Raw genomic sequence first — 57,671 nt, 5'->3', positions numbered from 1 at the left:
CGTTCGACAGCACCAGCTGGAAGACGTCGCCGTCGAGGATGTGCTGCTGCGCGCGGCGCACCGCGTCGACGTACTCGTCGTAGGCGAAGCCGAACCGGCCGGTGCCCACGGCGACCGTCCCGAGTGGAGCGACGACGAGCCGGTCCAGGGTGCGGGCGACCTGCTTGGCCGCCGTCCGCGCGGCGGCAGCGGTCGGGCCGCGGCCGATCACGCGGCCGCCGGCGACCAGCACCTCGGGCAGGAAGAACTCGTACGACGGCCGTCCGGTCGCCGGGTGCCGGCTCGGGAGCCGTTCGAAGTCCCGCGCCGCGTCATAGGCGAGGAACCCGAACCAGGCCGCCTCGGCGTCCGTGGTGCCCGGCGGCAGGTCCAGGCTCCGCAGCAGGTCAACGGCGGCGGTCAAGGGGGCACCGCCGCCGGGGTGCGACAGGACGGCCAGCTCGCCGACGGCCAGTACGGGCGACGAGCCGCCCGGCCCCGCCGTGAGCATCACCCGTCCGGCCGGGCGGAGCGCCGCGGCGGCAGCCACCGGATCGACCGTGGTGGCCAGGGAAACGACGTGGCGGTGCAACCGGTCCCCCGCCGACAGCGCGGACGTGATCATCGCACGCCCGCCGGCACCCGGAACTGCGTCCGCTCGTGGTCGCCGACCGGCTTGCCCATCGCGTACCGGAACGCGGCGAGCTGGATCGCCCGCGGCGGGCAGCCTTCGACGAAGATCCCGAGGTCCCGGCTCTCGTACAGGCAGTTGCCGACGAGCACCACTTCCCCGCGCAACGGCGGCAGCTCCACCTGCGGCCCCGAGATGACCGTCATCTCCCCGTCCCAGGCGCACAGCTCCTCGGCCAGCGCCTTCATCGCCCCGGCCACGAACCGGCTGCACGCCGGGCACGCGTGCTCCGCGTACACGTGGATCCCCTCGCGCGGCACGACGATGTCGACCGGCGCCTTGACCATGTCGAAGGCCACTTCGGACAGTGGCGTGCCGAGCAGCTCGATGTCGTCCAGCGACAACGGACCCATGCCACGGGCGTGCGCGTCCCGCAGGTACGCCACGCTGTCCGGGTCGAACCCGGCCAGCGTGCCGACGGCGACGTCGAGCGCGACGGCGTTGCGGCTCGCGGCGAGGAACCCGACCTCCCGCGCCTGGCCGTCCATCGGGTAGTTGCCCTCGATGACCGTGGTCCCGTCGCACACCACGAGGTCCTGCGGCCGCATCACATTGAGGTCCACGGTGGACTCGTCGACGCCCGCCATGTGGACGATCCGGGTGGTGTACCCGGGCAGCAGCCCGACGAGGTTCTTCATCGCGTTCGAGTAGACGACGCTCGCGTGCGTGCGCAGCTGCGGGACCCCGATGAAGAAGTCGCAGTCCAGGATCAGTTCGGGGACGGCGATCGGCACCCGCAGCGAGGTCGCGCCCGGGATGCCGGTGATCCGCAGTGGCAGGTCGTCGAAGCTGACGATCCGGGCGTACTTCGCGGCTTCGTGGTCGTTCAGCAGTTCGTAGATCGCGTGTGTCCGCTCGGCGATCACCGGCTGGGCCCCGTGCTCGGCGACGACCCGGGCGATCGCCGCCAGCAGTGCCGGGCTGACGTGGAACCCCGGCCTGGTCTGGAACAGGTTCGGCTTGATCAGCACCTCGTCGCCGGCCCGCAGCCCCGACAGCGGCGCGCCGAGCAGGTCGAGCAGCCGGTCCAGGCCGTCCGGCACGCCGGCGTCATCGCCGACCGCCGTGAGGGCGACCTGCTCAGTCATCCGTCTCCTCCATCGCGATCACCCGCGCCGGCGCGGCCTCGGCACCGGCCACTTTGGTCGGCAGCGCGAACAGCCGGACGACCTGCTGGGTCAGCTCGTGCATGTTGGTGACGTACTCCAGCAGCGGGATCCCGGCGGCCAGCAGCGCGTGGTGCACCGGCGATCCGGCGTCGCCGGGCCGCTCGGTGAGGCAGTCGAGCCCGAACAGGCTCGCGCCGTTGTCGATGGCCCACTCCGCCGCCGACGGCGTCAGGTACGGCGGGCGGTCCCAGTAGTCGGGCCGTCCCCAGTTGTGCCGCAGGTAGTCGGTGCGCACGAGCAGCCGGTCGCCCGGTTGCCACACCGGTGAAAGCGTCTTCTCCAGGTCCTCGCCGGTCACCGGGTCCAGCTCGCCCTTGTGGGACAGGTCGGCGACGCAGGCGCGGCCGATCAGCGTCTCCAGCGGCACCTCGTCGATGCCTTCGGTGCCGGGGAAGAAGTGCAGCCGGTACTCCATGTGCGTGCCGTTGTGCGGGAAGACGTGCAGGTACGAGAACGTGCGCTCGGTGCCGTACGGGTCCGTTTCCGGCGTCATCGAGCGCTCGCTGACGAACTTCGGGAACCAGTCGGCGGGGTAGGACGGCATTCCGTCGTAGAAGCCGTGGGTGAGGTCGACGAGTCGGGCCACCACGAGTTACTCCTTGCTCAGCAGGTGAAGAGGCAGGTGTTGCGGACGGTCGTGTTGTTGATCATCGTGATGACCGTGGTGCCGCCGGGCGGGATGGCGCGGATCCCGCCGCCGGACAGGCCCGACGGCGTCATGAAGGCGGCCCAGAGCGCGTACCATTCGCTGCGCTCGCCGGTTTCCGGGTCGATCACCGCTTCCACGTTCGGGGGCACGATCTCCTGGACGAGCGACCCGGCGCGCGAGCCGGCGTCGAGGGTCGCCCGCCACGTCGCCGCGTCGACCTCCTTGCCGATGACGACGCCTTGGCCGCCGTACAGCCCGGCCGGCTTGAACACCAGCTGGTCCTGGCGGGCCACGCAGTCGTCGATGCGCCGGGTGTCCGGGCCGGCGCCGGGACGGCCGAGCATGCGGCACCACGGCAGCACGCGCTCGATGACCGCGCGTTCGTCCACTGTGAACAGTTCCGCGAACTCCGACAGCATCGCCAGCGTTCCCTTGTTGCCGAACACGTTCGTCGGCGTCCACACCACGACCTGACCGGCCTCGTGCGCACGGAACACCGGCTCCAGGAGCTCGTCGCAGTCGGGCTGTTCGAGCATTTCCTCGAGGCCGTAATACCGCAGGATCACGTCGACGCCGGCGCCGTCCAGGTACGGCTTCCCGCGGCGGAACCGCAGGTCGCCGATTTCCCCGACGCGGCAGTCGATCTCGTTCTCCGCGAGGAGTTCCGCGATCGCGCGGCGCTGGTGGCCGTAGCGGGCCATCCCGCCGGGTCCTTCGAGGATGGCGACGACCGGCTCGCCCACCCCGATGGTCTTTCCCGCGCCGCGCAACGCCTCCGCGAGATCCGATCCCATGTCGAGGAAGCCGAGATCGTGCTCGGCGGCGAACTCCGCGACCGCCGGGACCTTCAGGTACGCCTTGGGTAGCGTGCCCACCATGTCCAGGCCGCCGAGCGCGCTGCCGATGTTGTATTCGAGCAGCTTGAACGCCGAGCCGTCGAAGTAGACGTCCGCCCGGCCGTACAGCGGCGGCGGCCCCTCGCCGAGCAGGCGGCACATCAGTGTCGCGTGCCGGTCGTCGATGCCCAGCGCGGTGCGGAACCGGTCGAAGTCCCCGCCGTACATCCGCCGCGGCAGGCCCGTGACGAGCTCGTAGATCGTGACGAGGTCGCGGCCGAACGCCCGGTATTCGGCCTCGTCGACGAAGATCGGCCGCGGCAGCAGGCGGGGCCAGGACAGGCGCTTGGTTTCCGAGAGCTCGAGGCTCGCCCGCGCGTGGCGCAGCGGGCCGTCCGGCGCCTCGCACCCGGCGAGGTAGGCCTCGGTGATCCGATCGGACCGTGCCGACATGGTTACCTTCCCAGGGTTTCGGGGACGGGAGTGGCCGCTGGCGTTGCGCGGCGGGCCAGGATCACCCGGTACTGCAGGATGATCACGACGCCGAAGAGCAGGTAGATCGCGGCCATCCCCTGCGTGGCCAGCACCGCGCTCAGGCTGACCAGCACCGAGTTGACGACCTGGCCGAACCGGATGTGGAGGTAGTACGCGGCCAGGTACCGCGGCCGGCCCTCCTCCGGCGCCAGCTCCGCCAGCAGCGCCTGCTGGACCGGCAGGTTCATCAGTTCGCCGACGGTCAGCACGACGACGGCGGCGAGCAGCAGCCAAGCGTTGTCGGTGACCGCGAGCACCGCGAACCCGCCCGCGTACAAGGCGATGCCCGCGTAGAGCCGGGAACGATCGGGCATCCGGCGCAGCAGCGTGTTGACGACCAGCGCGAAGACGACCACCAGCACGGTGTTCACTGCTTTGAGCACGCCGAGCATCTGCACGCCGGTGACGTCGCCGAACGGGAAGACCGGCTGCGTCGGGAAGTCCGTCGACAGCCGGATCCCGATCGCCGTGCTCAGCTGGCCTTCGAGGGTGAGGATCAGGGTGGCGGCGATGATCAGCCGCCGGAACGTCGAGTCGGCGAGCACCACCTTGTAGCCCTCGGCGAACTGCGCGAGCCCGGTGAGCTTGGTGGGCGGCCGCGGGGTGTCCGGTTTGGTCTCCGCCACCAGTGTGACGGTGATGGTGAGGGCGAAGGCCATGCCGATCGCGCCGCCGAGGATGACCGCGCCGAAGTGCCGGCTGTAGAGGAAAGCACCGAGCAGGGCGCCGGTGCCGAGGGCGATGTTGATGACCCAGTAGTTGACCGTGTAGACGAACTTGCGGTCGGCGGGCGGGGTGACGTCGATGATCGTCGCGTCGTTGGCCGGCAGCGCGAGGTTCGTCCCGAACTTCACGATGGCGTAACTGAAGTACACCGCGAGCGCGCCCCAGCCGGCGTAGTAGGCGACCGCCATCAGCGCGAGGAACGCCGTGCCGACGAGGTCACCGATGATGAGCACGGGCCGCCGTCCCCAGCGTTCGGAGAGGTGCCCGCCGGCCAGCATGCCGACGACGGCGAACGCGGCGAACACCAGGATCAGCGCGCCGGCCACGGCCACCCCGACGTGCGCGGCCAGGTAGATGGCGATGAACGTGAGGATCATCGCGTCGATCAGCTTGTGGACGAACGCCAGCCCGATCCGGAGCCGGACGTTGCGGTGCAGTGCGAAGAAGTTCCTCATCGGACCTCCACCTCGATCAGGTCCCGGACGCGGGCGGCGCGGGCGTGGGCTTGCGCGGTGTCTTCGGAACCGGTGAGGATGACGAACCCGTGGCGGGTCTTGGAGCTCACCGTCTCCGGCAGCACGTCACCGGGCGCGAACGGGAAACTGAGGGTGTCCACGAAGTCCAGAGCTCGCACTTCATCCAAACCGGACACTTCGCGCAGCGTGCCGGCGGGGAAGCTGAAGTACGCGATGTGGCCGACTTTCCGCGTCGCTCCGGGGAGTGACGTCCGGCCGGCGAGGGCGGCGAACATCGCGCGCTTGACGTCGAAGTCCCGCGCGTGCTCGATGAGGTTCGGGATCTTGTCCCCGCCGAGCCGGGCCTGCGACTCGACGATCCGCGGCCCGCCATCGGTCAGGATGACCTCGGTGTGCGCGGGCCCGCACTGGTACCCGGCGGCGTCGAGCAGCTCCACGGCGAGCGCGGCGACCTGCCGGGTTTCCGGTGTCTCGGGCTCGCCGTGCACGTGTCCCCGCTCGACGAAGTGCGGCAGCGGGCCGAGCAGCTTCCGCGTCACGCCGACGACGTGGTGCTCCCCCCGCACGGTCAGCGTCTCGACGCTGAACTCGGGGCCGCGCAGGTACTCCTCGACCAGCAACGGGCCTTCGTAGCCGCCGAGTTCGCGGTTCCACGCCGGCAGGTCGGCCGGATCGGTGAGCAGGAAGACGCCGCGGCTGGCGGACAACCGCGCCGGTTTGACCACGACGGGGAGTTCGAAGTCCCTGAGTAGCTCCGGAATCTCGGCGGGGTGGTCCGCCGTGGCGAACCGGACCGACGAGATCCCCTTGTCCCGCAGCAGGGTGCGCATCGCGAGCTTGTCGTTGAGCAGGGCGACCGAGCGGGGCGAGTTGACGGCTTTGCCGAGTTCGTCGGCCACGTCGTAGGCGAGCTGCATGCTCTCTTCGCTGCCGACGTGCCAGACGAAGTCGGCGTCGGCCGCCGCGTCGCGGATCGCTTGCGCGTAGGCGGTTTCGTCGGTGAAGTCGACGAGGCGGAAGCCGTCGGCCTGCGCCTCGACCTCGCGGAGGTACTCGGGGGCCCGGGCGCCGAACAGCCGGCCGGCTTCGGCCGGGTCCCAGATCGCGGTGATCCGGAAGCCTTCGGCCTGCGCCTTCCGGAGGTACGCCTGGTACGGCATCACCATGACCAGGTTCGGCATGTCTGTTCTCCTGTCCGGGATTCGGTGGGTCCAGCTTGGCCGCCGCGGCCATCGGCGGGACATCGAACGCGCATCGGTCAGCCGTGGCGGGTGGCGACCACGATCTGCTGGGCCGCCGCCTCGGCGATCCGGCCGGCCAGGTACGGGTCCGGCGCCGTCGCCAGCACGTGCCCGACCCGGTCTTCGTTGACGCGCAACGCACCCACCCGGCTACCGGGAGCGACGGCGGCCACCGCCTCGAGCACCCCCGGCACCGCGGCGGCGATCTCCACTCCGCTCACGCTCTCCACCACGCCCGGTTTCGCGGTCAGGTAGCGGATCGCCGCACCCCCGACCGGGGCCGTCGGGGCCGGTGCCGGTTCGCCGAGGTACTGCCGGATCAGCAGTTCCATCGTGGACAGCCCCAGGCTCCGGTCCATCAGTTCGGTGATCCGGTCGCCCGCCGGCCGCGGGTTGATCTCGATCAGCTTCGGCCCCTCGGCCGTGTACTTCAGCTCGACGTGGGCGATGCCGAGGTCGAAGCCCACCGCCGTGGTCGCCGCCACCGCCGCGGCTTCCAGCGCCGCGCGGACGCCGTCCGGCAACGCCGTCGGGAAGCTGTGGCCCAGCTCGACGAAGCGGTTGCGGCCGCCGAGGATCTTGTCGGTCACCCCGAGCACGCGGACGCCGCCGGCCGACGCCAGGATCTCCACGCTCACCTCGAAGCCGACCAGGCACTCCTCGACGAGCACCTCGGCCGCCCGGGGCTGGCCGCGGCGGTTGGTCGTCTGGGCGCGGATGGCCGCGAACGTCGAACGCACCGCGTCCGGATCCGGGCACCGGACGACGTGCGTGCCGCTGGTCTCGTCCACCGCCTTCACCACGCACGGGAACCCGACCTCCGACGCCGCCGCCACCGCGTCCGCCGCCGTGGTGACGACGCGGAACGCCGGGATCGGCACCTCGGTCTCCGCCCAGCGACGTCGTTGCGCCGCCTTGTTGCGGGCCATCCGGATCGCAGCCGGGTCCGGGCCGGGGAGGCCGAGCTGCCGGGCCGCCTCCGCGGTCTGGACCACCTCGTACTCGGCCACCGACAGCAGGGCGTCGAGCGGCGCATACGCGTCGACCGCCTTGACCGCTTCCAGCAGCGGCTCCAGCTCGTGGGTCGGGCAGGCGACGAACTCGTCGACGCAGCCGTCGAGGACTTCGGTGCCACCCGGCGTCGCGTGGTAGCGGTCCAGGCCGCTGCTGAAGAACGTCACGTGCAGCCCCAGCGCGCGGGCCGCGCGCAGCGTGTCGAACCCGGAGCCGGACCGGTTCGACTCGACGATCCCGATGCGTTTCATGGCCGTTCCCTCACTCGTAGTCCAGGCCGGGCGTGCGCGCCCGCTTCAGCTCGAAGAAGTGCGGGTTGCGCGCCAGCGCCACCGCCCCGTCGAACAGGCTCACCGCTTCCTCGCCCCGCGGGATCGCGTTCAGGACCGGGCCGAAGAAGCCGACGCCGTCGAGGTGGATCGCCGGGGTGCCGAGGTCGGCGCCGACCGGGGCCAGCGCCTCGGCATGGCTCTTGCGGAGTGCTTCGTCGTAGTCGCCGCTCGTCGCCGCGTCCGCGAGCGACGCCGGGAGCCCGGCCTCGGCCAGCGCCTGCGCGACGACCTCGGGGTAGTCCTTGTTCCGTCCCTTGTGGATCCTGGTGCCGAGCGCGGTGTAGAGGTCGCGCAGCACGTCCTCGCCGTGGTGCTGCGCGGCGGCGACGCAGACCCGCACCGGGCCCCAGGCGCGGTCGCAGAACTCGCGGTACCACGGCTCGAGCTCGCGATCCTCGTTGAGCACCGCGAGGCTCATCACGCGGAAGCTCAGGGTGATGTCCCGCCGCTGCTCCACTTCGAGGATCCACCGCGAGGTGATCCAGGCGAACGGGCAGGCCGGGTCGAAGTAGAAGTCGACCTTCACGGATTTCCCTCTCAATCCTGGCCGACGGCGTGCAGCCAGCCGAACTCGTCGGGTGCCTCGCCGTACTGGACGTCCAGCAGCGCCGTCTGCAGGCGGCGGGTGACCGGGCCGGTCGTGCCGTCGCCGACCGTCCACTCGCGACCCGGCATGGCCGCGGACCCGACCGGCGCGACCGCGCGGGCGGTGCCGCAGGCGAACGTCTCGGTGATGCGCCCGGACCGGCAGCCGCGCTCCCAGTCGTCGATCGTGACCGGCTCCTCCACGACTTCCAGGCCGAGTCGCGGCGCCAGCCGCAGGATCGAGTCACGGGTGACGCCGGCCAGCAGCGTGCCGCTCAGCGGCGGGGTGACGAGCCGGGCGCCCTCGACGAAGAACAGGTTCGAGCCGCCGACTTCCTCGATGTACCGGCGTTCGCGCGCGTCGAGCCAGACGACCTGGTCGCAGCCGTGCTCGGCGGCTTCCCGCTGGGCCAGGTAGGACCCGCCGTAGTTGCCGCCGCACTTCACGGTGCCGGTGCCGCCGTCCACCGCGCGGACGTAGCCGGGCGAGGCCCACAGCCGGATCGGCGCCGGCTCGGCGGCGGGCCGCGCGGGGCTGCCGATGACCGCGAAGAGGTACTCCTCGGCCGGCCGGTTCGACAGGTGCGTCTCCGCGGCGAGCATGAACGGCCGCAGGTAGAAGCTGTGCCCGCGGGCTCGCGGCACCCAGTCGCGGTCGACGCGCACCAACGCCGTGACGGCGGCGAGGAAGTCCGCTTCGGACAGTGACGGCATGGCCATCCGGTGCGCCGAGCGCGCGAACCGGCGGGCGTGGTCGGCGGGGCGGAAGAGGGCGTGCCTGCCGCCGGTGCGCCAAAAGGCCTTCAGGCCTTCGAAGACCGTCTGTCCGTAGTGGAACGCCATGGTGGCCGGGTGCAGCGAGAACGCGGCGAGCGGGCCGGTGCGGGCGTCGTGCCAGCCGTGCTCGGCGTCCCACCGCGCGGTGACCATGTGGTCGGAGTAGAGCGAGCCGAACCCGGGCATCCGCAGCAGGGCTTCCCGCTGCTCGGCGGGCATCGGGTCGATGCGCTCGGGGGTGAACTCCAGGGTCGTCATCAGTGCCTCTCACGTTCGAACCGGGCCAGCGCCCGGTCGGCCAGCGGGCCGGAAAGCCCCAGGTAGCCCGCCGGCTCCAGCAGGTCGGCGGGAACGTCCACGTCGAGCACGTCGACCAGGTCGGCGCCGGTCCGCTCGGCTTCGGCGGCGGCCGCGGCGAGCAGGCGCTTGGCCGCGCCCTTGCCGAGCACCGGGGCCAGCACGGCGTTGACGCGCTCGGAGACGATCGCGCCCCGGGTTAGCCGCAGGTTCGCCGCCATCGCCTCGGGCGAGACGTGCAGCGAAGCCGCCAGGCGGGCCGCGTTCGCGGCGGCACCCGCCGTGGTGCGCAGGCATTCCCGCAGCGGCTGCCACTCGGCATGCCAGCCACCGGAGGACCGCTCGTCCTCGGCGGTCATCGACTGGAACAGGACGACGGCGAGCGGTGGCAGCTGCCGGGCCGCGGTCGCCACCAGCGTCGCGAACACCGGGTTGTGCTTCTGCGGCATGGCCGAAGACGCGCCGCGCCCCGGCGCCCGCTCCTCGGTGACCTCGCCGATTTCGGTGCGGGACAGCACGAGGACGTCGGCCGCGAGCTTGCCGAGGACGCCGGTGGTGACGAGCAGCGCCGAAGCGACGTCGGCGACCGGCGTGCGAATCCCGTGCCACGGCGCCACCTGCGGCGCGAGCCCGAGCTTCTCCGCCACCAGCTCGGGCAGCTCCAGCGCCGCACTTTCACGTGAAAGTGCCGCGTACTCCTCGTACGCGGCCAGGGTGCCGGCCGCGCCACCCAGCGACACCGGGAGGGCGGCGCGCGTCCGGCGCACCCGGGCGAGGGCGTCGAGCACGCCGTGCAGCCAGGTCGACGCCTTGAGCCCGAAGGTGACCGGGACCGCGTGCTGGGTCAGCGTGCGCCCGGCCATCGGCGTGTCCCGGTGCGCCCGGACCTGCCCGGCCAGGCTGTCCGCCGTGGCCAGGAGGTCCGCCTCGACGCGGTCGAGCGTGGCCGCGCACAGCAGCATCAACGCCGTGTCGAGGACGTCCTGGCTGGTGCTGCCGCGGTGGACGTACTCGGCGGCGCTCTCGTCGACCGCCGCGGTGAGCGCGGCGACGAACGCTACCACGGGGTTCGCCGTCTCGCGCACGCCGGCGACCACCGCGACCGGGTCGATGTGCTCCGGCACAGCGGCGGCGCGAATGGCCTTCGCCGCCGGTTCGGGGATCACCCCCAGTTCGGCCTGCGCCTCGGCGAGCGCGACCTCGGTGGCGAGCATCGCGGTCAGCAACGCGTGGTCGTCGACCAGCTCGCCGGCACCCGTCCCGGCCCACGCGGCGGCCAGCAGCTCGGTCATGCGGTCCTCCCCAGGTCGTCCCGTTCCGCGGCGATCCGCAGGCACGAGCGCGCGATCGCGTCGGCGTCGCCGAGGATCACGGAGTTGACGCCGGGCCGGATGCCCGCGGCGGTCACCCAGTGCACGGCTTCGGTCGGGACGCCGAACGCGAACCGCCGCGGGTGCGGGCGGTCGACGGCGTCGAGCAGGTGGTACGGCCGCCGGCTGACGGCGAGGCCGCCGGTCTCGTACTCGCCGATGCGGTACGGGCGGCACTCGCCGCGCGCGAGCAGGGCGCGCAGCAGCGGATCGGTCGTGCGCCGCAGGTCGGTCTCGGGCAGGCGGGCCTCGATCAGCGTGCCGGCCCGCGCGGTGACGTCGGGGCAGGCGGCCGACCACGCGACGAACCGGCCGCCGTCGCCCTCGACCCGCAGGTCCGGGCCGAGCACTTCGAGGACGCCCGCGTCCAGGAGCGCGGCGAACTGCTCGACGCGCTCGGCGGGCGGCCCGATCGACAGGTACGCGTTGAGCGGCATGTACCAGCGCTGCAGGTCGTCGCGGTAGGACGCGCCGGAAAGGCCGCGGTGGTCGACGACCAGCCGGATCTCGTTGCGCAGGTCGCGCAGGACGTCGGTGGCCGCCTTGAGCGGTCCGGTCACGTTGCCCCGGTGCGCTTCGGCCAATTCTTCATCCACATAGGACCGGAGCCAGCCGCGGAACGCCTCCGTCGAGGCGAGCGCGGCGGCCGGGTACGGCGTGGCCACGCGGCGCCAGTCCCAGGTCAGATCGACACCGAACTTGGCGAGGACGATCCGCTGCGCCTCGGTTTCCGCGATCGCCAGCGGGTTCCCGGACCGCGGCACGTCGGCGAGCCCGGCCGCCGCGAACGTCTCGGTGAACTCCTCGACTTCGCAGGCGCAGCCGTGGTCGCGCACCTGGGCCGCGTAGAAGACCGTGCGGACCTCCTGGTCGATCAGCGGCCAGACGTCCCGGCGGAAGTCGGCCTCACCGCGGGCACGCAGCCGCGCGATCACCGCGGGGGTCAGGTAACGCGGCTCGTGCCGGCCGAACGCGCCCTTTTCGTTGCGGGCGCGGGCCTGGTACGGCACCCCGCGCCGCGATCCGGCGATCAGCTTCGGCTCCCGGCCGGACGGCACGTAGGCGAGCGTGCCGTCCGGGGTCCGGGTGAACTCGCCGCCGCGGCCGAGCGTGAGCAGGGCCAGGTGGTCGAAGAAGTTGAGGCCCATCCCCCGCAGCAGCAGCGGCTCGCCCGCGGGTACGGCGGCCAGCGCGACGTCGGCCGGGTTGTCCGGCGCGAAGTAGCGCAGGCCGTGCCGTGCGGCGTACCGGCTCAGGTCCGCTTCGGCCGGGCCGGGCTCGTGCGGCAGGTGCCCCAGCGACAGGACGACCGCGGCCAGCCCGCCGATGGTCGTGCCGTCGTCCAGCACGAGCTCCTGCCGTCCCGCGCCGGTGTCGCGGACGTCGACCGCCCGCGCCTGGTGGGCCACGAACTCCAGCGACGGCGGCGCGATCCGCGTGATCCGCCGCCGCGTCCAGCGCAGGTAGCTGCCGTAGAACGCCCGCGACGGGTAGTCGTCGGGGCCCAGCGCGGCGGCTTCTTCGCGGACGGCGTCCGGTACGTCCGGGCTGCCGACCAGCGTGATCGAGCGCGCCCACTCGTACAGGCTCGGGCCGCGCACGACCGGGCCCTCGCAGTCGACGGTCTCGTCGACGAACATGGTCACCTGACTGGCGACCGTGTTCATCAGCAGCAGGCGGTCCTGCGTGCTCCGCCACACCTGGCCGCCGTCGGCCAGCCGCGGGTCGACGAGGTGGACGACGAGCCGTCGTCCCGGCGGCACGAGCGCGCCGGCGTTGGCGCACAACCTTTCCGCCACCGACAGCCCGCGCGGGCCGAGCCCGACCACGGCGATCTCCGACACGTTCTCCCCACTCCCGTCCAGGTCGTGAGTGTTCAGTCGGGTTCTAACCCGACCAAACACTCACGACGGTCTTGGTCAATGCCGCTGCAAGGTGCGGCCGAGGCCGGCCGCGGCCCCGGCGAGCCGGGTCATCAGCCCGGCGAACTGCTCCGGCCGGATGGCCTGGTTGCCGTCGCAGAGCGCCTGCTCCGGCTGGACGTGCACGTCGATCAGCAGGGCGTCCGCGCCCGCCGCGACCGCCGCCAGCGACAGCGGCTCCACCAGCTCCGGACGGCCGCCCGAATGGCTCGGGTCCACGATCACCGGCAGGTGCGTCCGCTGCTTCCACAGCGCCACCGCCGTCAGGTCGAGCGTGAACCGCGCCGACGGCTCGAACGTCCGGATCCCGCGCTCGCACAGCACGACCTGGTCGTTCCCTTCGAGCAGCAGGTACTCGGCGGCGGCCAACGCTTCCTCGACGGTGCACCCGAACCCGCGCTTGAGCACGACCGGCAGGCCGCTCTGGCCCACCGCGCTCAGCAACGCGAAGTTCTGCATGTTCCGGGCGCCGATCTGGAACCCGTCGACGACCTCGGCCAGCCGCTTGACGTGCTCGGGGTCGACGACCTCGGTGACGAACGGCAGCCCGGTCCGCTTCCGGGCCTCGACGAGCAGCTCGAGCCCGGTGAACCCGAGGCCCTGGAACGAATGCGGGGACGTGCGCGGCTTGAACACCCCGCCCCGCAGCGCGACCGCGCCGTGCCCGGCGACGAGCGACGCCGTCGCGAGCATCTGCTCCGGTGTCTCGACCGCGCACGGCCCGGCGATCACCGCGACCGAGCCGTCGCCGATCGTGGCCGGTCCGATGGCCACCTCGGTGCCGCCCGGCCGCAGTTCCCGCCGGCCCAGCCACGCTTCCCCGCCTCGCGGCACGTGCCGGGTCGGCACCGCCAGCTCCGCCGACGCGGCGAGCAGGCCGGGGTTGTCCACTCCGGACACCGGCAGCACGTGGCTGCCGCCCAGCCGGTACACCTGCGTCGGCATGCCCGCGGACTCCAGGTACCGCAGCCAGCCGTCGACCCCGGCGCGGGTCACGGTTTCGTCGAACACGAGCAGCAGGTCTTGGTCGGTCACGGCGATCGTCTCTTCTCGGCTGGTCACGCGAGCGCGTCGCTCGTCGCGAGGTTCTTGCCCCGGCGGTCACGGACGTAGACGGCGAGGTCCTTGTACTTGTCGCGCAGGAAGCGCTTCAGCGACTTGCCGGTGACGCCGAGCGGGAAGTCCCCGTCGGCGGTGGCCACCTCGACCACGGACAGTTCGGGTTTCCCGTGGGCGCGCAGGGTTTCGTTGGCGGCGAACAGCACCTTCTCCGGATCGACGCCCGCCCCGGTCACGACGGCCACGGCGACCTTCTCGTCCCCGAGACCGCCGGCCACGACCGTGCAGTCGTCGACGCCGCCGACCTCGTTGAGGATCAGCTCCTCCATCTGCACGGAGTAGCCCGGCCCGCTCGTCGTGTGCACCACGTCGACCGCGCGGTCGACCTGGTAGAAGTTGCCGTCCTCGTCGCGGTAGGCGACGTCGCCGGTCAGCCAGTAGCCGGCGAGCTTGCTGCGGTAGTAGGTGTCCTGGTTGCCCCAGTAGCCCACGGTCATGGACGGCGGTTTCGCGCCGAGGAAGCCGATTTCGCCCGGCTCGGCGAGCGTGCCGTTCTCGCGCACGATGGCGACTTCGGCGTACCCGACGGACTTGCCGACGCAGCGGTCGTTGCGCTCGGTCGCGAGGGTGCGCGGCTGCATGAGCACACCCCAGCCCAGCTCGGTGGTGCCGAGCCGGTCGAGGAACGCGGCCGGCGGCAGCTCCGGCGAGCGGCGGCCGAGGATGTCCTTCAGGTGCCGTTCGTGGATGGCGTCCGCCATGGACACCCAGATGTTCACCGAGTCCAGCGCGCCCTTCGGCGTCTCGATGGCGGACAGTTCCGGGTAGGCGTGCCCGAAGGCCATCACCATCGTCGGCCGGTGTTCCTGGACGGCGTGCGCCAGTTCGGCGCCGGAGACGTCCCGCCAGACCACCATCGGCTGCCCGCCCAGCACGGCGTAGGCGTTGAACGAGACACAACCCTGGTGCGACTGCGGAAGCGCGTTCAGGATGACGGCCTCGGGTTCTTCTTTGTAGTTCACGGCCCGCCACTTCGGACCGTCCAAAAGGGTCTTGTGCGTGTGGATGACCGGCTTCGGCAGCCCGGTGGTGCCCGAAGAGTGCATGAGGCCGACGGGGTCGTCGGGGTGGTGCCGGAACCGGTTCGCGTCCGGCAGGATCGCCGACGGCGGCCCGGCCTGGTCGGTGTGGACCCAACTGAGGTTCAGCCGGTCGAGGTCCGGCGCGACCCGGTCGAGCCGTTCCTGGTCGGTGTAGAGCGCGGTGGCGCCGCTGCGCTCGATCAGGGCGACGGCGCTGTCGCGTTTGGCGTTGCTGTTGATCAGCATGGAGATCGCGCCGATCCGCGCCAGCGCCGAGAGGTGGACGAAGTACTGGATGGAGTCGGGCGGGAAGACCGCGACCCGGTCGTGCGGCCGCACCCCGCGCTCCAGGTACCACACCGACCAGCTCTGCACGAGGTGGTCCAGGTCGCGCAGGCTGAACCAGTGCCGCGTTTCGCCGTCGGTGTAGGGGATCGGCGTCAGCGAGTGGATGAACGGCTCGTCCGGGTACGGGTTGAGTTCGAGCAGCGCGGGCAGCAGGTTCCCGCCCCCGATGGCCGGGTCGTCGAGGACCTGGGCCCGCAGCTGGGGGCTCAGGACGGTCTGGTGCGTGAACTCCATGGCATCACTTTCCGGTGCAGGCCCAAGGATCCGCGGTCCGGACCCGAAGACGAGCTTGCCGGAAGCCACCATCGGCCCGGCCTTTCCGGCGCATCGGCCGTGCATCGGGCCGGATATCGTGGGCCGGGCACGAAAAAACCGGCTCCCGCGCCGGAAGCCGGTTTCGCGCGCGCGTGGGTGTCAGCCGAAGCTGCACTCCAGTGTGGTCACTTCGGGCAAGGCCGCCCGCCCGAACGTCTGCCGCAGTGCGTCTTCGAGGTCCGGCTCCTCCGCCTTCGCCCGCGCGTGCTCCTGGACCAGATCGTGGAAGTGGTACAGCCCCGCGGTCCGCTGGCGGAGCAGGTGGGCGTCGAAGAGCTCTTCCAGCACCCGCTCCGCCTCCGGGGCCGGCAGGTTCACCAGCAACGCCGCCGTTCCCGCGTCGAACTCCTCGCCGGGGTGCGCGGTCGCGCCCAGGATGCGGAACAGCCGGCGCGGCCCGGCCGTCAGCTTTCGGTACGACACCTCGAACTGCGAAGCCACGCTGCGATCACCCAGCCGCAGCTCGGTGAGCCGCTTCGCCGGATCGCGCAGGCGGCACACCAGGTCGTCGAGCGACCACGCCTGCCGGTTGTGGAAGCGCCACGCCGCGATCCCGACCGCCAGCGGCAGGTTCCCGCACCGGGCCACCACTTCGGCGACCGCGTCCGGCCGGTGCGCGGTGCGCTCCGGGCCCGCGATGCGGGTGAACAACGCCACCGCGTCCGAAGCCGGGAAGACGTCGAGCGAGCGGGACGTCACGCCGTCGAGCCCCGCGAGGCGACGGCGGCTCGTGACGATCACCTGCGCCTTGCCCGTGCCCGGCAGCAGCGGCCGGACCTGCTGGGCGTCCAAGGCGTTGTCCAGCACCACGAGCACGCGCCGCTCGGCGACCTCGGCGCGCCAGCGGGCCGCCCGCTGCGTGGCGTCGAGCGGGATCTGGTCCGGCGCGAGGCCGAAGTCCAGGAGCAGCCGCTCCAGCGCCGCGGCCGGTTCGAGGGGTTCCTGGCCCGCGGTGTGCCCCTGCAGGTCGAGGAACAGGTGCCCCTCGGGGAATCCCTGCGCCAGCTGGTGGGCGAGCCGGATCGCCAGCGTCGTCTTGCCGACGCCCGCCATGCCGTCGATCGCGAGGATGCTCAGCGCGGTCCCGGCCGACCGGCTGCCGGCCAGGAACCGCAGCTCCTCCGCGCGGCCGGTGAAGTGCGCGGTGTCGTACGGCAGGAAGGAGCGGCTCGCCGCCGGCGCCACCTCCACCGCTTCGGCGGGCGGCTCCGGCAGGTCGTCCCGCAGGATCCGCTCGTACAGCTCCCGCAGGCTCGCTCCCGGATCGACGCCGAGCTCGTCGCGGAGCAGCCGACGGCACTGCTCGTACGCGTTGAGCGCGTCGGCCGTGCGGCCGCACCGGTGCAGCGCGAGCATCAGCAGCTTTCGGGTCTCCTCCCGCAGCGGGTGCCGCGAGACGAGCTCTCCCAGCTGCGGCACCACCGCGGCCGCTTCGCCGCCGTCCAGCCGCAGCCCGATCAGCCGCTCGGTCGCGCTCAGCCGGTTCTCCTCGAACCGCGCGGCGACGATCTCGAAGACCGGGCTGTTCAGCCCGGAGAGCGCGGGCCCGTCCCACAGGGCCAGCGCCGCCTCCAGGTGTTCCGCGGCCGCCGCCGTGCGCCCGACGGCGGCGGCCGCGGAAGCCGAGGCGACCATCCCGGTGAAGCGGTGGGCGTCGACGTCCTGGGCGTCCACGGTGACGCGGTAACCGGGGCCGTCCTTGACGACGATGTGCTTGGCCGCCCCGAAACTGCGTCTCAGCGCCGCGACGGCGTTGTGCAGCTGTCTTCGCGCGGTCACCGGCGGTTCGCCGTCCCACATCGCCTCGAGCAGCCGGTCGGCGCTGACCACCTGGCCGGCGTTGAGCAGCAGCATCACCAGGAGCCGCTGCTGGCGCAGCCCGCCGAGGTCCACCCGCTCCCCGTCGCGCTGGACCCGCAAGGTGCCGAGCAACTTGAAGTACACTTTCGATCCTCCCCGACCGTCCCACCGGAACATAGCGGAAATGCGCGCGCGGCAAAACGGAAAAAACACCACGGTGTTTTGATCGGCAACGGCAGCCGACGAATATGAATAACCTATCGGCGCCGCGCGCGGTCGAGAATTTTTCCCGACCCGATCGGCGACGGCACAATTCACCACGCGTCCGGTGAAAAGAACGCGTGACTAACTCGGCGGCGCGAGCGCGGGCGCGCGGTAGGCCGCCACCGCGCCCGGCCCGGCGAGCCCGATGCCCGCCAGCTCCGCGACCACGGCCGCGGCGAGCCCGGGCCGTGCTTCGACGGCCGCGTGCGAAGGGGCGTCCACCTCCACCCGGAATCCCCGGCCGAGCAGGCGGACGCGCAGGTCGCGTGGGCGGATCCCCGCCTCGGCCAGCCGCGCGCCCACCGTGATTTCGGCGCGTTCCACCAGTCCCAACCTCCGTAAAGAGACCGGCACCCCGACCTGGATACGTGACGCGAGACACGGTGTCGACGGCTTGTCGGCCACGGAAAGTGACCACGCGGAGGCGAGCTGTCGCACCTCACGTTTTCCCAGGCCGGCAGCGACCAAGGGCTCGGCGGCACGCAGCTCCTGCGCGGCCCGGAGACCCGGTCGGTGCAACGCTCGGTGGTCGTCCGCGTGCGTCCCCGTGGCCACGTGCGCGAACCCCCGCCGTCGCGCGAGCCCGCCGATCGCGCCCAGCACGGTCTGCTTGCAGAAGTAGCAGCGATCGCCCGCGTTGGCCCGGTAGCCCGGCGACGCCAGCTCGGCCACGGGAACCTCCGCCAGCTCCGCGCCGAGCCCCGCGGCGAACTCCCGCGCGGCCGCGAGTTCCGCCCTCGCCAGGCTCGGCGAGTCGGCGATCGCGGCCAGCACGCGCTCCCCCGGCAGTGCCCGCACGGCCGCGGCCAGCACCAGCGCCGAGTCGACCCCGCCGGAAAAAGCCACCACGACGCTCTCCAGCGACCGCACCGCGGAGATCAATCGATCTTCGATTCCGGCGGTCATCGTCACATTCCCCCTGGTCGCGCCGACCCGGTGATCAATTGTCGAAAAGAAAGGCGCACCTGTTCCCCCGATCAACGCATTCGTTCGTGCCGCGAACTCCCCTCGGCGCAGTTTACACGGGGAGCGGAAGAACACTAACGTGTCGAACGTGGAATCGACAGAGGCAATCGCGGATCTCGGCTTTGCCCGGCTGGACCTGGACCGGGCCGCCCGAACGGGGGATCCGGAAGTGGTGTTCGGCGCGGGCAAGACGCCCGAACAGATCAGCGCGGCGCTCGCGCGGTTGTGTCAAGCCCATCCCACCCGCGCCGTGCTCGCCACCCGCGTCGGCGACGAAGCCCGTGCGCTGTGCCGGGAAACCCTGGCCGGCGCGGAGATCGACGACGTGGGACGCACGGTGACGCTCGGCCCGCTGCCCGTGCCGCGCGGCCGGGTCGCCGTCGTCTGCGCGGGCACCTCGGACCTGCCGGTCGCGCGGGAGTGCGCAACGACGGTGGCGGTCTTCGGCGCGGAGCCGGACCTCGTCGTGGACGTCGGGGTGGCCGGGCTGCACCGGCTGCTGGCCGAACGCGACCGGATCGCCGCCGCGGACGCCGTCATCGCGATCGCCGGGATGGAGGCCGCGCTGCCGACTGTCCTGGGTGGACTGTGCGGGGCGCCGTTGATCGCGCTGCCGACGAGCGTCGGCTACGGCTGGCACCTCGACGGGCTGACCGCGTTCCTCACCATGGTCAACAGCTGCGCGCCCGGCGTGGTGACGGTCAACATCGACAACGGCTTCGGCGCGGGCGTCGCCGCGGCGCGCGTGGCCCGGCAGTCGGTGCGGTCATGACGCTCGCGTGGATCGACGCCGGGCAAGGGTGTGCCGGCGACATGCTGCTGGGCGCGCTGGTCGACGCGGGCGCGGACTTCGACGCGATCCTCGCGGGCCTGTCCCGGTTGCCGGTCGACGACGTCCGGCTGAGCACGGAAGTGGTGCGGCGGCACGGGTTGCGCGCGCGGCGGGTCGTCGTCGAGGCGCCCGAGACGCGGCACGCCCGCCACCTGCCGGAAATCCTCGAGCTGATCGCCGCGGCGGCCCTGCCCGCCGCGGCGGAACGGTTCGCCACCGCGGTGTTCGGCAGGCTGGCGGAGGCGGAGGCCGCCGTGCACGGCATCGAGCCGGAGCGTGTGCACTTCCACGAGGTGGGCGCGCTCGACGCGATCGTCGACATCGTCGGCTGCGCGCTCGGGCTGGAAGCGTTGGGGCTCCTGGACGCGGCCGTCACGGTGTCGCCGATCGCGGTCGGCGGCGGCACGGTGACCGCGGCGCACGGCAGGCTCACGGTGCCACCTCCGGCGGTGCTCGCGCTGCTCACCGGCGTGCCGGTCGCGGCCCACCCGGCCGCGCGCGAGCTGTGCACGCCGACCGGCGCCGCCCTGCTGGTGACGCTGGCCGGCGCGTACGGCCCGATGCCGGCGTGCGTGCCGCTGAAGGTCGGCGTCGGCGCGGGCACGGCGGACCCGCCCGGGCACGCGAACGTCGTCCGCGTCGTCGTGGGCGCGGACGCGGCGCCGTCGCCGACGTGGGTGCGCTCGACGATGACCGTCATCGAGACCACCGTCGACGACCTCGATCCCCGCCTGTGGCCGGAAGTCCTGGCGGCCCTGCGCGGCGCGGGCGCGGCGGACGCGTGGTGCGCCCCGGTGACCGCCCCGAAGGGACGGCCGGGCGTGGTGCTCACGACGCTGGCGGCCGACGACCGCGTCGACGGCGTCTGCGCGGCGATCTTCGCGCACACGTCGACCTTGGGACTGCGCCTGTCCCCGGTCGAGCGGCGCGCGTTGCCCCGCGACAGCGTCGTCGTGGACTACCGGGGCACGCCGGTGAGCGTGAAGCGCGGCTACCTCGACGGCGTGGTGGTCACGGCGCAACCGGAGTACGAGGAGGTCCGGGCGGCCGCCGAGGCGACCGGGCAGCCGTTGCGCCGGGTACTGGAAGAAGTGCGCGGGCTGGCCCGGTTTGCCGAGACGCCTGCCGGGTAGCCGGGCGGCCTCTGCGCCGGATGCTGGAAGAAGTGCGCAGGCTGGCCCCGTTTGCCGAGGCACCCGCCGGCTGGCCGCGCCGACCCGGAAGCCGCCGAGGCGACCGGGCAGCCGCTGCGCCGGGTGCTGGAAGAAGTGCGCGGGCTGGCCCCGTTTGCCGAGACGCCTGCCGGGTAGCCAGGCCGACCCGGCAGCCGCCGCGCCGCGTGCCCGAAGAAGTGCGCGCGCTGGCCCCGTTTGCCGACGCGCCCGCCACGTAGCCGAGTCGCCCGGGCAGCCGCCGCGCCGCGTGCCCGAAGAAGTGCGCGGGCTGGCCCCGTTTGCCGAGGCACCCGCCGGCTGGCCGCGCCGACCCGGCAGCCGCTGCGCCGGGTGCTGGAAGAAGTGCGCGGGCTGGCCCGGTTTGCCGAGGCGTCTGCCGGGTAGCCGGGCCGAATGACCGAAGTGCGAGTTCGACGCAGTACCGCCCGGACCGCCGCGTTGCTGTTCGGGGTCGCGTTCCTGGTGGTGGGGGTGCTGGGGTTCGTCCCGGGGATCACCGCGGACTACGGCGCCCTGCGGTTTGCCGGGCACCAGTCCGGGGCGCAGCTGTTCGGCGTCTTCACCGTGTCCGTGCTGCACAACCTGGTCCACCTGCTGTTCGGCGTGCTCGGGGTCCTGGCCGCGCGCGCCAACGGGAGTTCGCGGGCGTTCCTGATGATCGGCGGCGGGATCTACGTGCTGCTGTGGGTGTTCGGCCTGGCGATGGACCACGACAGCGCGGCCAACTTCCTCCCGATGGACAACGCCGACGACTGGCTGCACCTGGGCCTCGGGCTGGCGATGATCGCGGCCGGCGTCGCGACGGCGGCCGCGGACCGGGCGCGCGGGCAGTACCCCGAGCCGGAAAAGCAGCGGCAGTGAGCGCGCTGCGCCTCGGCTTCCCGGTGATCGGGGTCGCCGACGTCCCACGGGCCACCGCGTTCTGGTCGGCGGCACTGGACCTCGTCGCCACCGGCGAGTGGGCGAGCGACCGGTGGTGCACGCTCGCGCACGCCGACGGTTCCGGGCGCGCCCTCGCGCTGATGTACAGCGAGTCGGCGCCCGAGCCGTACCCGCGGATCCACCTCGACCTGCTCGTCGACACGACCGAGGAGCAGGAAGCCGAAGTGGCCCGGCTCCGCCGGCTCGGGGCGTCCACCGTCGATTGGGACCGCTACCCGGCCGTCCCGGACTTCGTGGTCCTCGCCGACCCGGACGGCAACCGCTTCTGCGTCGTCGATCTCAGCAAGGCCCCGTCGAGCGGCTAGCCCCGCGCGGCCCTGCTATGTTCGGGGCGTGGCAGGTGACGTCGACATCTCCGGATAGCTCCGGAGCACGCAGGCCCCCGGCAGCAGCCGGCGCGGGCCGCCTTCGTCGACCACTTTCCCCTGCACCACATCGAGGTCTTCACCCGTGTCCGAAATCGTCCTGTCCGGCCTGTCCTTCTCCTGGCCGGACGACACCCCCGTCTTCGACCACCTCTCCGCCACCTTCCCGGGTGGCCGCACCGGGCTCGTCGCCCCGAACGGCTCCGGCAAGACGACGCTGCTGAAGCTCGTCGCCGGGGTGCTGCGGCCGTCGGCGGGCAGCGTCACCGCCGACGGCGTCCTCGGCTACCTGCCGCAGGACCTGCCGCTGTCCGGCGAGCCGTCCGTCGCCGAAGTCCTCGGGGTGGCCCCGATCCTGCGGGCCATCGCGGCCGTCGAGTCCGGTGACGCCGGCGAAGAGCACTTCACCACCATCGGCACCGACTGGGACATCGAGGAACGCACCCGCGGCCAGCTCGACCGGCTCGGTCTCGACGTCACCCTCGACCGGTCGCTGAGCACGTTGTCCGGCGGTCAGATCGTCTCCTTGGGTTTGGCCGCGCAGCTGCTGAAGCGGCCGGACGTGCTGCTGCTCGACGAACCGACCAACAACCTCGACCTCGCCGCCCGGCACAAGCTCTACGCCGTGCTCGACGACTGGTCCGGCTGCCTGGTCGTGGTCAGCCACGACCGCGCGCTGCTCGACCGGGTGGACCGGATCGCCGAGCTCGACCGCGGCGAAATCCGGTTCCACGGCGGGAACTTCACGTCGTACGAGACGGCCGTGCGGGCCGCGCGCGAGGTCGCCGAGAAGAACATCCGCAGTGCCGAACAGGAAGTCAAGCGCGAGAAGCGGGAGATGCAGCAGGCGCGCGAACGGGCCGCGCGCCGTGCGAGCACGGCGTCGCGCAACCTCGGCAACGCCGGGCTGCCGAAGATCTTCGCCGGCACCATGAAGCGCAACGCCCAGGAGTCGGCAGCCAAAGCGGACGGTACGCACGCGGCGCGCGTCGGCGCCGCGAAGGCCAAGCTCGACCAGGCCGAGCGGGAGCTGCGCACCGAGCAGAAGCTCAGCCTGGAGCTGCCGCAGACGGTGGTCCCGGCGGGCCGGACGCTGTTCCTCGGCGAGGGCCTGCGCGTGCGCGACCTCTTCGGCGACGGCGTCGACCTGGCGATCCGCGGCCCCGAGCGGATCGCGCTCACCGGCGCGAACGGTGCCGGGAAGTCCACGCTGCTGCGGATCCTGCGGGGCGACCTCGAGCCCGACGGCGGTGCGGTGTCCCGCGCCGACGGCCGGATCGCGTTCCTCTCGCAACGGCTCGACCTGCTGGCCGACGACCGCTCGGTGGCCGAGAACCTGGCCGCGGCCGCACCGGCGTTGCCGACGGCGCAGCGGATGAACCTGCTGGCGCGCTTCCTGTTCCGCGGCTCCCGCGTGCACCTGCCGGTCGGCGTGCTGTCCGGCGGGGAACGGCTGCGCGCCACGCTGGCCTGCGTCCTGTTCGCCGAGCCGGCCCCGCAGCTGCTGCTGCTCGACGAGCCGACGAACAACCTCGACCTGGTCGGCACCGGGCAGCTGGAGAGCGCGCTCTCGGCGTTCCGGGGCGCGTTCGTCGTCGTCAGCCACGACGAACGGTTCCTGCACGCGATCGGCGTCGACCGGTGGCTGCGGCTTTCCGGCGGTGACTTACACGGGTGACGTCGGGCGACGGTCGCCGCGGGGGTGAGTGGATTCCTAGCGTGGTGGCGTCACCCGCTGAAAGGAACACCATGTCCGAAGTGACCTACACCGCCGTCGCCACCTCCACCGCGGAGGGCCGCAACGGCGGCCGCGCGACCTCCGACGACGGCGCGCTCGACGTCACCCTCGCCGTCCCGAAGGCCTTCGGCGGCGCGGGCGACGGCACCAACCCGGAGCAGCTGTTCGCGGCGGGCTGGGCGTCCTGCTTCGTCGGCGCGGTGCGTCGCGTCGCGGGCGAGAAGAAGGTGCCGCTGAACGACCTCGCCGTCGTCGCGGAGGTCACCCTCCACCACGACACGGAGGCGAGCGAGTTCAAGCTCAGCGCCGTGCTGCACCTGGAGGCGACCGGCATCGACCAGGCCACCGCCGACGAGCTCGTCAACGGCGCGCACCAGGTGTGCCCGTACTCGAAGGCGACGCGCGGCAACATCGAGGTCACCCTCGACGCGACGGTCGCCTGACTAAGCGCACTGGGTGTGAAGGCCACATCGAGGGACACTTAGTCTCTCGATGTGGCCTTGACCGCCGGTCGGCGTCCACGATCGCCTGCGCGAACGGCTTCGGGGCTTCCTGCGGCACGTTGTGCCCGATGCCGTCCAGCACCCGGTGTTCGTACTTCCCGGTGAACTTCGCGCGGTACGCCTTCCCGTCCTTGGCCGCCGCGTCGAAGTCGCTGCCGATCGTGATCGCCGGGACCGTGATGGCCGGGCCGGTGGCCAGTTTCTGCTCGTACGCGTCGTATTGCGGCTCGCCCGGGGCGAGACTCAGCCGCCACCGGTAGTTGTGGACCACGATCGCGACGTGGTCCGGGTTGTCGAACGCCGCCGCGCTGCGGTCGTACGTCGCGTCGTCGAAGTGCCACGCCGGAGACGCCGTCTTCCAGATCAGCTTGTTGAAGTCGTGGCGGTTGGCCGCGTAGCCCGCGCGGCCGCGCTCGGTCGCGAAGTAGTACTGGTACCACCAGCCGAGTTCCGCTTGCGGCGCCAGGGGTTTCTGGTTGGCCACCAGGTTCGTGACGATGTACCCGCTCACCGCGACGACCGCCTTGCAGCGCTCGGGGAACAGCGCCGCGATGATGTCGACCGTCCGGGCGCCCCAGTCGTAGCCGCCCAGGACGGCCTTGTCGATCTTGAGCGCGTCCAGCATCGCGACGACGTCGAGCGCCACCGCCGCCTGTTGTCCATTTCGGACGGTCGAAGTGGACTTGAACACCGTCGGCCCGTAGCCGCGCAGGAACGGGATGATCACCCGGTAGCCGGCGGCGGCCAGGATCGGCGCGACGTCGACGTAGCTGTACGGGTCGTACGGCCAGCCGTGCAGCAGCACGACGGGCTGCCCGGTCACCGGGCCGGACTCGAAGTAAGCCATGTTCAGCACTCCGGCGTCGACGTGCTTCACCTCGCCGAGCGAGGTGTGCTCGCCGGACCCGGCCCGCAGGTCAGGGGCCGTGGACGCGGCGGGCGCGGCCGCGGACGAGCAGGCCGCCAAGGAGGTCGCCGCCAGCCCCGCCGCGAACGCCTGCCCGAACCTTCTCCTGCTGATCATCTTGACTCCTGTGCGAAAGACCGTGGGACTTTCACGACGTTAGGGAGCTTCGAGTGATCTTCGCGCCCGTCAGGTGACGCAGTGGGTGTAAGTCACCCTTCCAGGGTCTTCAGCATCCCGGCGAGGTCGGCGCGGGAGCTCACGCCGAGCTTGGGGAAGATCCGGTGCAGGTGCGTGCCGACGGTCCGGTGCGAAAGGTACAGCCGCTGCCCGATCTCCCGGTTCGTCAGCCCCTCCGCGGCCAGCTGCGCGATGCTCAGCTCGTGCGGGGTGAGCTTGTCCCGGGCGTCCGGGCCGCGGTTCGGGCTCGACTCGCCCGCGCTGCGCAGCTCGCGCCGGGCCCGCTCGGCCCAGGCCGTCATGCCGAGGGCGTCGAACGTCTCGCGGGCGGTGCGCAGGTGCGTCCGCGATTCGACGACCCGCCGCTGCCGCCGCAGCCACTCGCCGAACGCCAGGTGGACGCGGCCGCGTTCGGCGGGCCAGCCGGCCAGGTCGGCCCGCAGCGCTTCGGCAAACCGCTCGTCGCACGGGTCGAGCACGGCGCGCGCGTACCGCAGCCCGATGTGCAGCGCGGGCGACGGCGTGTCCAGGCGCTCGAGTTCGGCGAGGATGTCCCGCATTGCGTCGGTCTGCCCGGCCCGGACCGCGGCTTCGGTCAGTTCGGCGACGCAGTAGGCGCGCAACGCCAGCTGGTAGGCCGGGTCGGCGGGGTCGAGCAGGCGCCGCAGGTCGGCGAAGGCGTCCTCGAAGCGGCCTTCGCTCAGGTTCGTGAGCCCGCGCGTGAGCTGGACGGTGGCGAGCACCGGCCGCGCCCCGGCGGCGAGCCCGGCGCGTTCGGCCTCGGCGGCCAGCGCCCCGGCCTGCCGGTGGTCACCCCGCAGCGCGGCGATCTCGGCCTGGACGGCGGTGGCCAGCCCGGCCATGAACGGCTGCCCGGTCTCCTGCGCGAAGCGGACCGCCTCCGCCGCGGCCGGCACGGCGCCGGCCAGGTCCCCCAGCCGGACGCGGCTCCACGCGAGTACGGCGAGGGCGCGCGGCAGCAACCCGAGCCGTCCCTGCGCGCGGAGACCGGGCGCGGCGGCCGCGGAGAACCGGGCGGCGAGGTCGAAGGCGCCGACCTGCAGTGCGGCGCTGCCGAGGTACCGGTCGACTTCGGGGTCGGCGCCGGTCCTCGCGACCAGCTCCCGCAGGTGCTTCAGGACGGTTTCGCCCCGCTCGAACGGCGCGACGTACGCGGTGACGGCCACGATCCGCGGGTCGTCGTCCGGGACGGGCAGCAGGTCGGCGACGTCGAGCAGCGCCTGGCGCGCGTTCGCTCCGGGCTCGGTCCAGAAGCAGCGCATGGCGGCGCTCCAGAGGATCCGCATGGCGGCGTCGTGCTGCCCGTCGGCCGCGACATCCCGGGCGACTTCGGCCAGCTCGGCGACGCGGGCGGGATCTTCGCGGACCCCGTCTTCGAACTCGCTGAGCAGCCGGCTCGCGGCGGCGCGGCGCCGGGCATCGGCGGGCCGGGCGGCGCGGACCAACCGTTCGGCGGTCTCCCGCCGCCCGGACTCGACGGCCAGCTCGGCGGCCTTGAGCAGCCGATCAGCGCGCGGCCCTGGCTCGCAGCTGAGCCGCGCGGCCTGTTCGAGCGCGGCAATGGCAGCGGCGGCCCCACCCCGGTACCGAGCCCGCTCGGCGGTCCGCTCGAGTTCGCCGGCCACGGCTTCGTCGGGCCCGGCAGTGGCGGCGGCCTGGTGCCAGGCCCGGCGATCGGGCTGGTCTCGGAGGGCGGCGACGAGGGCGAGGTGGGCTTTGCGCCGCTCGATCGGACTCGCGGCGGCGGGGATGGCCGAGCGCATGAGCGGGTGGCGGAAGGTGAGGAGATCGGCCGTGAGTTCGACGAGCCGAGCGTCGACGGCGGGGGCGAGGATCTCGGGGTCGGCGGTGGCTGGGTCGGCCGCTTCGCGGGTAGCGGCACCCGCCCCGCGGACTTCGGCCTGGCCCGGACCGGCACCACCGCCCGCCAAACCCGCCGCCGCATCCGCACCGCGCGCCGCGAAACCCTGCCCGGCACCGGCCTCAGCCGCATCCGGACCAGCACCACCGCCCGCCAAGCCCGCCGCCGCACCTGCACCGCGCTCCACGAAACCCTGCCCGGCACCGGCCTCAGCCGCATCCGGACCAGCACCACCGCCCGCCAAGCCCGCCGCCGCACCTGCACCGCGCTCCACGAAACCCTGCCCGGCACCGGCCTCAGCCGCATCCGGACCAGCACCACCGCCCGCACCGCGCGTCACCGAAGCCCGGTCGGCATCCGCCGCGAGCAGTGAACCCGTCGCCACCAGCGTCTCCGCCAGTGAGGTCGTCTCGTTCAGCGCCGCCACCAGCAACGCCGTCCGCGTCGCCGCCGGCAACGCCGTCACTCTCGCCGTGAACGTGCGCTCCAAGCGTTCCGTCAACGGCAGCACCGGGTCCAACCCGTCCAGCTCGGCCACCGCCGACGGCAGCTCCGTCAACGCCAGTGGGTGGCCCGCCGCCTCCGTCAGCAGGCGGGTGCGGACCGCCGGGGCCAGCCGCGGGGCCACCGAATCCAGCAGCTCCGCCGCCGCGTCGGCCGGCAAGCGGTCCAGCGGCATCGGGGCCAGGCCCGCGTCGAGCAACGGCGACTCCGCGCCGTCCCGCAGCGTCGCGACCAGGACGATCGGCTCGGTCTCGATGCGCCGCGCGACGAACGCCAGCACGTCCGCGCTCGCCCGGTCCAGCCACTGCGCGTCCTCCGCGACCAGCAGCAACGGCTTCGCCGCGGCCTCCTCGGCCAGCAGCGTCAGCGCCGCGAGCCCGACCAGGTAGGCGCTCGGCTCGGTCCCCTCCGCCAGGCCCAGCGCGGTCCGCAACGCGTCCCGCTGCGGCGCGGGCAGGCCGGCCGCCCCCGCGCGGACGGGGTACAGCAGCTGGTGCAGCCCGGCGTACGCGAGGTTCTGCTCGCCCTCGGCGCCGGTCGTGCGCAGCACCCGCAGCCCGGCGACCGACGCCGCGGCCGCCGTCTCGGTCACCAGCGCGGACTTGCCGATGCCCGCTTCGCCGCGGATGAGCACCCCGGCGCGGTCCTCGGGGCCGTCGACGAGCTCGCCCAGCTCCTTCAGCTCGGTTTCCCGCCCGCGCAGCACCATGGAAACGACCTTACCCAACGCACGTTTCCGCAGCTCACGACCGAGTGACGTACATCGACAGCGTCACCCGACGGGCGCGGTGCCACCGCACGCGCGCCTAGCTTTCGCAGCGAAAAAGACGCAACGCGATCAGAGAGACCGATGAGACGCTTACTCCTCGCGGCCGCCGTGCCGCTCCTGCTGACCACCGTCACGCAGCTCGCACCGGCCGCCTCGGCATCGCCGGTGCCCACCTGCGCCGCCGTCGCGGTGCCCGCCCCGCCCGGCGCGAAGATCGAGTCGGTGGCGGCGGAGCGCAAGACCGGCTTCTGCCAGATCACCGTCACCCTCACCCACGACGGCCACGACCACGTCAAGATCGCCGTCGGACTGCCCGAAACCGGCTGGACCGGGCGCCTCCAGGCCCTCGGCGGCAGCGCCTACGCGGCCGGCGAGTTCGGGGCGCCGTTCGCCCAGGCGGTCAAGGACGGCTACAGCGCCGTGACGACCGACGCCGGCGTGTCCGAGAACGCACTGGACACGTCGTGGGCGCTGACCGCCGGCGGCCAGGTGAACCGGACCCTGCTGACGAACTTCGCCACCCATTCGACGCACGAAGAGGCCGTGGTCGGCAAGGCCGTCACGGAACGCCACTTCCAGCGGCCGATCACGTACTCGTACTGGACCGGCTGCTCGACCGGCGGCCGCCAGGGCTACTCCGAGGCGCAAAACCACGCCGACGACTTCGACGGCATCCTCGCGAACGCCCCGGCCGTGCAGTGGACGCAGTTCGCGGTCGCGACGCTCTGGCCGCAGGTCGTCATGAACAACGAGCACGACTTCCCCAGCAACTGCGTGCTCTCGGCGTTCCAGAAAGCCGCCGTCCAGGCGTGCGACGCGCGCGACGGCGTCACCAACGGCATCGTCGACCACCCGGACGAGTGCAGTTACGACCCGCGCACGCTGGTCGGCACGAAGGTCGTCTGCGACGGCCACGAGTTCACCGTGACCGAAGACGACGCCGAGGTCATGCGCAAGATCTGGGCCGGGCCGACCGACGAGCGCGGCCGCAAGCTGTGGGCCGGGCTGCCGAAGGGCGCGGACTACACGTGGGTGGCGGGCACGCAGCCCGGTCCCGACGGCACGCTGACCGCGCCGGGCTTCCCGGTGGCCGTCCTGTGGGTGCAGTCGTTCCTGGAGAAGCAGGCGGGCTTCGACACGTCGAAACTGACGTACGGGCAGTACACCGCCCTGTTCCGGCAGTCGGTGCGCGAGTACGACGGCGTCATCGGCACGGCGGACCCGGACCTGTCGGCGTTCCGCCGCTCCGGCGGCAAGCTGCTGACGTACGTCGGCACGAACGACCAGCTCATCCCGCCCGGCGGCACGCTGTACTACCGCCAGCAGGTCGAGCGGGCGATGGGCGGCTCGCAGCGGGTGAACGACTTCTACCGGCTGTTCCTGGCGCCGGGCGTCGAGCACTGCGGCGGCGGCACCGGCCCGCAGCCGTCGAACCCGCTGGGCGCGCTGGTCGACTGGGTGGAGCACGGCAAGGCCCCGGCCACCCTCGCGGCGGCGACCGCGGACGGCACCGCGACCCGTGACCTGTGCGTGTACCCGCGCGTCTCGCGCTACACCGGCCACGGCGACCCGGCCACGGCGGCGAGCTACCGCTGCCGCTGAGTCCCCGCGCCCCGATGCGGCCGACCCCACCGCATCGGGGCGCCTGCCTGGCGACGTACGACGATGGCGTCGCCCGACGGACGCGAAGACGATCATGGGAAACCTAGCGTCGAACCCATGACGCACTTGATCCGCGGAGCCGTCCTGACCACCGTCGTCGCGCTCGCCGCCGCCTGTTCGGCGAGCGCGACGCCACCCACCCCCGCCGCACCGCCCGCCGCCGCTCCGGCCGGCTGGGCGCCGGCCCCGGTCGTCCCGCTCGCCGCGCAGCCGCCACCCGCGCTCGTCGTCGACGCGCCACTGCCCGAACAGCTCGCCATGGGGCTCGTCGTGCTGCGCTACCGGGCGGAGAACCTGCGGATTGTGCCGGTCTACGGCCCCGCGGCCCTGGACGTGTCACCGCGCGTCGGCCACATCCACGTGACGGTCGACGACGCGCCGTGGCACTGGGCGGACGCCAGCGGCGAACCGCTCATCATCCAGGCGCTGCCACCGGGGCCGCACAAAGTGTGGATCGGGCTCGCCGACCCCACGCACAAGGTGCTGGACAGCAAGACGGTCAGCTTCGTCGTGCCCCCGGGTGGCGGCCACCACTAGTGGACTTGCGGGTCCAAAATTTGCGGGGCACGGTGGGGAGGTCAACGGATTTTCCCTTTCCCAGGAGCACTTCCATGCCTCTCGACCAGTACTACCTCCTCGGCCGCTCCGGTCTGCGCGTCAGCAGGCTCGCCCTCGGCACGATGAACTTCGGCACCGCCGGGTTCCACGCCGCGTACGGGAAGACCGAGGACGAGGTCCGCCCGATCTTCCGCGAATACCTCGACGGGGGCGGCAACTTCGTCGACACGGCGGACTTCTACACGGCAGGCGAAAGCGAAACGATCCTCGGCAAGCTGATCGCCGAGACGGGCGCCCGCGACCGGGTGGTCCTGACCACCAAGTTCACCAACAGCGTCGACCCGGCCGACCCCAACGCCGGCGGCAACGGCCGCAAGCACATGATCCGCGCCCTGGAGGCGTCGCTGCGCCGGCTCGGCACCGACTACGTCGACCTGTTCCTGCTGCACACGTGGGACCGCATCACCCCGGCGGAGGAGGTCGTGCGCACGTTCGACGACCTCGTCCGCGCGGGCAAGATCCGCTACCCGGGCCTGTCCGACGTCCCGAGCTGGTACGCGGCCCGCGCCCAGACGTACGCCGAGGCGCACTCGCTGACGCCGATGATCAACCTGCAGCTGCCGTATTCCCTGGTGCAGCGCGAGATCGAGACCGAGCACGTCCCGATGGGCCAGGAGCTGGGCCTCGGCATCACGGCCTGGAGCCCCCTGGCCGGCGGCTTCCTGACGGGCAAGTACCGCGACGGCGGCGCGGGCCGCTTCAGCGACACGGACACCCCGTGGACCGACCGCGATTGGCAGCTGTTGAAGCCGTTGGAGGAGGTGGCGGCCCAGCTGGGCGTGACGATGGCCCAGGTGGCGATCAACTGGGTGGCCACCCAGCCGGGCATCGCGTCGGCGATCGTCGGCGCCAGCAGCGCCGCCCAGCTGGGCAAGAGCATGGCGGCGTTGGACTTCGAGATCCCGGCGGAGCAGCGGAAGCTCCTCGACGAGGCGAGCGCGGTGGCACCGGCGTCGGTGTACCGGATGTTCACGCCGGAGTACCAGAACTGGCTCGTGAACCCGGGTCTGAAGGTGGGTGCCAAGCCGGCGGGGTACGCGCCGGCCGTGCGGAACTGGTGACCGGCAAGGGGTTGGCGGCCACCGCCGCCAACCCCGGCGGTCCTTTGTGGAGCTTCACCCGATAGTCACTCGCTGTTTTGGCGATGGGACGGTGAGAATCGCACCATGCGCAGCACGCGTGCACCTGCACGAGAACCGCTCGGATGCAGCTCGATTCGCAGCCGGGTAAGCGGGACAATCGCGGGAACGAGCACCACGCACGCGACTGTCACGGGAGCACGCATGGACACGCCGGAACAACCCGACCGGGAAGCCGTCCGGCGCGACGAACGCAATCGCCGGATGGTGCGCGACTGGGAAAACGGCGCGACCGTCACGCAAATCGCCCGCCGCTACCACCTCTCGCTGAGCTGGACCGGGGTCCTGCTGCGGCAGAACGGTGCCGACCTGCCCACCACCGGTCGCGGCATCAAACGCGAGCTCGACACCGACGAAGTCATCGCCGATTACCTCGACGGCGCAACCGTGCGCGCACTGGCGGACGCCCACGACGTCTCCTACGGCAAGATCTATCGCTTGCTGCAACAACACCGCGTGCCGATGCGTCCACGCGGGGGAAAGCAATAGCGCACAGTCGTGTGTACCTGCCCACACTGACCTCCCGCCACGGCCCCAAACCCGGTAGACCGGAAGGTCGGGCCTGCATCGGGGAGGGGAACCATGACGCGTCCGGGGCAGAAGCGCCGCACGGCACGTTACCACCACACCGCGCGACCGAGACCGATCCAGCTGCCACCACCGCCACCCGCGATGGTGGGGCGGGACCGCGAACTCGCCCAGCTGGATTCCTTACGCCGGCACCGCCGTGAGCACCCGCGCATCGCCGTCTTGACCGGCGTCGGCGGGGTCGGGAAAACGGCGCTCGCCGTCCACTGGCTCACCACCCGCCGCGACGATTTCCCCGACGGCGTCCTCTACGCGAGTTTCGCGTCGGACGACGAAAGTCCCGAATCACCCGACATCGCGCTCCACGGCTTCCTCACCGCGCTCGGGGTCCCCGCGGAAGACATCCCCGCCCAGACCGGTCAGCGCGCCGCGTTGTTCCGCGCCTTCACCAGCGGGCACTCACTGGCGCTCCTGCTGGACAACGTCGTTTTCGCGGGACAGGTCCGCGCCCTGCTGCCGGCCACCCCCACCGCCTTCGTCCTCGTCACCAGCCGCACCCAGCTCAGCGGGCTCAGCTTGGACGGCGCGGACATCGTCCCGGTCGAACCACTGGCCGACCGGGACGCGCACACCCTGCTCGACGTCCGCGCCGGGCACGGGCGCCTCGACACCGATCCGGCCGCCGCCGCGGGCATCCTGCGCGCGTGCGGCGGTCTCCCGCTGCGCATCGCGGTCGTCGGGGCCCGCCTGCGCACGCGCCCCGAACGAAGCCTCGCCCGGGAAGTCCGCCACGCGCCGGCGGGGGAAAGCACGCGAAAGGTGTTCGAAGCGTCGTACGACTCCCTGTCCCCGGCCGCGGCCGAGCTCTACCGCCTCTGCGGTCTGCTGCCCGGCGAGCACCTCCCCCTCGACGCGCTCGCGCACGTCCTCGCCACCCCGGTCGACAGCCTCGACGGCCTGACCGACGAACTGGTCGAGGCCAACCTGCTGAGCGAGCACGACGACGTCGTCAGCCAGCACGACGTGGTCCGCGACGACGCCCGTGCCCGGTGCGAACGCGAAACGCCGGAACCCCAGCGCACGACGGCACTGCGCTCGTACGTCCGCTGGTACGTCGATCGCGCGGTGGCCGCGGACGAGCTCATCCACCCGTTCCGGCCGCGGTTCGCCCCGCTCCCCGGGACGGCCGCCGAGACCTTCGCCGATCGCGACCAGGCGATCCACTGGTGGCGCCGCGACCAGCAGGTCATCCGGGCCGTGGTGCGCGAAGCAGCGGCGCGGGGCTGGGACACCGAGGTGTGGCAGCTGTGCGAGGCGTACTGGGGGTACTTCCTCTACAACCGCGACTACGAGCCCTTCCTCGCGCTCACCGCCGTGGGCATCGCCGCGGCCCAGCGGTGCGGTCAGCCGCTGGTCGAAGCGCGGCTGCACAGCCAGCTCGGGTACGCGCTGGAACAGCTGGGCCGGTTCGGCGAAGCGGCCACCCACAACGCCGTCGCGTTCGAGATCGGTGAACGCGAGAACCACGCGCCGACCAGGGCGACGGCCGTGTCGCGGCTCGCCGCCGCGGCCCGGCGCGACGGCGACCTGGAGCGGGCACTCGAGCTGTACGAGCGCAGCGCGGAGCTGCACACGGAGATCGCCCTGCCACGCGGGGTGGCCCTCGCTCGCCGTCGGCGCGGGGAACTGTTCCTCGAGCTGAACCGGGACGAGGAGGCCGCCGCGGAGCTCACGGCGGCCGCCACGGCGATGGCCGAGCTCGGCGACGCCAACCAGCACGCCTGCGTCGTCACGGCCCTCGCCCGGCTGCACGAGCGCCACGGCCGGCCCGGCGAAGCCCGGACGCGGTTACTCGACGCCCTGGCCGTGATCCGCCCACTCGATTCGCCGTACTACACCGCCCAGATCCTGGCGGCCCTCGCCGAGCTGGAGGCCCGGCAGGACGACTTCGAGCACGCCCGCGAGCACCGCGCCGAAGCCCGGCGGCTGTACACCGAGCTCGGCGATCCGCGGGCCGGGGACCTCGCCGAGGACGGCTGACCGCGTCCCGGCGAACACCACGCCGTCCCCGGACCACGCCAGGGCCACGGCGGCGCCCGGGTACCGGCCGGCCGCGCGGCGGGCCGCGACCGCCGCCGCACCACGCGAACCGTGGACGCCGGTCAGGACGACGTCGGCGCACTCGACCCAGGCCTCGGCGGCCAGACGGGCGTCCGCCACCAGGAGCGCGACGCTCGATCGGGGCAGCCGGACCCGCACCGGCCACACCCCCCGCCCGGTCACGCCGACCACTCCGGCAGCGGCCGCGCGGCGGGCACCAGCGGGGGTACGGCAGGCGAACCGGGCGCCGAAAGTTCGAGCAGCCGGTACATCTCCGCGCGCAGGATCTCCGCCGCACGGCCCGGCCGGGACGTGATCGCCCCGGTGACCGCCGTCGTGAGCTCGGCGACGCGTTCGCGGGCGGAGCCGAGCTGCCCGGGCAGCGGACGTCCCCAGGTCAACGGCAACGCGTGCGCGCGGACGGCGGCCGCGACGCTCCCCTCCCGCGGCTGCCCGGCCGGCATCGACACGTAGGTCACCGGACAGCCCATCGCCGCCGCGTAACCCGTTGTCGATCCGTGGTCGCCGAGCACCCAGTCGGCGGCGAGCATCGTCGCCTGCCACCCGGATTCCGGCGGGATCAGGAGCAGACCGCGCGTCACCGCGTCGGACAGCCAGGCGCTGACCTGACGCCGCCCGTGGACCGCCCAGACGAGGGGGTGCAGCACCGCGGCGACGGTGAACTCCCCGGCCGGCAGCGCGTCCACCACGTCCCGGTACAACCGCGGCAGCCTGCCGAACGCCGAATCGGTGAACCACGTCGTGCTGATCACGACGAGCCGCCGATCCGGCGGTACCCCCAGTGCGGCGCGGTACGCGTCACGCCGGTGCCGGCTCGCCCGCATCCGGTCGTAGCAGATGTCCCCGGCCACGACGGCGTTCGGCACCGCCTCGGGGCACCGCTCCCGCACCAGGTCCGCCTCGGCGTCGGTGCCAAGGCCGAGCACCGACGGCAGCACGCGTCCGCGGAAGGTCAGCAGCTCACGGTCGAACCCCGTCGTGGGTTCGGTGGCCTCACCCGCCTTCCGGCTGAACCGGCGGGACGCCGGCCCGGCGCCGTGGCCGATCAGGAGGACGGGACCGTGCACCTCGGCGAGCTGGCGCGGGCTCGCCGCCAGCACCAGGTCGAACCGGTGCGCGACCGCCTGTTCCCACGGCAGCACCAGGCCGTGCAAGCCGCGGACGAACTCCTCGGCGCCCGGCCAGCTTTCCGTCGTGTGCGGCACGGTGTAGACCACCTGGACGCGCAAATCCGGTTCCAGCAGCGAAACCAGTTCGACCAGCCGCGTGCCGGCGGTCACCGACGGGACCACGACCAGCACCACCCGGCACCGCGGCCGGGTGACGCGCGCACCGGCGTCCAGTCCGACCGGCCCGCGTACCCACAATCCAGTCATCGAGCTTCCCCTCGCCGTCGTCTCGGTGTTCCGCGAGACGAGGTTCCGGGCCGGTACTCCCCGCGGACTTCCCACGCGACGGACAAAGCCCGGACAAACCTTGGCCAGTTCTCCGACACAATCGATCGTTATCGCGCCGTCGTCGCCGATTAACCAAAACGATGCAAGGCTGGCGAGAGGAGAGGGGAAAGGAACAGAGAATGGAGATCGCGTACGGAATTCTCGGGCAGACAACAGTGCGGATGCACGGGAACCTGACCGAGGACTGGGGGTCCCGGCAAGCGCGTCACCTGCTCGCCGTCCTGCTCACCGACCCGGGAAAGCGCTTCTCACAGGACCACTTGCTGAACTGGGCGTGGAACGACGGAGCACCACCGGTCAACCCCAAAGAAGCGTTGTACAAAGCAATCACGCGACTGCGGCACAGCCTCGAAGAGATCGACGACCCACCGCCGATCCGCGCACTGAACGGTGGTTATGTCCTTGACATCGCTCCCGATCTCGTGGATTTCCACCGCTTCACCGACGAAATGCACCGGGCGCGGCGATCGAGCGTCGACGGCGACCATGAAAACGCATGCGAGGTCGCACGTGCAGCCCTCGCGCTGTGGCGCGACGAGCCGCTCGCCGGCCTGGCCACCGAACCCGCGCGGAACTGGCGGCGGCACACGATGGCCGCGGACTGGGCGCCGGCGCACGGTTTCCTCGCCACCGAACTGCTGGCGACCGGCCGGCCCGGCGACGCGCTGAAGCAGCTGAGCGAAGTACCCCACCCTTACGCGGGCGAACCGACCTTCGTGAAGCTCCGCGTGACAGCCCTCTACGCACTGGACCAGTCGCACGAAGCACGCAGCTACGTCGAAGCGGTGCTCAAGGAATTCGCGGCGACCGGCGACCGGGACGCGGTCGTGGACCTGCGGGAGCACCACGCACACCTGCGGACCCGCTACCCGGACGCGAAGGCGAAACCCGCGCCGCGGCCGGCGGCCGCCGCGATTCGCGTCGGGTTGCCCCGGAACCTCCGCGGCTTCGTCGGCCGGGCCGAGGCGCTCGACGCGCTGGACCGGCACCTGCTCTGCGCCGGCCACGCGCACGCGGCCATCGTCAGCGGCCTGCCGGGCATCGGGAAGACGGCACTGGCCGCGCACTGGGCACACCGCTCGGCAGAGCACTTCCCCGGCGGCATCGTCTGCATCGACCTGCGGGGGTTCGGGCCCGGACCGGCACGGACGACCGACGAGGTCGTCGACCTGACGCTCACCGCGCTCGACTACCCGGTCGACCACCTGGTCAGCGCCACGGCCCGCGCGACGCAGCTGCGTTCGCTGCTCGCCCGCCGCAGCCCGATGCTCGTCATCCTCGACAACGCCGGCGGCTCGGACCAAGTCGACGACCTCGTCGACGTCCTCGAGTCGTGCACGGTGCTGCTCACCTCGCGCAACTCCCTCGCCGCGCTGGCCCGCCGCCACGACATCCCCACCACGAAGCTCGGCCACCTCGACGAAGAAGAGTCGTTCGCGTTGCTCAGCAAGCGGATGCGGGGTCGCGCCGAAGAGGAGCCCGACGCGGCGCGCGCACTGACGCTGCTCGGCGACGGCCTTCCGCTGGCCTTGACACTGTTGGCCCAGCGGGCCGCGGGCCGGGCCGGGGTCAGCCTCGACACCATGCTCGACCAGTTGCGCGACCCGGAAACCCTGCTGAGCATCGGCGACGACGGGGACGACGCCGGCCTCCGCACCACGTTTTCCGGGTCGTACCAAGCGCTCGACCCCACCGCCCAGGACGTCTTCCGGCTCTTCGGGTACCACCCGGGCACCGAAATGCACGTCGGCACCCTGGTGTCCGCGAGCGAACACCCGGCCGAAGCCACCCTCCGGGCGCTGGAAAACCTCGTCGCGTGGCACCTCGTCGACCAGCCCGGCGAACCCGATCGGTACCGCGTCCCCGACATCTTCCACCGCTACGCGCGGACCCTGATCCCGGACGACGACCCGGGCCCGCTGCGCCGGCTGTCGTCGCACTACCTGCAGACCGCGCTGCGGGCCCACTTGATCGCGCACCCGTACCGCGGCCGCCCGCCGATTCCCGCGGCCGAACCCGGCATCGTGCCCCTCACGTTCGACACGGCCGCGGCCGCGGTGCGGTGGGCCCTCCGCGAGCGGGACAACCTGTCGGCGTTGATCTCGGAATGCGAGAATCGGAGGCAATTCGACCACGCGATCGCACTCCCCCACCTGCTGACCGACAGCTGGGAACGCCACGGCTGCACGTCGGCCATCACCCGGGGGCTGCAGGTGGCCATCCGGGCGGCTCGGGCGACCCGGAACGTCGTCGCCGAGGCCTCGTCGCTCAATGACCTCGGGGAGCGCCACCTGGCGCTCGGCGACAGCGAGAAAGCCCGTCACTACCTCGGCCGGGCCCTGGAAATCGCGACCGAGTACGACGAAACCGTCGGAATCCTCACGGTCAAGATCAACCTCGGCCGCCTGCACCACCGCCACGGTGAGCACGCCGAAGCGATCCGCCTCTACCGGTGGTGCATCGACCTGGCGCGCCGGTCGGGCGACCCGGTCCGGGAAGGCACCGCCGAGCACTACCTCGGTGACCTGTTCGTGGACCTCGACCAGCACGCGCAGGCCCTCCCGCACTACCACCGCGCCCTCCACGCCCGCACGGTCCTCGCCGACACGATGGGCCAGATCGCGACACACACGGCCTTGGCCGCCCTGCACACGCACGAGCAACGGCCGGAGCTCGCCCACATGCACTGCCGCCAGGCGCTGGCCCACCTCGAAGACCGCGACGACCTGACGGCGTCGATGAAGCTCGGCACCGTCCGCGCCCGGCTCGCGCACACCGAAGGCCGCGCCCGCGAGTCGCTTCGGCTGGCCTGGGACGCCGTCGCCCAGGCCCGGCGGGCCCACACGGCAACCGGGCAGGCGCGAGCCCTCGAGGTGCTGGGCGAAATCCTGTGCGCCCTGCACAATCCGCACGAAGCGATCGAGGCGTGGACCGAGGCCATCGCGTTCTACCGGGGCCGCGGCCGGGACTTGAAGGCCGACCGGCTGCAGGCACGGCTGGACGAGGTCAGCGTGGACGTCGAGGGGCTCATCCCGGGTGCGCGGAGGGGAGACGAGCGGACAGTCGCGATGGCGTGTCCGCCGCAGGGAGGCCGGAAACACTAACTCGATTGAGTGATTTCGGAAGGCGCTGTCACTCGTGCGTGACAGAATCCGCGCAGCTAGGTGGCCGCAGACGTTCGCACCACTACTCGGTGTAGCACCGGGATATCGCTGACGGTCTTGTCGGCTCGTACGTGTCTCTCTAGTCTTCGGGCGCTGTGATCCATGTTTCTCAGGTGGTCGCGGCTCCACGAGGAAGACATCTCCAGGGAGAACCAGTGCACGACATCTCCACCTACGCAGCCATCGCCACCGCCGCCGCCGCGTTCATCGCGGCGAAGTGGTGGCGCTGCTGACGTAGTGCGGCGGGTGCCCCGGCGCGGCCGGGGCACCACCACACCAGGCTCAGGCGGCCGTTCCCCCCACCACCTCGCCACCCTGGATGATGTGGGTGAAGTTCTTCGGGTCGGCCAGCACTCCGATGTCCGTCAGCGGGTCGCCCGTCACCACCAGCAGGTCCGCGTGCGCGCCCGCCTCCAGCGTTCCGATCTCCCCCGTCAGGTTCAGCAGGTCCGCCGCCGTCGAGGTGGCCGAACGGAGGATCTCCAACGGGGTCTGGACCTCGCCACGCAGGCGGAACTCGTGGTTCTGGTGGCGGTGCATGCCCCCCAGCAAGTCCGTGCCGTAAACGATCTTCACCCCGCCGCGGGTCGCGCGCTCCAGGGCCGCCAAGCCCGCTCCCAGTACCTCGTCCACCTTGCGCCAGCTGGACTCCGGGAGGCCGTGCTCGCGGCCCTCCTCCTTCAGCGCCCAGTACGTCACCAGCGTCGGGACCAGGTACGCGTCCTGGGACAGGAACAGCGCAACGCTCCGGTCGTCGATCAGGTTGCCGTGTTCGATGGAGCGGACGCCCAGCTCCAACGCGCGGTTGACCGCACGGGCCGTGTACGCGTGCGCGGCCACGTAGCGGTTCGCCGCCGACGCCTCCTCGACGATCGCGCTCAGTTCCTCGGCCGAATACTGGGTGGAATCGATGCGGTCGGTCGGGGACGCCACACCGCCCGAGGCCATCACCTTGATGTGGTGGGCACCCTTCCGCAGCTCGTCGCGGGCGGCCGCGCGGACCGCGTCCACGCCGTCCGCCACCCGGCCGAGGCCCGCGCAGCACGGGTGGTCGTCCTTCGCGTGCGTGCCGCGGGTGCGGCTGTCGCCGTGGCCGCCCGTCTGGCTCAGCGCGCGGCCGCAGAACAACAGGCGCGGGCCGCGGAACAGGCCCTCCGACTGGGCGTCCGCCAGGCCGTAGTCGGCGCCCGAGGCGTCGCGGACCGTCGTGAAGCCGCGGTCCAGCATGCGGCTCATCGTGCGGGCGCTGTGCGCGGCCACATAGGACGGTGACGTCGACGGGAGCGAACCCAGGTCCGCCGTCGACGCCGTGACGTGGACGTGCGCGTCCACCAGGCCCGGCAGCACGACCGCGCCGCGGACGTCGAGGGAAGGCACGTCGGGCGCGGAAAGACCCGAGCCCGTCTCGACGATGCGGCCGTCGGAGCACCGCAGATCGCCTTCGGTGTACTCGCCCGACAGCGGGTCGAGGAGACGGGCGTTGCGCAGCACCAGGTTCACCGGGTCACCTCCAGCAGGGCCGGGACCGCCAGCGGCGCCAGTGATTGCGCCACCGCGATCGACTTCTCGTCGTACGCGCCTTCCGCGTCGAGGATGTTCAGCACGCCGAGCGTCCGGTCGCCGGACACCACCGGCACGTTGATGATCGAGCCGCAGCCGAGGGATTCGATCAGTTCGTGGTCGGCGAAGATCTCGCGCACCGCCGCGCGGTCCGGGCCGAAGTACGGCTCGCGCGCGGTGATGCAGCGGTCCAGCCAGCCGGCCGCGACCTCCACCGTCTTCTCCCCGCCCACCGGGTACTCCGCCGGGTGGCTGGAGTGCACCCGGCGCAACGCCGTGCGCTCCGGGATCCACGCGAGGACCGTGAACAGCCGCACGCCCAGTTCGGCGCGCACCCGTTCTTCCACAGTGGACAGTGTCACTTCGTCATCTCCTTCGCGACCGCCTTGGGGGCGCCGTGTTCGGTCAGTTCTTCCAGGGAACGGCCCGCGGTGGACAGGCCGAAGACGAGCACGCAGAGCACACCCGCCGCCAGCACCGCCGTCGTCAGGCCGAAGACGCCGGCGAACCCGAGGCTCGCCGCGGACAGGCCGATGATCGTCGGCGCCAGGATGCTGCCGACCCGGCCGAACGCGCTGGACAGGCCGGTGCCGCTGGCGCGGATCCAGGTCGGGAACACCTCGGGCGTGTAGGAGTACACCCCGGCGTAGGTGCCGTTGAGGAAGAACGACAGCACCGCGCCGGCGAGCGTGATCGACCAGGGGGCGCTGGTCTGGCTCAGCCAGAACGCGCTGACGGCCGAACCCGCGAGGTAGAGCGCGATCGTGTGCTTGCGGTCGAGCCGTTCCGACAGCCACGCGGCCGAGAAGTACCCGGGCACCTGGGCGAGGTAGATGATGATCGAGAACTCGAAGCTCTTCGTCACCGTGATGCCGCGCTCCACGAGCAGCGTCGGGATCCACGAGAAGAAACCGTAGTAGGAGAACGTGATCACGAACCAGACCGTCCAGATCACCGCCGTCCGGCGCCGCATCGCAGGGCTCCACAGGAACTTCAGCGCGCTGAACAGGTTGACCTTCGGCGTCTCGGTCGCGGGCTGCGCATCGGCCGGCGGCACCGGCGGCAGAGCCGCTCCGGTCGCCCGTTCGACGTCGCGTTCGATCTTGGCGACGACGTTCTCCGCTTCGGTGACCCGTCCTTGCGCGAGCAGGAACCGCGGCGACTCGGGCAGGGATCGGCGCCACCACAGCAGCATCACGATCGGCAGCGCGGTGACGAGCTGCGCGACGCGCCAGCCGTCGTCGAACGACGGCACCACGAACCGCCCGATCAGCGCGGCCGCGACGAACCCGAAGGAGAAGAACCCGGCGAGCGCGCCGACGAACCAGCCGCGCCGCTTGGCCGGGACGAACTCGGACAGGAACGGCGCGATGATGGCGCTTTCCGCGCCGGCCCCGGCCCCGGCCAGCACGCGCGCGCCCAGGAAGACCTCGTAGTTGGGCGAGAAGGACGCGATGACGGAGAACACCGCGTAGAACGCCAGCGCGTACATCATGACCTTCTTGCGGCCGATGCGGTCGCCGAGCAGGCCGGCCGCGATCGCGCCGAAGAGGAAGCCGAACGGCGTCGCGGAGCCGATCAGCCCGAGCTGGCCGTTGTCGAGACCCCACGCCGCCTTGGCGCTGGGCAGCAGGAAGGCGACGACCGCCGAGTCCATGCCGTCGAAGGTGTAGCCGAGCCCGCCGATGAGCAGCAGTTTGTAGTGGGGCCGGCTCAGCGGGAGCCGATCCAGTCGCGCCAGCAGGGTCATGGGGAACGCCTTCCGTGTCCGGGCGTCGGGGAGTGCGGACAACGTATACTGCACTTCTTCGGATTTGCAACGTTCATTGCAAGCCGTGCCCACTGCGTTACGGTCTACGCGAACGAGGGGAGGCGCCGAAGTGGCGGAGACGGACGACGGTTTCGAGGCGTGGCTGCGGGACCGGCTGCCCGCGCGGGGGCTGCGGCCGAAGTCGGCCGCGGTCCTGGAAGTGCTGGTCTCCCAGCCGCGGCGGGCGTCGTTCGGCTCGACGGCCGAGCTGGCGCAGCTCGCCGGCGTCAACGTCGCGACCGTGACGCGCACGGCGCAGGCGCTGGGCTTCGCCGGGTGGCCGGCCCTGCAGCAGGAGCTGCGGGCGCGGTACATGTCGTCGCTGAGCGCGCCGCAGGTCGCGGAGGAGCACCGCGGCGTCGACTCGCCGGGGTCGGCGTCCCTGCGCCGCGACCTCGACAGCCTGGCCCTGCTCAACCGCCGGTTCGACGAAGAGGTGCTGCGCGAGGTCGCCCGCGCGATCGCGGCGGCCCGCCGCACGCTGGTCATCGCCGACGGCAGCTACGCGGCGGTCGGGATCGCGATGGCGCACAACGCGCGACTGGCCGGTTACGACGTCCACGCGGTGACGGCGGGCGACGCGGAACTCGCCAACCAGACCGCGAAGCTGACGGGCGACGACGTGCTGGTGGCGATCAGCTTCTGGCGCCTGTACGAGAGCACGGTCCAGGCGGCGAACGAGGCGAAGAGCCGCGGCGCGCGCGTCTTCGCCATCACGGACGCGGCCAGCCCGGCGCTCGCGGGCGCGGCCGAGCACGTGCTGATGGTGCCCGCGGAGGGCGTGACGTTCTTCCCGTCGCTGACCGCGGGCATGGCACTGGTCCAGGCGATCGTCGCCCAGCTGGCGGCGGTCGACCCGGTCCGCACGAGCGAGTCGATCGAGGCGGCGGAGGCCATGTGGTCGCGGTTCGACCTGCTGCACCGGAGGCCGTCGGCCAAATCGGGGTAGCCGGGGGCATGGACCTCGGACTGCTGTACCCGACCCGCGACTGCGGCGAAGCCGACTTCGCCGAGCTCTGCCGCCGGCTCGACCCGGCCATCGGTCTCGGCTTCGCCTACGCGGAGTGGGGTGAAACCGTCGGCGACCTGGGCGAACTCGACGCGGCCGGGCAGACCGCGGCCGTGCGGGAGATCGGGGCGCCCGAGCGCCTCACCCGGGCCGCCGACGCGTTCGCCACCACGCCGGACGTCGTCAGCTGGGCCTGCTCGAGCTGCAGTTTCACCCGCGGGCTCGACGGCGCCCGCGCGCAGGCCGCGGCGCTCGCCACGCACCTCGGGGTGCCGGCGAGCAGCACGTCACTCGCCTACCTCGCCGCGCTCGAGCGGCTGGACGCCGGCCGCGTCGCGCTCGCGTCCGTCTACCACCCGGACTTGACCGCGCTCTTCACCGCGTTCCTCGCCGAGGCGGGGGTGACGACCGTGCACGCCGTCTCGGCCGGTGCCGGCTCCGACCGCGAGCTCGCCGCCTGGGGTCCGGAACGGATCACCGAGCTCGCCGTGGCGGCCGATCACGAAGACGCGCAGGCCGTGCTCGTTCCCGAGACCGCCCTGCACACCACGCCGCTGGTGACCGGGCTCGAAGCGCGGCTGCGCAAGCCCGTGCTGCCCGCCACCGCGGTGACCGTGTGGGACGCCCTGGACCGGCTGGGTGCCGTGCCGGTCCGGGACGGCCTCGGGACCCTGTTCACGGACGGGGCGGGGCTCCGTCGGCCGAGCTCATCTTCTTCGTGAAGCGGGCCGCGACGTCTCGGAGCTTGATGTTCGTGTGCTGCGACTCCACGATCAGGCGCTGCATCGCCGCGTCCTCGCCGGATCGGTGGATCAGCATCAGCATGCCCTTCGCCTGTTCGATCACCGCGCGCGTGTCCATCGCGTTGTGCAGCTCGTCGGCGAGGCGCCGGGCTTCGCGGTAGCGGCGGGTCAGGCGCAGCGCCGTCTCCACGCACAACGTGAACAGGCGCAGCACCTTCGTGTCGAACTCGTGGTAGCCGTGCGCACCGAAGCCGAACAGCGTCACCGCGCCGACCAGGGTGTCGTCCACGCGCAGCGGGACCGCCAGGTAGCTGCCGACGCCGATTTCCTTCGCCGCGGCCACGAACTCGGGCCACTGTTCGCCCGTGTCACCGACTGTCACGCGCACGACCTCGCCCGTCAGCGCCGCGAGGAGGCCGGGGCCGTCGCCCGCCGCGTACTGGACGTCGTCGATGTGCCGGGCACGCTCGTCGGTGAAGGCCGCGGTCTGCGTCACGCCGTCGCGGACCACCATGATGCTGGCCAGGTCCGCGTCCGGTACCACCCGGACCGCCTCGCCGCAGACCGCCTCGAGCAACCCGGGCGTGTCGGACACCGATTCGAGTACCCCGACGAGATCGGCCAGTACGGCGTTCAGCTCGTCGACGCGCTCCGCCATGCCGTCGCCAGTGGTCGGCAAGACCACCCCTCCCCGTGCGTCAAGCGGCGAGCACGGAGAGAGCTCGCCAGCAGCGTCAACCAAGACCACCGCTGGCGTTTCAACGGGTCCGGGTGAACTCTACCGGCCGGTGCCTGCGGTTTGCCGTCGGCCGCGCCGGGTAGCCCGGGAGGATGGACGATCCGGCTGTCGATGACGAACTGTGGGCCGAGTTCCACCGCGTGGTGAACATGACGTCGCGCGAGCTGGCGGACTGGCTCCGCACCCGCGACGCGAGCCCCGAGACCGAGCCGCTCCCCGATCAGGCCGGCCCGCCGACCGGGCACCAGGTGCTGGCCATCCTGCGCAAGCGCCGGTCCGACGTGGACCGGGACGACGCCGACGTGATGCGCAAGGTGATCGACCGGGTGCTTTCCCAGCGGCGGGACGACCTCGAGCCGACGGCGGGCGAGGACCACTGGCGCCACCGCCTGATGTCGATCGGTCACGACCCGTTGAAGCCCGCCTGAACCGCCGTGAAGCGCTGGTTCGGCCCGTTGGTCGGCCGGTACAGACCGATCCGCGCACCGTCCTCGCGGGACTCGCCCGTGACGTCGAGCAGCTGCCCGGTCGCCGCGTTGACGAACGTCCAGGTGCCGTCGCCGGTGGTGGACAGCGTCCACTGCGCCGCCGCGCCGGTCGTGCCCGCCGGGGCCAGTGCCACCGCGCCGCCGGACGTGCTCAGCACCTGGCCGGTGCCCGCGTTGGCGATGGTGAACCGGTCACGGCTGCCGTAGCGGCCGGTGCGGTCGGCCAGCGTCCAGCGCTGCGCGGGCGCCGACATGTCCGTCGTGCGCTGCACCAGCGTGCCGTTCTCCGCCGACAGCGACTTGCCGCTCTGCACGCCGGTGAAGGCGAACGGCCTTCCCGAGCCGAGTCCGGTGCCGGCCGCCGTCGCGGAGACGCCGTCGACGAGGAAGCTCGTCACCGACCGCGCCGGCACCCGCAGCGTGGCGTGCGCCGACGTCACCTTGACCGGCTTGCCCCGCTTCAACGCGCCGGTGACGTCGGTGACGACCGGCGTCACCGAGGCACCCGGCCGGATGTCGCGGAACCCGGACAGGTCGAGCGTGACGTCCTGGTCGTCGGTGCCCGCGTTCGTGTGCACGACCGTCGCCAGGTCCTCGCCGCGCATCGCGGCGGTCGACGCGGTGTCGTCCACGCCCACCAGCCGGTCACCGGGCCGGATGTAGTGGGTGAAGTTCCGCATCGTGTTGAACTTCGTGTTCGTCTTGATCTGGCACGTCTGCGGCGTCGCGGAAGCCGGGCAGTCGAACGGGACCTGGATCTCGCCCCAGTTCATCCCGGCCGCGGACTCACCGCCGGGCTTCATGTTGTCGTAGTCCTCGATCGGCTGCCAGCTCACCCACGCGCTCGGCTCCAGCAGCCGCAGGTCGTCGGTGATCTGCTTGGCCATCCCGAGCCCGGGGTCCATGGACGTGAAGTCCTGCCGGTCCAGCCAGCTCCCGCCGACCTCGCTCATCCACAACGGCTTCGAGGCGCCCTTCGCCAGGTCCCGCGGGATCGGCCGGTTGCCGGTGCCGTAGGTGTGCACGTTGAGCCGTCCCGCCGCCGCGCGGGCCGCGTCCGACCAGCCGGTCCAGTCCGCGGCGAAGATGTCGGGGTTGGTCTCGTCGGGGGCGGAGACGATCGCCTTCGACCCGGCCAGCGCCGCCGCCATCGCGGGGATCAGCTGCGACTGGACCGACGGGCCGATGTGCGCGCCCTCCTGCCGCCCGCCGGTCGGGTTGCCGTCGGCGCCGAGGGTGGTCTTCCAGTAGTTCGTGTTCGGCTCGTTCAGCGGGTTCACCGAGGCGAACTTGATGCCGTGCGCGCGTTCGAGCGTGCTCACGACCTGTGCCAGGTACGCGGTGAAGTCGCCGATCTTGTCCGGGCGCAGCTGCTCGTCGGTGGCGTTGAAGCCGCCTGAGACGTACCCCGAGACGGTCTGGAAGTACGGCGGCGAGTTGCTGAACGCCTCCCACTTCGTGACGCGGTTCTTGATCTTGTCGACCCACCAGCGCTGGTTCGGGTCCGCGGCGGCGTCGAACTCGGCCGGATCACCGGGGGTCCACCAGTCCTTGTCGGCGCGGGTGGTACCCGCTGGCGCCTTCCACCAGCCGGGGACGGCGCCGCCCGCGCGCAGGTACGGCGGCACGTCGGGGGCGTTGCCGCCGCCGACGTCGAACCGCGCGATGTTCAGGTTCAGCCCGTCGGGACCGAAGACCAGGTCGGCGAGCCGGGTGCGGATCGAGTCGGGGTAGCCGCCGGTCGCCTCGGCCATCCAGGCCAGGCTGGCACCCCAGCCGTCGAACGGCTGCTGCCGGTACGTCGGATCGGGCTTGACCGTGACGGCGGTGGCCGCGGCCGCGGGTGCCGCGACCACGGCGGCGCCGATCAGGGGTACACAAAGGACGGTGAGCAAACGCTTGCGGTTCATCGTCGAACTGCCCTTCGGTGCGGTGGGGACTGCTCAGGCCTCCGTGTGGCCCAGCAACGGCCGCGGCGTGAACCGGGCCGCCGGGTCGAGCATCGTGCCCAGTTCGAGCACGACGAGTTCGTTGCCGCCGGCCCGGACCACCGGGCGCGGCACGTACAACGTCCGCTGCGGCCCGCGCCGCCAGTAGCGGCCGAGCGGGAAGCCGTTGAACCACGCCAGGCCCTTGCCCCACTCCCCCGTGTCGAGGAAGAGGTCCGCGGGCCCGTCGACATCGATGTCGGCGCTCAGCAGCACCGGCCCGGCCACCGGGCCGACGACCGCCGTCCCGGACGGCGAGCGCAGCGAAGGCACTTCGGTCAGGTCGAGCGGCAGCACGTCCCAGCCGGTCAGCGGCTCGCCGTGCAGCTCGGCCCCGCCGACGATGCCCTTCGCCTCGCCGATCCGCGGGCCGTAGTCGACGCGGCCCTGGTCTTCCACCAGCACCAGCAGCTCGCCCGCCGCGCGGGGCAGCGCGATGGCGCGGTCGTGGTGCTCCCGCGACAGCGTGCCCACCGGGTCGCCGTCGAAGAACACCGTCGCGCGGTCGCGCACCTCGCCGAAGGTGAGCACGCCGGGCCGGTCCCCCTCGACGGCGCAGCGCAGGAGCGCCAGTTGCGGCATCGGGGTCAGGTCGTCGAACGCGGGCAGCTCCTCGTGGAACTCCCAGGTGCCCCAGCGATCCGGCGCGTCGAGCAGCCGGACCGGGTCGCCCAGGACCCCGTCCGGGGTCGGCGCCGGGCGCGCCGGCGGCGGGACGGTGTCGGGAACCTTGTGGTAGCGGGCGATCACGTCGCGGAACGCGTGGTACTTCGGCGTCGGGTCACCGGCTTCGTCCAGCGGCGCGTCGTAGTCGTAGGACGTGACGATCGGCTGGTAGACGCCCTTGTCGTTGGCCCCGTTGGTGAACCCGAAGTTGGTGCCGCCGTGGAACATGTAGAGGTTGACCGACGCGCCCGCCGCGAGCAGCGCGTCGAGCTCGGCCGCCGAGTCCGCGGCCGGCGTCGTGTGGTGGTGCGCGCCCCAGTTGTCGAACCAGCCGTTCCAGAACTCGCTGCACATCAGCGGCCCGGTCGGCTGGTGCGCCCGCAGGATCGCCAGCCGCTCCCGCGCGCCCGAGCCGAAGGACGCGGTGCGGTGCAGGCCGTCGAGGCTGCCCGCCTCGAGCATCTCCGGCGTCGGCTGGTCCACTGTGGTCAGTGGCACGGTGACACCGGACGCCCGCGTGTGGTCGGCAAGCGCTTTCAGGTAGCGCTTGTCGTCGCCGAACGCGCCGTACTCGTTCTCGACCTGGACCAGCAGCACCGGTCCGCCGCGGTCGATCTGGCGCGGGACCACGACTTCGTAGACGCGCGTCAGGTATTCGCGCACGGCGGCGAGGTACCGCGGCTCGAACCGCCGCACCCCCACCGCCGGGTCGCGGAACAGCCACGCCGGCAGGCCGCCGTTGTCCCACTCGGCGCAGATGTACGGGCCGGGCCGCACGATCGCGTACATCCCGGCGTCGGCCACGAGACCGAGGAAGCGGTCCAGGTCGAGCCCGCCGGTCAGGTCGAAGACGCCGGGCTCGGGAGCGTGCGCGTTCCACGGCACGTACGTCTCGATGGTGTTGAGCCCCATCCGCCGGGCCTTGTCGATCCGGTCGGCCCACAGGTCCGGGTGCACCCGGAAGTAGTGCAGGGCACCGGAAAGGATCTGGAACGGGCGACCGTCCAGCAGGAAGTCGGTGTCTCCGATGGCGAAGTCAGGCATGCCCGCCCGCCTCCGGGCTCAGCTGGAGCACGGTCCAGGACAAGGGTGGCAGTGTCACGGTGATGGTGGTCCCCCCTGGGTCGGACGTCACGGCGGTGCCGGGGAGCGGCACCGGCCGGACCGGTTGCGAGACGGCGGTGTTGACGGCGTGCCGGGATTCACCGGCGGGCGCGGTCAGGGTTTCCGCGGCGTAGACGCCGAACCGGGCCCCGCGCAGCCGGAGGCGGACCTCGGTCGGCGACGTCGTGGCGCGGTTGGTCAGGAACACCGCGCCGCGCCCGGATTCCCCCGCCGTCGCGGCGACGTCGACGAGGTCGACTTCGCCGTGCTGCGCGGTGCGCAGCCGCGGTCCTTCGACGGACAGGCGCAGGCTCACCCCGCCGGCCAGCGCGGCGACCTGCCGGAACGGGTGGAACGTCGACTGCCGCCAGGCCGGGCCGCCGGGCTCGGTGCGGATCGGCGCGATGACGTTCACCAGCTGCGCCTGGTTCGCCATCGTGACGCGGTCCACGTTGCGCAGCAACGAACTCAGCAGCGAGCCGACGACGACCGCGTCGGTGACGGTGTAGTCGTCCTCGATGATCCGCGGGTGCTCCCGCCAGCCACCCTCGGCGAGCCGCGCCTGGTCGGTCTCGTTCCAGCGCCGCAGGTCCCAGACGTTCCATTCGTCGACGCTGATCCCGACGTCGAGCCCGAGCTCGTCGATGATCCCCGCCACCGCGCCGATGTAGGCGTCCAGCGCGGCGCCGCTGGCCAGGTAGCTGTCGGTGTCGCCGTGCAGCTCCTGGTAGTAGGCGTGCAGCGAGATGTGGTCGACCAGGCCCCCCGTGTGGCGCAGCACCGTGCGCTCCCAGTCGCCGAACGTCGGCATGTCCGCGTGCGAGCTGCCCGCGACGACCAGCTCGAGGCCCGGGTCGACCATCCGCATGACCCGCGCGGTTTCGGCGGCCAGGCGGCCGTACTCGTCAGCCGTCTTGTGGCCGATCTGCCACGGGCCGTCCATCTCGTTGCCCAGGCACCACAGCTTGAAGCCGAACGGGCGGTCGGCGCCGTTCGCGCGCCGCCGCTCGCTGAGCGCTGTGCCACCGGGGTGGTTGCAGTACTCCAGGACGTCGACGGCGTCCTGGATGCCGCGGGTACCGAGGTTGACGGCGTACATCACCTCGGTACCCGCGGCTTCGGCCCACGCGGCGAATTCGTGCAGGCCGAAGCGGTTGGACTCCACGCTGTGCCAGGCCGGGTCGAGCCGGACCGGCCGGTCCGGGCCGACGCCGTCCTCCCAGCGGTACCCGGAAACGAAGTTGCCGCCGGGGTAGCGGACCACGGTCGGGCCGAGCTCCCGCACCAGTTCCAGAACGTCGCCGCGGAACCCGCGTTCGTCCGAAGTGGAGTGGCCGGGCTCGTACAGCCCGGTGTAGACGGACCGGCCCATGTGCTCGACGAACGAGCCGAAGAGGCGACGCGGGACCGGGCCGATGACTTCGCCCGCGTCGCCTTCGATGTGGACGGTCATCCGGCGCTGACCGTGAAGCCCTGCTGGTTGCCGTAGTCCACGATGGACTGCTGCCAGGCCGCCAGCCCGGCGTCGAGCCCGGTGCCGTTGAGGTAGGCCTTGCCCGCGGTGTCGCTGAAGACGCTGTTGGCGTAGGTCTGGTACGGCAGGTAGGTCCAGCCCGGCGCGACGTCCTTCGACGCCTGCGTCAGCACCTGGTTGATCTTCTGGCCACCGAAGTACGGCGCAGCCTCGTCGACGAACGCGGGCGAGGTCAGGTCGGCCGTGGTGGACGGGAAACCGCCGCTCTTGATGAACGGCTGCACGCCACCGGCGTGGTTGAGCCAGCGCACGAACGCCGCGGCCAGCGCCGGGTTGGTGCTCTGCTTGAGCACCGACTGCGTGCTGCCGCCGTTTTCCGCGGTGACCGCCTGCTGCCCGTCGTAGGTCGGCATCGGCGCCACCGCCCACTTGCCGCTGCCGCCGGGGACCGAGGAGATGAAGTTGCCCGGCATCCAGGCACCGGTGACCAGCGAGGAGATGGTGCCGTCGCCGAGGGCGCGGAACCAGTCGTCGGACCACTCCTTGACCGGGGCGAGCAGCTTGCCCTGGATCAGCTGGTCCCACATCGCGGTCCACTTCTTGGTGCCCGCGTCGGCGAAGTTCACCTTCACGTTCCGGCCGTCGACGCCGAACGGGTGCCCGCCGGCCTGCCAGATCATGCTCAGCGCGAACCCGGGGTCGCCGGTGTCGGAGGTGATGTACTTCGTCGGGTCGGCGGCGTGCAGCTTCTTCGCCGCGGCGACGTACTCTTCCCACGTCTTCGGCACGGCGATGGCGTTCTTGTCGAAGACTTCCTTGTTGTAGAACAGCGCCATCGGCCCGGAGTCCTGCGGCAGGCCGTAGACCCCGTTGCCGTTCTTGACCTGCGCCCACGTCGAGGCGCTGTAGTCCTTTTCGAACGACCCGAAGCCGTAGGAGTTCAGGTCGACGAGCGCGTCGGTCAGCGCGAACTGCGGGAGGGCGTAGTACTCGATCTGCGCGACGTCCGGCGCGCCGGAGCCGGCCTTGATCGCGTTCTGCAGCTTGGTGTACTCGTCCTTGTTCGTGCCGGCGTTGACGTAGTTCACCTTGACGTTCGGGTATTCCTTCTCGAACGCGGCGACCTGGTCCTTGGCCGAGGGGGTCCAGCTCCAGTAGGTGATCGAGCCGCCCGCCTTGAGCGCGGCGTCGACGGAGTCCTGGGTGCCGGTGGCGGCGGCGGGCCCGGACGAGCTCCCGGCGGAGCAACCGACCGCCATGGCGGCGGCCAGCGCCACGGCGGCGAACGCCTTGGCGCGACTGCGGATGCGTGACATCGAGTGTCCCTTCACGACGGTGTGACGGCTATTGCTTGACGCTCCCGGCGCTCAGCCCGGACTGCCAGAACCGTTGCATGAGCAGGAAAGCGAGGACGAGGGGGATGATGGTGAGCAGTGATCCGGTGAGCACGAGGTTGAAGATCGGCTGCGCGCCGGCGCCGTTGGCCTGCGCGCTCCACTGGTTGAGCCCGACGGTCAGCGGGTACCACTTCGGCTCGCTGAGCATGATCAGCGGCAGGAAGTAGTTGTTCCAGGTCTGCACCACGGTGAACAGCGCGACGGTCACGATCCCGGGTACCAGCTGGCGCAGCGTGACGGTGAGGAAGATCCGGAACTCGCCCGCGCCGTCGATCCGCGCCGCTTCGAGCAGCTCGTCGGGGATGGCGTCGGCGGCGTAGACCCAGATCAGGTAGAGGCCGAACGGGCTGATCAGCGACGGGATGATGATGGCCAGCGGGGTGTTGGTCAGCCCGAGCTTGCTGAACATCAGGAACGTCGGCACGGCGAGCGCGGTGGCGGGCACGGCCACCGCGCCGAGCACGACGGCGAACACCGCGCGGCGGCCGGGGAAGCGGTACTTGGCCAGCCCGTACCCCGCCGCCGTGGCGAGGATCGTCGCGCCGCCGGCGCCGACCACGACGTACAGCAGCGTGTTCCCGAGCCAGCGGAAGAAGATCCCGTTGTTGTAGGTGAACGTCTGGGCGATGTTGTCGAACAACGCGAACGGGCCGCCGAAGGACAGCCCCGACGTCGAGAACAGGGACGCCTGCGTCTTGGTCGCGTTGATCACCAGCCACGCCAGCGGGACCAGCGTGTAGAGCAGGTACAGCGCCATGACGGCGGTGAGCGTGCGCGACTTCTTCGGCCGGGTCACGGAGAGCGTGGCCACGTCACATCCCCTTCCGGGTGCCGCGCAGCTGCACGACGTAGGCGATGACCGCGGTGATCACGCCCATCACGATCGCGACCGTGGCGGAGTAGTTGTACTGCTGACCGGCGAAGGAAAGGTTGTAGGCGTACATGTTCGGCGTGTAGAAGGTGCCGATCACGTTCGGCACCAGGTTGCGCATGATGTTCGGCTCGTTGAACAGCTGGAAGCTGCCGATGATCGAGAAGATCGTCGCGATCACGATGGCGCCGCGGATGGCGGGGAGCTTGACGGAGAAGATCGTGCGGAACGCGCCGGCGCCGTCGATCGCGGCGGCCTCGAACAGTTCCTTCGGGATCACCTTCAGCGCCGAGTAGAAGATGAGCATGTTGTAGCCGACGAATTCCCACGTGACGACGTTGCCGATCGACGTGAGCAGCCAGTTCTGGGACAGCGGTTTCACGGCGTCGGTGCCCAGCAGGTGGTTGAGGTCCGCGGCGAGTCCGAAGTGGTCACCGTAGATGAAGCCCCACATCAGCGCGGCGACCACGGCGGGCACGGCGTAAGGCAGGAAGATCACGATCCGGAAGAACCCGGCGGCGTGCAGCCGGGCGCTGTCGATCGCCAGCGCCGCGACCAGCGCGAGCAGCAGCATGATCGGCACCTGCACGGCGAGGAACACCAGCACCCGCTGGAAGGACTCCCAGAACTTCGGGTCGGCGAGCACCTGCGCGTAGTTGTCGGCGCCGACGAACACCGTGCCACCGAAGAAGGCCTGGTCCCGAAAGAGGCTGAGCACGAAGGCGTAGACGACCGGCGCGATGAACGTTAGCGCGAACACCACCATGAAAGGGGCGACGAAGAGCCAGCCGCGCCAGTTGCGCCGCCGTCGGCGGGCCGGCGGCGCCGGGCGGGCCGGTGCCGCGACCGGCGGTGCCGCTGTGGACGTCATCGTCCCTCCGGTGTTCGTGCAGATGTTTACGTCAACATGGACGGTCGGAGGGTAACGTGTTGACGTAAACATGTCCAGGAAACTTCGAGGAGCCACCCGTGCCGACAGCATCCCCGCGCCGTGGACCGTCGATGGCGGACGTCGCGCGCGAGGCTGGGGTGTCCGGCCAGACGGTGTCGCGGGTCGCGAACGGCAGGACGAACGTCGACGACGCCACGCGCGACCGGGTCCTCGCCGCGATGCGCCGGATCGGCTACCGCCCCAACAGCGCGGCCCGCGCCCTGCGCAACGGCAAGTTCCGCAGCATCGGCGTGATCATTTCGGCCCTCCCGACGTTCGGCAACAGCCGCACCCTCGACGCCATCGCGGCGGCCGTCGTCGCACAGGGGTTTTCGATCATCCTGATGCCGGTGACCCGGCCGACGCAGGGCGAGGTGACGGGCGCGTTCAGCAAGCTGAACGAGCAGGCGGTCGACGGCGTGATCATCCTGATCGAGCAGCACCAGCTCGACCAGAGCGCAATCGAGCTGCCGCACGGCCTTCCGGTGGTGGTGATCGACTCCAGCGCGCGCTACGACTACCCGGTCGTGGACACCGACCAGGCTGACGGCGCCGCGACCGCGACCCGGCACCTGCTTTCACTGGGGCACGAGACGGTGTGGCACATCGCGGGCCCGCCGCAGTCCTATTCGGCCGAACGGCGCCGGAAGTCGTGGCGGTCCACTTTGGAGCTCGCGGGCGCGTTCGTCCCCCCGGTGCTGACGGGTGACTGGTCCCCTTCGTCGGGCTACCGGGCGGGTCTGACCCTGGCGGCCGACCCCTCGGTGACAGCGGTGTTCGCGGCGAACGACCAGATGGCGCTGGGATTGCTGCGGGCCCTGCACGAGTCGGGCCGGTCCGTGCCGGGCGAGGTGAGCGTGGTCGGGTTCGACGACATGGAGGAGTCGGCCCACTTCTGGCCCCCGCTGACGACGATCCGCCAGTCCTTCGAGGCCGTCGGCCGCCACGCGGTGGCGGCCCTGCTGACGGAGATCGAGACGGGCGAGGAGGCCGGGGAACCGGTGAGCGTCCCCACGGAACTGGTACTCCGCTCGAGCACGGCGCCTCCCCCCGTTCCGCGCGTGTCGTGAGGTGAAGGGGACTTCCAGGGCAGGCGGGGTGCGGGCGCGACGACGCGGCCGGTGTTGCAGGGCGAGCAGGGCGGCCGCTTGCGGGGCAGGCGCTAGCGGGGCGGGCGGCGCGGCGCGACCGGTGATGCCGGACGGCCGCTTACGGGGCGGGCGGCGCGGGCACGAGCGCGCCCGGTGGGGGTGCGCGGGCGCGGCGGCCGCAAACCTGGCGCCGCCCAGGCGTGAGGCGCGACAAGCGATGCGCGGGCGCCGGCGAGGTGCGAGCGCGGCCGGCGAAGTGCGGGCCGGGCATCGGGCTCGCCGGACGCGCGCCGAGCCGTGCGCGAGCCGCGATGCCGCGATGCCGCGAATGACTCATTCGGGACCTCCCACGCCCCGAATGAGTCATTCGCGACCTCCGGACCCGACGGCACCGGCGCCCGCGGAAGTTCTCGTTTCACCGTGCGGAAGGCGGGGCATTACCGGCCACCAAGCCGGGATCGCCGGCACCCCGGACGTCGCAATGGCTTGGACCATTCGGCGTCATCCCCACCGAAACGAGGCCGTCATGCTCGCCATTCTCGCCGCCGTGCTCTTCGGGCTCGCTCTGTTGATGGAGCTGGCCGGGTTCGGGCTCGGCCCGGTCGTCACGACCGGGACGCTGACCACCGCCGGGTTGCTCTGCGTTGCCCTGCACCTGGCCGGCGTCGCCACCGACCGGTCGCGGTTCAGCCGGCGGCGGCGCCGCTGACCTCCGCCGCGCGGGTCAGCACCTGGGCGAACACCTCCGGTGACTGGGCGCCTGACACGCCGAAGCGCTGGTCGACCACGAAGAACGGGACGCCGGACGCGCCGAGGGCGCGGGCCTGCTCGCCGTCCGCCGCCACTTCGGCTTCGTAGGCGTCGGATTCGAGCACGGCCCGCGCCTCTTCGGCGTCCAGACCCGCTTCGGCGGCCAGCTCCACCAGTGAGTCGCGGTCGAACAGCGACCGGCGCTCGGTGAAGTGCGCGCGGTAGAAGCGGTCGACGACGGCATCGGCCAGGCCGCGGTCGGCCGCGAGGTGCACCAGGCGGTGGCCGTCGACGGTGTTGCCCATGTGGACGCCGTGCAGGTGGTACTCGAGGCCGTCGGCGGCCGCGCGTTCCTCCATCTGCGCTTCCATCGCGTCGGCTTCTTCCAGTGTGCGGCCGTACTTTTCGGCCAGCACCTCTCGCGTCGGACGCGAAGTCCCGCGCGGGAACGACGGGTCGAGCTGGAACGAGTGGTGCACCACCTCGACGTCGACGCCGAGTTCGGCGACCGCCTGCTCGAAGCGGCGTTTGCCGAGATAGCACCAGGGACAGACGAGATCGGACCAGATGTCTACGCGCACCCCGCCAAGCTAACCGCAGGGGCGCCGCGCACTTCAAGGTAACCGGCGGCGACCTGCGGGATAGGGTTGGGCCGGTGACCGTCTCGACCGACGACATCGTCCGGCACGCCGCGCGGCTGCTGTTCACCGGAACCCGCCTCGACCTCGGCCGGATGGCCGCCGAACTCGGGATTTCGCGCACGACGTTCTTCCGCCGCGTCGGCAACCGCGACGACCTCATGGGCGCGGGCCTGCGGCTGCTGTCCGACCGCACCTGGCAGCGGGCGCTCGACGGCTGGCACACCGCGCACGGCGACGCGGTCCGCACGCCGGAAGGCCGGTTGCGCTGCCTGTGGGTCATGGAGGAGTACCGCCGCGAGGTCGCCGGCAACGACGGCATGCGCAAGCTGATCGAGGCGGAGTCGGCGGTCGCCCTGCGGGTGCTGACCGATCCGCGCGGTGCGGTCCAGCCGGTCCTGGTCGACCAGCACGTGGAGCTGTTCCGCGCCGACGCCGAAGCGGCCGGGCTGACCCCGCTGGTGGGACTGCCGGACCTGGCGTTCGCCGTGGTGCGGCTCGGCGAATCGTTCCTGTACTCGGACGTGCTGGCCGCGCGCACGGTGGACCTGACGGTAGCGACCACCCTCCTGGACACGCTGGTCCGCGGCGCGCTGGAGCCCGGCGCCACCCGCTGACTGATGTAGTACGGGACCGGGGCCGGCTTTGTCACGCGCGTGAGTGCCGGGGCCGCCAACTCACTGAGCGACCGCACAGTCTGTTGACCACTCACCCATTCGGCCGTTGTGGAACATTTCGGCGAAGTGTTTCATAAGGCGACCGGAAAGCGGTTACCCCGCGCCCGGCCAGCGGCACGCCTTCGTTGCCGTGCAACGGTTCCATCGGTCCGCCCGTCCGTGTCCGGGCCCGCTTTCGCCTGCCCGGGGAAAGAGAGCGATCCATGTCCGCACTCACCAGCCCGCCGACGTCGTCTGGCCCGGGTGAGAAAATTTCCCGCCGCCGCCCGTGGCGCGCCAAGGCCGCGGGGGTGCTCGCCGCCGCGCTGGCGGTGACCACCGCGGTCGCCACGCCGGCACCCGCCGCCGACAACCCCTACGAACGCGGGCCCGCCCCGACCACGGCCAGCATCGAGGCCAGCCGGGGCAGCTTCGCGACCAGCACCACCACCGTGTCGAGACTGGCCGTCTCGGGCTTCGGCGGGGGCACCATCTACTACCCGACGAGCACGGCCGCCGGCACGTTCGGCGCGATCTCGATCGCCCCCGGCTTCACCGCCACGCAGTCGAGCATGGCCTGGCTGGGCCCGCGCCTGGCGTCCCAGGGCTTCGTGGTGTTCACCATCGACACCCTGACCACCAGCGACCAGCCCGACAGCCGGGGCCGCCAGCTGCTGGCCTCACTCGACTACCTCACCCAGCAGAGCTCGGTCCGGTCCCGCATCGACAGCAGCAGGCTCGGCGTCGTCGGGCACTCGATGGGCGGCGGCGGCACGCTCGAAGCGGCGCGCTCACGGCCGTCGCTGCAGGCCGCCGTGCCGCTGACCGGCTGGAACCTGAC

At 72.0% G+C, this 57,671-nt stretch carries 48 protein-coding genes (2 of these 48 cut by a window edge); 19 read left to right on the top strand and 29 right to left on the bottom strand.

All coding sequences use genetic code 11. From position 1 onward, the window contains the following. The 15 genes from SD460_RS16360 to larE form a co-directional block, all read right to left on the bottom strand. Positions 1-604: the 5' portion of an anthranilate synthase component I family protein gene (locus SD460_RS16360; RefSeq protein WP_290057114.1), read on the bottom strand. 731 nt of this gene lie to the left of the window's left edge; 604 of the gene's 1,335 nt are visible here — the first part of the coding sequence; the start codon lies at positions 602-604; its stop codon lies beyond the left edge, outside the window. Then, positions 601-1,758 (bottom strand): DUF362 domain-containing protein, encoded by a 1,158-nt coding sequence (locus SD460_RS16355; RefSeq protein WP_290057116.1) that lies wholly within the window; start codon positions 1,756-1,758, stop codon positions 601-603. The genes SD460_RS16360 and SD460_RS16355 overlap by 4 nt, the downstream gene beginning before the upstream one ends. Next, positions 1,751-2,428 (bottom strand): cyclase family protein, encoded by a 678-nt coding sequence (locus SD460_RS16350; protein ID WP_290057118.1) that lies wholly within the window; start codon positions 2,426-2,428, stop codon positions 1,751-1,753. Before SD460_RS16350 ends, SD460_RS16355 begins: the two co-directional genes overlap by 8 nt. 14 nt (positions 2,429-2,442) lie before the next feature. After that, on the bottom strand, positions 2,443-3,777 hold the full coding sequence (locus SD460_RS16345; RefSeq protein WP_290057120.1) for a glutathionylspermidine synthase family protein: 1,335 nt from the start codon (positions 3,775-3,777) through the stop codon (positions 2,443-2,445). A gap of 2 nt (positions 3,778-3,779) precedes the next feature. After that, positions 3,780-5,039 (bottom strand): MFS transporter, encoded by a 1,260-nt coding sequence (locus tag SD460_RS16340; protein ID WP_290057121.1) that lies wholly within the window; start codon positions 5,037-5,039, stop codon positions 3,780-3,782. Beyond that, on the bottom strand, positions 5,036-6,241 hold the full coding sequence (locus SD460_RS16335; RefSeq protein WP_290057122.1) for an ATP-grasp domain-containing protein: 1,206 nt from the start codon (positions 6,239-6,241) through the stop codon (positions 5,036-5,038). Before SD460_RS16335 ends, SD460_RS16340 begins: the two co-directional genes overlap by 4 nt. A gap of 77 nt (positions 6,242-6,318) precedes the next feature. After that, a complete protein-coding gene (locus SD460_RS16330; protein ID WP_318306317.1) occupies positions 6,319-7,566 on the bottom strand; it encodes an ATP-grasp domain-containing protein in 1,248 nt (415 codons plus the stop codon). Positions 7,567-7,576: 10 nt separating this feature from the next. After that, positions 7,577-8,173, bottom strand: a complete 597-nt coding sequence (locus SD460_RS16325; RefSeq protein WP_290057125.1) for a mycothiol-dependent nitroreductase Rv2466c family protein — start codon at positions 8,171-8,173, stop codon at positions 7,577-7,579. A gap of 11 nt (positions 8,174-8,184) precedes the next feature. Beyond that, positions 8,185-9,267, bottom strand: a complete 1,083-nt coding sequence (locus SD460_RS16320; RefSeq protein ID WP_318306316.1) for a branched-chain amino acid aminotransferase — start codon at positions 9,265-9,267, stop codon at positions 8,185-8,187. Next, complete coding sequence (locus SD460_RS16315) at positions 9,267-10,598, bottom strand: lyase family protein (RefSeq protein ID WP_318306315.1); 1,332 nt, start codon at positions 10,596-10,598, stop codon at positions 9,267-9,269. Before SD460_RS16315 ends, SD460_RS16320 begins: the two co-directional genes overlap by 1 nt. Then, a complete protein-coding gene (locus SD460_RS16310; protein WP_290057131.1) occupies positions 10,595-12,520 on the bottom strand; it encodes an FAD/NAD(P)-binding protein in 1,926 nt (641 codons plus the stop codon). The genes SD460_RS16315 and SD460_RS16310 overlap by 4 nt, the downstream gene beginning before the upstream one ends. A gap of 75 nt (positions 12,521-12,595) precedes the next feature. Continuing rightward, the gene (aroF, locus tag SD460_RS16305; protein WP_290057133.1) at positions 12,596-13,660 is read right to left on the bottom strand and encodes a 3-deoxy-7-phosphoheptulonate synthase; all 1,065 of its coding nucleotides are present in this window, start codon (positions 13,658-13,660) and stop codon (positions 12,596-12,598) included. After that, on the bottom strand, positions 13,657-15,321 hold the full coding sequence (locus SD460_RS16300) for a class I adenylate-forming enzyme family protein (RefSeq protein WP_290057134.1): 1,665 nt from the start codon (positions 15,319-15,321) through the stop codon (positions 13,657-13,659). Before SD460_RS16300 ends, aroF begins: the two co-directional genes overlap by 4 nt. A gap of 180 nt (positions 15,322-15,501) precedes the next feature. Further along, positions 15,502-17,346, bottom strand: a complete 1,845-nt coding sequence (locus tag SD460_RS16295; protein WP_318306314.1) for an AfsR/SARP family transcriptional regulator — start codon at positions 17,344-17,346, stop codon at positions 15,502-15,504. A gap of 201 nt (positions 17,347-17,547) precedes the next feature. Then, complete coding sequence (gene larE, locus SD460_RS16290) at positions 17,548-18,372, bottom strand: ATP-dependent sacrificial sulfur transferase LarE (RefSeq protein ID WP_290057139.1); 825 nt, start codon at positions 18,370-18,372, stop codon at positions 17,548-17,550. Between the two features lie 148 nt (positions 18,373-18,520). On the opposite strand from larE, the gene larB reads away from it, so the two are divergent. The 6 genes from larB to SD460_RS16260 all read left to right on the top strand — a co-directional run bounded on the left by larB (position 18,521) and on the right by SD460_RS16260 (position 23,927). Further along, on the top strand, positions 18,521-19,204 hold the full coding sequence (gene larB / locus SD460_RS16285) for a nickel pincer cofactor biosynthesis protein LarB (RefSeq protein WP_290057141.1): 684 nt from the start codon (positions 18,521-18,523) through the stop codon (positions 19,202-19,204). After that, positions 19,201-20,397: a nickel pincer cofactor biosynthesis protein LarC gene (gene larC / locus SD460_RS16280; RefSeq protein ID WP_318306313.1), complete on the top strand. Its 1,197-nt coding sequence runs from the start codon at positions 19,201-19,203 to the stop codon at positions 20,395-20,397. The genes larB and larC overlap by 4 nt, the downstream gene beginning before the upstream one ends. Before the next feature lie 435 nt (positions 20,398-20,832). Then, the gene (locus tag SD460_RS16275; RefSeq protein ID WP_290057144.1) at positions 20,833-21,300 is read left to right on the top strand and encodes a DUF4383 domain-containing protein; all 468 of its coding nucleotides are present in this window, start codon (positions 20,833-20,835) and stop codon (positions 21,298-21,300) included. After that, positions 21,297-21,686, top strand: a complete 390-nt coding sequence (locus SD460_RS16270; protein WP_290057145.1) for a VOC family protein — start codon at positions 21,297-21,299, stop codon at positions 21,684-21,686. Before SD460_RS16275 ends, SD460_RS16270 begins: the two co-directional genes overlap by 4 nt. Positions 21,687-21,831: 145 nt before the next feature. Next, complete coding sequence (locus tag SD460_RS16265; protein ID WP_290057147.1) at positions 21,832-23,424, top strand: ABC-F family ATP-binding cassette domain-containing protein; 1,593 nt, start codon at positions 21,832-21,834, stop codon at positions 23,422-23,424. Between the two features lie 71 nt (positions 23,425-23,495). Beyond that, complete coding sequence (locus tag SD460_RS16260; RefSeq protein ID WP_290057148.1) at positions 23,496-23,927, top strand: organic hydroperoxide resistance protein; 432 nt, start codon at positions 23,496-23,498, stop codon at positions 23,925-23,927. Here the strand turns inward: SD460_RS16260 and SD460_RS16255 are convergent. Beyond that, positions 23,902-25,011 (bottom strand): alpha/beta fold hydrolase, encoded by a 1,110-nt coding sequence (locus tag SD460_RS16255; RefSeq protein WP_318306312.1) that lies wholly within the window; start codon positions 25,009-25,011, stop codon positions 23,902-23,904. The genes SD460_RS16260 and SD460_RS16255 overlap by 26 nt on opposite strands. 92 nt (positions 25,012-25,103) lie before the next feature. Continuing rightward, a complete protein-coding gene (locus SD460_RS16250; RefSeq protein WP_318306311.1) occupies positions 25,104-28,166 on the bottom strand; it encodes an AAA family ATPase in 3,063 nt (1,020 codons plus the stop codon). 141 nt (positions 28,167-28,307) lie between these two features. Between SD460_RS16250 and SD460_RS16245 the strand changes: the two genes are divergently transcribed. From SD460_RS16245 to SD460_RS16225, 5 genes are all read left to right on the top strand, one after another. Continuing rightward, positions 28,308-29,828, top strand: coding sequence for a tannase/feruloyl esterase family alpha/beta hydrolase (locus SD460_RS16245; RefSeq protein WP_290057154.1), 1,521 nt, complete (start codon positions 28,308-28,310; stop codon positions 29,826-29,828). A 117-nt stretch (positions 29,829-29,945) separates the two neighbouring features. After that, complete coding sequence (locus tag SD460_RS16240) at positions 29,946-30,425, top strand: DUF6130 family protein (protein ID WP_318306310.1); 480 nt, start codon at positions 29,946-29,948, stop codon at positions 30,423-30,425. Positions 30,426-30,499: 74 nt separating this feature from the next. Further along, entirely contained in the window at positions 30,500-31,567 is a 1,068-nt protein-coding gene (locus SD460_RS16235; RefSeq protein ID WP_290062820.1) for an aldo/keto reductase, read from the top strand. Positions 31,568-31,789: 222 nt separating this feature from the next. Next, a complete protein-coding gene (locus SD460_RS16230; protein WP_290062821.1) occupies positions 31,790-32,134 on the top strand; it encodes a helix-turn-helix domain-containing protein in 345 nt (114 codons plus the stop codon). A 93-nt stretch (positions 32,135-32,227) separates the two neighbouring features. Then, positions 32,228-34,213: an AAA family ATPase gene (locus SD460_RS16225; RefSeq protein ID WP_318306309.1), complete on the top strand. Its 1,986-nt coding sequence runs from the start codon at positions 32,228-32,230 to the stop codon at positions 34,211-34,213. Positions 34,214-34,452: 239 nt separating this feature from the next. Here the strand turns inward: SD460_RS16225 and SD460_RS16220 are convergent, their stop codons facing one another. Then, entirely contained in the window at positions 34,453-35,670 is a 1,218-nt protein-coding gene (locus SD460_RS16220; RefSeq protein WP_290058958.1) for a hypothetical protein, read from the bottom strand. Between the two features lie 200 nt (positions 35,671-35,870). On the opposite strand from SD460_RS16220, the gene SD460_RS16215 reads away from it, so the two are divergent. Then, on the top strand, positions 35,871-38,855 hold the full coding sequence (locus SD460_RS16215) for an AfsR/SARP family transcriptional regulator (protein WP_290058959.1): 2,985 nt from the start codon (positions 35,871-35,873) through the stop codon (positions 38,853-38,855). Positions 38,856-39,197: 342 nt separating this feature from the next. On the opposite strand, the gene SD460_RS16210 is transcribed toward SD460_RS16215, so the two are convergent. Genes SD460_RS16210 through SD460_RS16200 form a run of 3 tightly spaced genes read right to left on the bottom strand, consistent with a single transcriptional unit; the run spans position 39,198 to position 42,225 of the window. Continuing rightward, complete coding sequence (locus SD460_RS16210; RefSeq protein ID WP_290058960.1) at positions 39,198-40,415, bottom strand: metal-dependent hydrolase family protein; 1,218 nt, start codon at positions 40,413-40,415, stop codon at positions 39,198-39,200. Continuing rightward, positions 40,412-40,837: a GAF domain-containing protein gene (locus SD460_RS16205; RefSeq protein ID WP_290058961.1), complete on the bottom strand. Its 426-nt coding sequence runs from the start codon at positions 40,835-40,837 to the stop codon at positions 40,412-40,414. The genes SD460_RS16210 and SD460_RS16205 overlap by 4 nt, the downstream gene beginning before the upstream one ends. After that, positions 40,834-42,225 carry an MFS transporter gene (locus SD460_RS16200; protein ID WP_290058962.1) on the bottom strand — a complete coding sequence of 464 codons (1,392 nt, stop codon included), beginning with the start codon at positions 42,223-42,225 and terminating at the stop codon, positions 40,834-40,836. The genes SD460_RS16205 and SD460_RS16200 overlap by 4 nt, the downstream gene beginning before the upstream one ends. A 130-nt stretch (positions 42,226-42,355) precedes the next feature. Between SD460_RS16200 and SD460_RS16195 the strand changes: the two genes are divergently transcribed. Together SD460_RS16195 and SD460_RS16190 are read left to right on the top strand one after the other, a co-directional pair. Next, a complete protein-coding gene (locus SD460_RS16195; protein WP_290058963.1) occupies positions 42,356-43,234 on the top strand; it encodes a MurR/RpiR family transcriptional regulator in 879 nt (292 codons plus the stop codon). A gap of 8 nt (positions 43,235-43,242) precedes the next feature. Continuing rightward, complete coding sequence (locus SD460_RS16190) at positions 43,243-44,016, top strand: maleate cis-trans isomerase family protein (RefSeq protein ID WP_290058964.1); 774 nt, start codon at positions 43,243-43,245, stop codon at positions 44,014-44,016. Here the strand turns inward: SD460_RS16190 and SD460_RS16185 are convergent. Continuing rightward, positions 43,970-44,695, bottom strand: a complete 726-nt coding sequence (locus tag SD460_RS16185) for an ANTAR domain-containing response regulator (protein WP_290058972.1) — start codon at positions 44,693-44,695, stop codon at positions 43,970-43,972. The two genes, SD460_RS16190 and SD460_RS16185, sit on opposite strands and share 47 nt — an antisense overlap. A 173-nt stretch (positions 44,696-44,868) precedes the next feature. Here SD460_RS16185 and SD460_RS16180 point away from each other — a divergent pair, with 173 nt between their 5' ends. Continuing rightward, complete coding sequence (locus tag SD460_RS16180) at positions 44,869-45,204, top strand: DUF3140 domain-containing protein (protein ID WP_290058965.1); 336 nt, start codon at positions 44,869-44,871, stop codon at positions 45,202-45,204. On the opposite strand, the gene SD460_RS16175 is transcribed toward SD460_RS16180, so the two are convergent. Genes SD460_RS16175 through SD460_RS16150 form a run of 6 tightly spaced genes read right to left on the bottom strand, consistent with a single transcriptional unit; the run spans position 45,180 to position 53,635 of the window. After that, positions 45,180-47,174, bottom strand: a complete 1,995-nt coding sequence (locus SD460_RS16175; protein WP_318306308.1) for an RICIN domain-containing protein — start codon at positions 47,172-47,174, stop codon at positions 45,180-45,182. The genes SD460_RS16180 and SD460_RS16175 overlap by 25 nt on opposite strands. 33 nt (positions 47,175-47,207) lie before the next feature. Then, complete coding sequence (locus SD460_RS16170) at positions 47,208-48,962, bottom strand: glycoside hydrolase family 35 protein (RefSeq protein ID WP_290058967.1); 1,755 nt, start codon at positions 48,960-48,962, stop codon at positions 47,208-47,210. Continuing rightward, positions 48,955-50,475 (bottom strand): alpha-N-arabinofuranosidase, encoded by a 1,521-nt coding sequence (locus SD460_RS16165; RefSeq protein WP_290058968.1) that lies wholly within the window; start codon positions 50,473-50,475, stop codon positions 48,955-48,957. The genes SD460_RS16170 and SD460_RS16165 overlap by 8 nt, the downstream gene beginning before the upstream one ends. Further along, positions 50,472-51,812 (bottom strand): ABC transporter substrate-binding protein, encoded by a 1,341-nt coding sequence (locus tag SD460_RS16160; RefSeq protein ID WP_290058969.1) that lies wholly within the window; start codon positions 51,810-51,812, stop codon positions 50,472-50,474. Before SD460_RS16160 ends, SD460_RS16165 begins: the two co-directional genes overlap by 4 nt. A 28-nt stretch (positions 51,813-51,840) precedes the next feature. Next, the gene (locus SD460_RS16155) at positions 51,841-52,704 is read right to left on the bottom strand and encodes a carbohydrate ABC transporter permease (RefSeq protein WP_290058970.1); all 864 of its coding nucleotides are present in this window, start codon (positions 52,702-52,704) and stop codon (positions 51,841-51,843) included. A gap of 1 nt (position 52,705) precedes the next feature. Next, positions 52,706-53,635 carry a carbohydrate ABC transporter permease gene (locus SD460_RS16150; protein WP_290058971.1) on the bottom strand — a complete coding sequence of 310 codons (930 nt, stop codon included), beginning with the start codon at positions 53,633-53,635 and terminating at the stop codon, positions 52,706-52,708. 131 nt (positions 53,636-53,766) lie between these two features. On the opposite strand from SD460_RS16150, the gene SD460_RS16145 reads away from it, so the two are divergent. Both SD460_RS16145 and SD460_RS16140 read left to right on the top strand, forming a co-directional pair. Beyond that, complete coding sequence (locus SD460_RS16145) at positions 53,767-54,765, top strand: LacI family DNA-binding transcriptional regulator (protein WP_318306569.1); 999 nt, start codon at positions 53,767-53,769, stop codon at positions 54,763-54,765. Between the two features lie 547 nt (positions 54,766-55,312). Beyond that, the gene (locus SD460_RS16140) at positions 55,313-55,495 is read left to right on the top strand and encodes a hypothetical protein (RefSeq protein WP_160701928.1); all 183 of its coding nucleotides are present in this window, start codon (positions 55,313-55,315) and stop codon (positions 55,493-55,495) included. On the opposite strand, the gene SD460_RS16135 is transcribed toward SD460_RS16140, so the two are convergent. Next, positions 55,473-56,105 (bottom strand): DsbA family oxidoreductase, encoded by a 633-nt coding sequence (locus tag SD460_RS16135; RefSeq protein ID WP_290062680.1) that lies wholly within the window; start codon positions 56,103-56,105, stop codon positions 55,473-55,475. The genes SD460_RS16140 and SD460_RS16135 overlap by 23 nt on opposite strands. 86 nt (positions 56,106-56,191) lie before the next feature. On the opposite strand from SD460_RS16135, the gene SD460_RS16130 reads away from it, so the two are divergent. Further along, a complete protein-coding gene (locus SD460_RS16130; protein ID WP_290062679.1) occupies positions 56,192-56,791 on the top strand; it encodes a QsdR family transcriptional regulator in 600 nt (199 codons plus the stop codon). A gap of 263 nt (positions 56,792-57,054) precedes the next feature. Continuing rightward, positions 57,055-57,671: the 5' portion of a bis(hydroxyethyl) terephthalate hydrolase gene (gene bdeA, locus SD460_RS16125; RefSeq protein ID WP_290062678.1), read on the top strand. The gene runs 313 nt beyond the window's last position; 617 of the gene's 930 nt are visible here — the first part of the coding sequence; the start codon lies at positions 57,055-57,057; its stop codon lies beyond the right edge, outside the window.

The organism is Amycolatopsis solani, assembly GCF_033441515.1.
In the GTDB taxonomy this organism is placed as follows: Bacteria; Actinomycetota; Actinomycetes; order Mycobacteriales; family Pseudonocardiaceae; genus Amycolatopsis; species Amycolatopsis solani.
This window is presented reverse-complemented; position numbering and strand designations above follow the sequence as displayed.

Bases quoted from the DNA above. Each gene is read 5' to 3' on its own strand.
- SD460_RS16355 (WP_290057116.1), bottom strand. From the start codon at position 1,758: ATGACTGAGCAGGTCGCCCTCACGGCGGTCGGCGATGACGCCGGCGTG.
- SD460_RS16330 (WP_318306317.1), bottom strand. From the start codon at position 7,566: ATGAAACGCATCGGGATCGTCGAGTCGAACCGGTCCGGCTCCGGGTTC.
- SD460_RS16260 (WP_290057148.1), top strand. From the start codon at position 23,496: ATGTCCGAAGTGACCTACACCGCCGTCGCCACCTCCACCGCGGAGGGC.
- SD460_RS16200 (WP_290058962.1), bottom strand. From the start codon at position 42,225: ATGACCCTGCTGGCGCGACTGGATCGGCTCCCGCTGAGCCGGCCCCAC.
- SD460_RS16300 (WP_290057134.1), bottom strand. From the start codon at position 15,321: ATGGAGTTCACGCACCAGACCGTCCTGAGCCCCCAGCTGCGGGCCCAG.
- larE (WP_290057139.1), bottom strand. From the start codon at position 18,372: ATGACCGCCGGAATCGAAGATCGATTGATCTCCGCGGTGCGGTCGCTG.
- SD460_RS16165 (WP_290058968.1), bottom strand. From the start codon at position 50,475: ATGACCGTCCACATCGAAGGCGACGCGGGCGAAGTCATCGGCCCGGTC.
- SD460_RS16235 (WP_290062820.1), top strand. From the start codon at position 30,500: ATGCCTCTCGACCAGTACTACCTCCTCGGCCGCTCCGGTCTGCGCGTC.
- SD460_RS16170 (WP_290058967.1), bottom strand. From the start codon at position 48,962: ATGCCTGACTTCGCCATCGGAGACACCGACTTCCTGCTGGACGGTCGC.
- SD460_RS16175 (WP_318306308.1), bottom strand. From the start codon at position 47,174: ATGAACCGCAAGCGTTTGCTCACCGTCCTTTGTGTACCCCTGATCGGC.
- SD460_RS16145 (WP_318306569.1), top strand. From the start codon at position 53,767: ATGGCGGACGTCGCGCGCGAGGCTGGGGTGTCCGGCCAGACGGTGTCG.
- SD460_RS16345 (WP_290057120.1), bottom strand. From the start codon at position 3,777: ATGTCGGCACGGTCCGATCGGATCACCGAGGCCTACCTCGCCGGGTGC.
- SD460_RS16240 (WP_318306310.1), top strand. From the start codon at position 29,946: ATGACGCACTTGATCCGCGGAGCCGTCCTGACCACCGTCGTCGCGCTC.
- SD460_RS16215 (WP_290058959.1), top strand. From the start codon at position 35,871: ATGGAGATCGCGTACGGAATTCTCGGGCAGACAACAGTGCGGATGCAC.
- SD460_RS16315 (WP_318306315.1), bottom strand. From the start codon at position 10,598: ATGACCGAGCTGCTGGCCGCCGCGTGGGCCGGGACGGGTGCCGGCGAG.
- SD460_RS16335 (WP_290057122.1), bottom strand. From the start codon at position 6,241: ATGCCGAACCTGGTCATGGTGATGCCGTACCAGGCGTACCTCCGGAAG.
- SD460_RS16255 (WP_318306312.1), bottom strand. From the start codon at position 25,011: ATGATCAGCAGGAGAAGGTTCGGGCAGGCGTTCGCGGCGGGGCTGGCG.
- SD460_RS16225 (WP_318306309.1), top strand. From the start codon at position 32,228: ATGACGCGTCCGGGGCAGAAGCGCCGCACGGCACGTTACCACCACACC.
- larC (WP_318306313.1), top strand. From the start codon at position 19,201: ATGACGCTCGCGTGGATCGACGCCGGGCAAGGGTGTGCCGGCGACATG.
- SD460_RS16150 (WP_290058971.1), bottom strand. From the start codon at position 53,635: ATGACGTCCACAGCGGCACCGCCGGTCGCGGCACCGGCCCGCCCGGCG.
- SD460_RS16160 (WP_290058969.1), bottom strand. From the start codon at position 51,812: ATGTCACGCATCCGCAGTCGCGCCAAGGCGTTCGCCGCCGTGGCGCTG.
- SD460_RS16245 (WP_290057154.1), top strand. From the start codon at position 28,308: ATGAGACGCTTACTCCTCGCGGCCGCCGTGCCGCTCCTGCTGACCACC.
- SD460_RS16185 (WP_290058972.1), bottom strand. From the start codon at position 44,695: ATGGCGGAGCGCGTCGACGAGCTGAACGCCGTACTGGCCGATCTCGTC.
- SD460_RS16250 (WP_318306311.1), bottom strand. From the start codon at position 28,166: ATGGTGCTGCGCGGGCGGGAAACCGAGCTGAAGGAGCTGGGCGAGCTC.
- SD460_RS16190 (WP_290058964.1), top strand. From the start codon at position 43,243: ATGGACCTCGGACTGCTGTACCCGACCCGCGACTGCGGCGAAGCCGAC.
- SD460_RS16230 (WP_290062821.1), top strand. From the start codon at position 31,790: ATGGACACGCCGGAACAACCCGACCGGGAAGCCGTCCGGCGCGACGAA.
- SD460_RS16220 (WP_290058958.1), bottom strand. From the start codon at position 35,670: ATGACTGGATTGTGGGTACGCGGGCCGGTCGGACTGGACGCCGGTGCG.
- SD460_RS16140 (WP_160701928.1), top strand. From the start codon at position 55,313: ATGCTCGCCATTCTCGCCGCCGTGCTCTTCGGGCTCGCTCTGTTGATG.
- SD460_RS16320 (WP_318306316.1), bottom strand. From the start codon at position 9,267: ATGACGACCCTGGAGTTCACCCCCGAGCGCATCGACCCGATGCCCGCC.
- SD460_RS16180 (WP_290058965.1), top strand. From the start codon at position 44,869: ATGGACGATCCGGCTGTCGATGACGAACTGTGGGCCGAGTTCCACCGC.
- SD460_RS16340 (WP_290057121.1), bottom strand. From the start codon at position 5,039: ATGAGGAACTTCTTCGCACTGCACCGCAACGTCCGGCTCCGGATCGGG.
- SD460_RS16275 (WP_290057144.1), top strand. From the start codon at position 20,833: ATGACCGAAGTGCGAGTTCGACGCAGTACCGCCCGGACCGCCGCGTTG.